This window comes from Vibrio sp. CK2-1 (genome assembly GCF_021726515.1).
Classification (GTDB): Bacteria; Pseudomonadota; Gammaproteobacteria; order Enterobacterales; family Vibrionaceae; genus Vibrio.
The window spans coordinates 1-57,671 of the sequence record NZ_JAKKCJ010000004.1 but is presented as its reverse complement, the minus strand read 5'-3'; the positions used below and the strand labels follow the sequence as shown (position 1 = coordinate 57,671).

The 57,671-nt window shown below is 42.7% G+C and carries 48 protein-coding genes, 5 tRNA genes, 1 other RNA gene and 1 riboswitch; of the genes, 31 read left to right on the top strand and 23 right to left on the bottom strand.

What is annotated here, in order from left to right; translation table 11 throughout:
* The first annotated feature begins 325 nt into the window (after window positions 1-325).
* Complete coding sequence (locus tag L3V25_RS11325) at window positions 326-778, top strand: septal ring lytic transglycosylase RlpA family protein (RefSeq protein WP_237295962.1); 453 nt, start codon at window positions 326-328, stop codon at window positions 776-778.
* A 139-nt stretch (window positions 779-917) separates the two neighbouring features.
* On the opposite strand, the gene L3V25_RS11320 is transcribed toward L3V25_RS11325, so the two are convergent.
* Window positions 918-1,532 (bottom strand): HAD-IA family hydrolase, encoded by a 615-nt coding sequence (locus L3V25_RS11320; protein ID WP_237295449.1) that lies wholly within the window; start codon window positions 1,530-1,532, stop codon window positions 918-920.
* Between the two features lies 1 nt (window position 1,533).
* Window positions 1,534-1,758 (bottom strand): hypothetical protein, encoded by a 225-nt coding sequence (locus L3V25_RS11315; RefSeq protein WP_237295448.1) that lies wholly within the window; start codon window positions 1,756-1,758, stop codon window positions 1,534-1,536.
* A 98-nt stretch (window positions 1,759-1,856) separates the two neighbouring features.
* Between L3V25_RS11315 and L3V25_RS11310 the strand changes: the two genes are divergently transcribed.
* Entirely contained in the window at window positions 1,857-2,720 is an 864-nt protein-coding gene (locus L3V25_RS11310) for a LysR family transcriptional regulator (RefSeq protein ID WP_237295447.1), read from the top strand.
* Window positions 2,721-2,946: 226 nt separating this feature from the next.
* Here the strand turns inward: L3V25_RS11310 and ffs are convergent.
* Both ffs and L3V25_RS11300 read right to left on the bottom strand, forming a co-directional pair.
* Window positions 2,947-3,043, bottom strand: an RNA gene (gene ffs / locus L3V25_RS11305) — signal recognition particle sRNA small type.
* Between the two features lie 123 nt (window positions 3,044-3,166).
* Window positions 3,167-5,158: a GGDEF domain-containing protein gene (locus tag L3V25_RS11300; RefSeq protein ID WP_237295446.1), complete on the bottom strand. Its 1,992-nt coding sequence runs from the start codon at window positions 5,156-5,158 to the stop codon at window positions 3,167-3,169.
* Between the two features lie 143 nt (window positions 5,159-5,301).
* Here L3V25_RS11300 and L3V25_RS11295 point away from each other — a divergent pair, with 143 nt between their 5' ends.
* A complete protein-coding gene (locus L3V25_RS11295) occupies window positions 5,302-5,604 on the top strand; it encodes an MGMT family protein (protein WP_237295445.1) in 303 nt (100 codons plus the stop codon).
* 78 nt (window positions 5,605-5,682) lie between these two features.
* On the opposite strand, the gene L3V25_RS11290 is transcribed toward L3V25_RS11295, so the two are convergent.
* Window positions 5,683-6,132: a YbaY family lipoprotein gene (locus tag L3V25_RS11290; protein ID WP_237295444.1), complete on the bottom strand. Its 450-nt coding sequence runs from the start codon at window positions 6,130-6,132 to the stop codon at window positions 5,683-5,685.
* Between the two features lie 96 nt (window positions 6,133-6,228).
* On the opposite strand from L3V25_RS11290, the gene tesB reads away from it, so the two are divergent.
* On the top strand, window positions 6,229-7,095 hold the full coding sequence (gene tesB / locus L3V25_RS11285; RefSeq protein ID WP_027696195.1) for an acyl-CoA thioesterase II: 867 nt from the start codon (window positions 6,229-6,231) through the stop codon (window positions 7,093-7,095).
* An 88-nt stretch (window positions 7,096-7,183) separates the two neighbouring features.
* Here the strand turns inward: tesB and L3V25_RS11280 are convergent, their stop codons facing one another.
* On the bottom strand, window positions 7,184-7,642 hold the full coding sequence (locus L3V25_RS11280) for an Lrp/AsnC family transcriptional regulator (protein WP_193002305.1): 459 nt from the start codon (window positions 7,640-7,642) through the stop codon (window positions 7,184-7,186).
* 145 nt (window positions 7,643-7,787) lie between these two features.
* Between L3V25_RS11280 and L3V25_RS11275 the strand changes: the two genes are divergently transcribed.
* Both L3V25_RS11275 and L3V25_RS11270 read left to right on the top strand, forming a co-directional pair.
* Window positions 7,788-8,843, top strand: a complete 1,056-nt coding sequence (locus L3V25_RS11275; RefSeq protein WP_237295443.1) for a PLP-dependent cysteine synthase family protein — start codon at window positions 7,788-7,790, stop codon at window positions 8,841-8,843.
* 186 nt (window positions 8,844-9,029) lie between these two features.
* A complete protein-coding gene (locus L3V25_RS11270) occupies window positions 9,030-9,638 on the top strand; it encodes an outer membrane beta-barrel protein (RefSeq protein ID WP_237295442.1) in 609 nt (202 codons plus the stop codon).
* Window positions 9,639-10,031: 393 nt separating this feature from the next.
* On the opposite strand, the gene L3V25_RS11265 is transcribed toward L3V25_RS11270, so the two are convergent.
* Window positions 10,032-13,145 (bottom strand): multidrug efflux RND transporter permease subunit, encoded by a 3,114-nt coding sequence (locus tag L3V25_RS11265; RefSeq protein WP_237295441.1) that lies wholly within the window; start codon window positions 13,143-13,145, stop codon window positions 10,032-10,034.
* On the bottom strand, window positions 13,145-14,212 hold the full coding sequence (locus L3V25_RS11260) for an efflux RND transporter periplasmic adaptor subunit (protein WP_237295440.1): 1,068 nt from the start codon (window positions 14,210-14,212) through the stop codon (window positions 13,145-13,147). Before L3V25_RS11260 ends, L3V25_RS11265 begins: the two co-directional genes overlap by 1 nt.
* A gap of 275 nt (window positions 14,213-14,487) precedes the next feature.
* On the opposite strand from L3V25_RS11260, the gene L3V25_RS11255 reads away from it, so the two are divergent.
* The 7 genes from L3V25_RS11255 (at window position 14,488) to L3V25_RS11225 (ending at window position 20,297) form a co-directional block, all read left to right on the top strand.
* A tRNA-Tyr gene (locus L3V25_RS11255) sits at window positions 14,488-14,572 on the top strand.
* Window positions 14,573-14,669: 97 nt separating this feature from the next.
* Window positions 14,670-14,754: transfer RNA gene (locus L3V25_RS11250), tRNA-Tyr, on the top strand.
* Window positions 14,755-14,851: 97 nt separating this feature from the next.
* A tRNA-Tyr gene (locus tag L3V25_RS11245) sits at window positions 14,852-14,936 on the top strand.
* A gap of 95 nt (window positions 14,937-15,031) precedes the next feature.
* Window positions 15,032-15,116, top strand: a tRNA-Tyr gene (locus L3V25_RS11240).
* Window positions 15,117-15,634: 518 nt separating this feature from the next.
* Window positions 15,635-17,170, top strand: a complete 1,536-nt coding sequence (locus L3V25_RS11235) for a nucleobase:cation symporter-2 family protein (RefSeq protein WP_237295439.1) — start codon at window positions 15,635-15,637, stop codon at window positions 17,168-17,170.
* A gap of 148 nt (window positions 17,171-17,318) precedes the next feature.
* Entirely contained in the window at window positions 17,319-18,725 is a 1,407-nt protein-coding gene (locus L3V25_RS11230) for an 8-oxoguanine deaminase (protein ID WP_237295438.1), read from the top strand.
* 246 nt (window positions 18,726-18,971) lie between these two features.
* Window positions 18,972-20,297, top strand: a complete 1,326-nt coding sequence (locus L3V25_RS11225) for an anaerobic C4-dicarboxylate transporter (protein WP_237295437.1) — start codon at window positions 18,972-18,974, stop codon at window positions 20,295-20,297.
* Between the two features lie 97 nt (window positions 20,298-20,394).
* Here L3V25_RS11225 and L3V25_RS11220 read toward each other — a convergent pair whose 3' ends face one another.
* From L3V25_RS11220 to L3V25_RS11205, 4 genes are all read right to left on the bottom strand, one after another.
* Window positions 20,395-20,775 (bottom strand): LysM peptidoglycan-binding domain-containing protein, encoded by a 381-nt coding sequence (locus tag L3V25_RS11220; RefSeq protein ID WP_237295436.1) that lies wholly within the window; start codon window positions 20,773-20,775, stop codon window positions 20,395-20,397.
* 91 nt (window positions 20,776-20,866) lie between these two features.
* Window positions 20,867-21,460, bottom strand: coding sequence for a TetR/AcrR family transcriptional regulator (locus L3V25_RS11215; protein WP_237295435.1), 594 nt, complete (start codon window positions 21,458-21,460; stop codon window positions 20,867-20,869).
* A gap of 111 nt (window positions 21,461-21,571) precedes the next feature.
* A complete protein-coding gene (locus L3V25_RS11210) occupies window positions 21,572-22,123 on the bottom strand; it encodes a carboxymuconolactone decarboxylase family protein (RefSeq protein ID WP_237295434.1) in 552 nt (183 codons plus the stop codon).
* 138 nt (window positions 22,124-22,261) lie between these two features.
* On the bottom strand, window positions 22,262-23,185 hold the full coding sequence (locus L3V25_RS11205; protein ID WP_237295961.1) for a glutathione S-transferase family protein: 924 nt from the start codon (window positions 23,183-23,185) through the stop codon (window positions 22,262-22,264).
* A gap of 180 nt (window positions 23,186-23,365) precedes the next feature.
* Between L3V25_RS11205 and L3V25_RS11200 the strand changes: the two genes are divergently transcribed.
* A complete protein-coding gene (locus L3V25_RS11200) occupies window positions 23,366-23,668 on the top strand; it encodes a cysteine-rich CWC family protein (RefSeq protein ID WP_237295433.1) in 303 nt (100 codons plus the stop codon).
* Window positions 23,669-23,765: 97 nt separating this feature from the next.
* Here L3V25_RS11200 and oppF read toward each other — a convergent pair whose 3' ends face one another.
* From oppF to L3V25_RS11175, 5 genes are all read right to left on the bottom strand, one after another.
* Window positions 23,766-24,827 (bottom strand): murein tripeptide/oligopeptide ABC transporter ATP binding protein OppF, encoded by a 1,062-nt coding sequence (oppF, locus tag L3V25_RS11195; RefSeq protein ID WP_267135482.1) that lies wholly within the window; start codon window positions 24,825-24,827, stop codon window positions 23,766-23,768.
* On the bottom strand, window positions 24,824-25,798 hold the full coding sequence (locus L3V25_RS11190; protein ID WP_027697339.1) for an ABC transporter ATP-binding protein: 975 nt from the start codon (window positions 25,796-25,798) through the stop codon (window positions 24,824-24,826). The genes oppF and L3V25_RS11190 overlap by 4 nt, the downstream gene beginning before the upstream one ends.
* A 36-nt stretch (window positions 25,799-25,834) precedes the next feature.
* Window positions 25,835-26,737, bottom strand: a complete 903-nt coding sequence (oppC, locus tag L3V25_RS11185) for an oligopeptide ABC transporter permease OppC (protein ID WP_089122650.1) — start codon at window positions 26,735-26,737, stop codon at window positions 25,835-25,837.
* Between the two features lie 15 nt (window positions 26,738-26,752).
* A complete protein-coding gene (gene oppB, locus L3V25_RS11180; protein ID WP_027697341.1) occupies window positions 26,753-27,673 on the bottom strand; it encodes an oligopeptide ABC transporter permease OppB in 921 nt (306 codons plus the stop codon).
* A 645-nt stretch (window positions 27,674-28,318) separates the two neighbouring features.
* Complete coding sequence (locus tag L3V25_RS11175) at window positions 28,319-29,953, bottom strand: ABC transporter substrate-binding protein (protein WP_237295432.1); 1,635 nt, start codon at window positions 29,951-29,953, stop codon at window positions 28,319-28,321.
* Between the two features lie 570 nt (window positions 29,954-30,523).
* Here L3V25_RS11175 and L3V25_RS11170 point away from each other — a divergent pair.
* Window positions 30,524-33,049 (top strand): glycosyl hydrolase family 18 protein, encoded by a 2,526-nt coding sequence (locus tag L3V25_RS11170; protein ID WP_237295958.1) that lies wholly within the window; start codon window positions 30,524-30,526, stop codon window positions 33,047-33,049.
* Window positions 33,050-33,136: 87 nt separating this feature from the next.
* Here the strand turns inward: L3V25_RS11170 and moaE are convergent, their stop codons facing one another.
* Genes moaE through moaA form a run of 5 tightly spaced genes read right to left on the bottom strand, consistent with a single transcriptional unit; the run spans window position 33,137 to window position 35,958 of the window.
* The gene (moaE, locus tag L3V25_RS11165) at window positions 33,137-33,592 is read right to left on the bottom strand and encodes a molybdopterin synthase catalytic subunit MoaE (protein ID WP_237295956.1); all 456 of its coding nucleotides are present in this window, start codon (window positions 33,590-33,592) and stop codon (window positions 33,137-33,139) included.
* Between the two features lie 16 nt (window positions 33,593-33,608).
* Window positions 33,609-33,854: a molybdopterin synthase sulfur carrier subunit gene (gene moaD / locus L3V25_RS11160; protein WP_237295431.1), complete on the bottom strand. Its 246-nt coding sequence runs from the start codon at window positions 33,852-33,854 to the stop codon at window positions 33,609-33,611.
* Between the two features lie 36 nt (window positions 33,855-33,890).
* Window positions 33,891-34,367, bottom strand: coding sequence for a cyclic pyranopterin monophosphate synthase MoaC (gene moaC / locus L3V25_RS11155; protein WP_089122646.1), 477 nt, complete (start codon window positions 34,365-34,367; stop codon window positions 33,891-33,893).
* A 25-nt stretch (window positions 34,368-34,392) separates the two neighbouring features.
* Window positions 34,393-34,905: a molybdenum cofactor biosynthesis protein B gene (moaB, locus tag L3V25_RS11150; RefSeq protein WP_237295430.1), complete on the bottom strand. Its 513-nt coding sequence runs from the start codon at window positions 34,903-34,905 to the stop codon at window positions 34,393-34,395.
* A gap of 39 nt (window positions 34,906-34,944) precedes the next feature.
* Window positions 34,945-35,958: a GTP 3',8-cyclase MoaA gene (gene moaA / locus L3V25_RS11145; protein WP_237295954.1), complete on the bottom strand. Its 1,014-nt coding sequence runs from the start codon at window positions 35,956-35,958 to the stop codon at window positions 34,945-34,947.
* Between the two features lie 39 nt (window positions 35,959-35,997).
* Window positions 35,998-36,154, bottom strand: a riboswitch (molybdenum cofactor riboswitch).
* Window positions 36,155-36,315: 161 nt separating this feature from the next.
* Here moaA and yvcK point away from each other — a divergent pair.
* Window positions 36,316-37,206, top strand: a complete 891-nt coding sequence (gene yvcK, locus L3V25_RS11140) for a uridine diphosphate-N-acetylglucosamine-binding protein YvcK (protein WP_237295429.1) — start codon at window positions 36,316-36,318, stop codon at window positions 37,204-37,206.
* 307 nt (window positions 37,207-37,513) lie between these two features.
* Here the strand turns inward: yvcK and uvrB are convergent, their stop codons facing one another.
* Window positions 37,514-39,544 carry an excinuclease ABC subunit UvrB gene (gene uvrB / locus L3V25_RS11135; RefSeq protein WP_237295428.1) on the bottom strand — a complete coding sequence of 677 codons (2,031 nt, stop codon included), beginning with the start codon at window positions 39,542-39,544 and terminating at the stop codon, window positions 37,514-37,516.
* A 559-nt stretch (window positions 39,545-40,103) separates the two neighbouring features.
* On the opposite strand from uvrB, the gene L3V25_RS11130 reads away from it, so the two are divergent.
* The 15 genes from L3V25_RS11130 to L3V25_RS11060 all read left to right on the top strand — a co-directional run bounded on the left by L3V25_RS11130 (window position 40,104) and on the right by L3V25_RS11060 (window position 57,138).
* Window positions 40,104-40,179: transfer RNA gene (locus L3V25_RS11130), tRNA-Asn, on the top strand.
* 163 nt (window positions 40,180-40,342) lie between these two features.
* Window positions 40,343-40,921 (top strand): electron transport complex subunit RsxA, encoded by a 579-nt coding sequence (rsxA, locus tag L3V25_RS11125; protein WP_027697352.1) that lies wholly within the window; start codon window positions 40,343-40,345, stop codon window positions 40,919-40,921.
* 3 nt (window positions 40,922-40,924) lie between these two features.
* A complete protein-coding gene (gene rsxB / locus L3V25_RS11120) occupies window positions 40,925-41,524 on the top strand; it encodes an electron transport complex subunit RsxB (protein WP_237295427.1) in 600 nt (199 codons plus the stop codon).
* A 10-nt stretch (window positions 41,525-41,534) separates the two neighbouring features.
* On the top strand, window positions 41,535-44,156 hold the full coding sequence (rsxC, locus tag L3V25_RS11115; RefSeq protein ID WP_237295426.1) for an electron transport complex subunit RsxC: 2,622 nt from the start codon (window positions 41,535-41,537) through the stop codon (window positions 44,154-44,156).
* Complete coding sequence (rsxD, locus tag L3V25_RS11110) at window positions 44,156-45,208, top strand: electron transport complex subunit RsxD (RefSeq protein WP_237295425.1); 1,053 nt, start codon at window positions 44,156-44,158, stop codon at window positions 45,206-45,208. The genes rsxC and rsxD overlap by 1 nt, the downstream gene beginning before the upstream one ends.
* 7 nt (window positions 45,209-45,215) lie before the next feature.
* Window positions 45,216-45,842, top strand: a complete 627-nt coding sequence (rsxG, locus tag L3V25_RS11105) for an electron transport complex subunit RsxG (RefSeq protein WP_237295424.1) — start codon at window positions 45,216-45,218, stop codon at window positions 45,840-45,842.
* Window position 45,843: 1 nt separating this feature from the next.
* Window positions 45,844-46,593, top strand: a complete 750-nt coding sequence (locus L3V25_RS11100; RefSeq protein ID WP_193000244.1) for an electron transport complex subunit E — start codon at window positions 45,844-45,846, stop codon at window positions 46,591-46,593.
* A 38-nt stretch (window positions 46,594-46,631) separates the two neighbouring features.
* Window positions 46,632-47,267, top strand: a complete 636-nt coding sequence (gene nth, locus L3V25_RS11095) for an endonuclease III (RefSeq protein ID WP_237295423.1) — start codon at window positions 46,632-46,634, stop codon at window positions 47,265-47,267.
* A gap of 113 nt (window positions 47,268-47,380) precedes the next feature.
* Entirely contained in the window at window positions 47,381-48,709 is a 1,329-nt protein-coding gene (locus L3V25_RS11090; protein ID WP_237295422.1) for a site-specific integrase, read from the top strand.
* The gene (locus L3V25_RS11085) at window positions 48,706-50,352 is read left to right on the top strand and encodes a hypothetical protein (RefSeq protein ID WP_237295421.1); all 1,647 of its coding nucleotides are present in this window, start codon (window positions 48,706-48,708) and stop codon (window positions 50,350-50,352) included. Before L3V25_RS11090 ends, L3V25_RS11085 begins: the two co-directional genes overlap by 4 nt.
* Entirely contained in the window at window positions 50,349-52,673 is a 2,325-nt protein-coding gene (locus L3V25_RS11080) for a hypothetical protein (RefSeq protein ID WP_237295420.1), read from the top strand. The genes L3V25_RS11085 and L3V25_RS11080 overlap by 4 nt, the downstream gene beginning before the upstream one ends.
* A 9-nt stretch (window positions 52,674-52,682) precedes the next feature.
* Window positions 52,683-53,123 carry a hypothetical protein gene (locus L3V25_RS11075; protein WP_237295419.1) on the top strand — a complete coding sequence of 147 codons (441 nt, stop codon included), beginning with the start codon at window positions 52,683-52,685 and terminating at the stop codon, window positions 53,121-53,123.
* A 37-nt stretch (window positions 53,124-53,160) separates the two neighbouring features.
* Window positions 53,161-53,598: a VPA1267 family protein gene (locus tag L3V25_RS11070; protein ID WP_237295418.1), complete on the top strand. Its 438-nt coding sequence runs from the start codon at window positions 53,161-53,163 to the stop codon at window positions 53,596-53,598.
* Entirely contained in the window at window positions 53,595-55,760 is a 2,166-nt protein-coding gene (locus L3V25_RS11065) for an AAA family ATPase (RefSeq protein WP_237295417.1), read from the top strand. Before L3V25_RS11070 ends, L3V25_RS11065 begins: the two co-directional genes overlap by 4 nt.
* Before the next feature lie 538 nt (window positions 55,761-56,298).
* Window positions 56,299-57,138, top strand: a complete 840-nt coding sequence (locus L3V25_RS11060) for a DUF4062 domain-containing protein (protein ID WP_237295416.1) — start codon at window positions 56,299-56,301, stop codon at window positions 57,136-57,138.
* Window positions 57,139-57,671 lie beyond the last annotated feature (533 nt).

The window sequence follows — 57,671 nt, the reverse complement described above, 5'->3', positions numbered from 1 at the left end:
TGCTTTACCAATCAACCAAACATGCGAATTATCATATATATGAAATTTCGAATGTCAAGCTGTGTTAATCGGTAAAAGGAAGGAGTGTTTTCTTCTTGAAACTCAGGAACGACTACTAATTACCCCTTTGTGGGGATTACGACCGAATTATCCCCACTAAGGGATTAACTTGACGCTATCAATAACAAAACCTTTCATGGGTATGACTGAAAAAAGCGTGGATCATGGAAACATTGAGGAATCATACTAGAGGATAACTTTTATAGAGGGACTGACTATGCTTAGCTCGATATTGCTGAGTCAACCACGACAAAAACCGAGAAAATTGAAGGCAATAGATTTTCTAAATCACATCAAAAAGCTGAATATTCTTTTTACTTCTCTCCTTCTTATGCTGTTAACCGGATGCAGTTCAACCTCTGCAATCGGCGGATCAAAAACCAAGAATTCTGCCAACTCCCATGCGCTTATTGGCCAAGCCTCTTGGTATGGCGACAGATTCCATGGAAAACTGACCGCAAGTGGTGAGACGTATAATATGAATGCTTACACGTCGGCTCATAAAACCCTGCCATTTGGAACCATAGTGAGAGTAACAAACACAGCCAATAACAAGTCCGTCGATGTGAAAATTAACGATAGAGGTCCCTATGTAAAAGGCCGTGTTATCGATCTTTCTTACCAAGCATTTACACAAATAGGCAACATTAAAAAAGGAACCATACCAGTTAAAATAGAGATTATTGATGATAGTAATACCTTTAGGTATAAGCACTAGTCTCTATTGAATTGGCGCTAAGGTTTTCATAGGCAAAAAAACATTATTCGCATCAACCCTCCCCCGCCCTCCCTTGGCTGTAAATCTTACTGCCAAGTATTTTCCATTGGTAAAGGGAGGGAGTAATGATCGATCGCTTTTATATTTTTAATTCACCACGCTCAAAAATAACATCATCATAGTTTTCAATATGAATTAAACCTTGTTGTTTATAGGATGGATTACCAACACAAACAACAGCGCAACCGGCGGCAATAGCACTATTTATACCAGCATTCGCATCTTCAAACACAATACAGTCATCTGCTTTTGCCTCCAATTTGTCGATTGCAAAAAGATAAGGCTCTGGATTAGGTTTACCATAACAACATTGCTCGGAAGTCACTAATAGCTCAGGGATTGGTAAATCACAAACTTGAAGTTTCTCTATCGCTAGTTTTTTGGTTGCGGACGTCACGATTCCCCAACGGTCTCTTGGGAGGGATAGTAGTAAAGCTTTCGCCCCTTTAACTTCAGTACATAACGAAGACAATTCTAGCTCTTTATGCTCTAGCCACTCAAATTCACGTTGCACATCAGCATTGGGTAGAAACTTTTTAATGATGTCTTGGCCTCTAACCCCATGACAATAAGAAATCACTTCCGAAGGGTTTAGGTTCACTTTGTGGCACCATTCTCCCCATACTGCTTCAATAGTCTTCGTTGAATTGACCAAAGTCCCATCAAGATCAAATAGAAAAAATTTAGTTTTCATATTAGCCTCTTAATAATTGTTTATTTGCCATCGCTTTACCTAATTCATCCCATTGAAAACAATGGCTAAAGATTAGCTTAGCATTTTCTGCATTGTTGGCTTCGATCAAAACCGGCGCTAATACAAAGCCTTGCTTAAACAGACTAAGCATCACTTCTGACGCCTCTTCCTTAGAAATATCCTCTGCAACCGTAATATCGTCTTTAGATAAAATGCAAAATTCCATGATGAACACACTCACTTTTTGATTGAATATGCTTAGTATTTTACCCAACCAAGTGATAACGTATACTGAAAATAAACTAACACCGATAACTTTTGGTTATGAATATAAGTATTAAACAGCTACAAGCAATTGAAACATTGGCCAAAGTGAAAAGCTTTCGAATTGCTTCTCATCAGCTATGCATTTCGCAACCTGCGCTTTCTAAACAAATTAAGAATGTTGAAGATATGTATGGTTTTGACATCTTTATTCGAAGTCCAAATGGGGTAATGCTTTCTTCCCAAGGCGAAATGATGATCAATGAAATTATTAGCTTAAACAATCATATAGCTAAAGTAGATACCTACATCAAAGAGATCGCTCAGGATAATATGGGATCGCTACAAATAGGATTTGGTAAATCTAGCTATGACTTCCTACCCAATATTATTAGAGACTTTAAAGCTCAATATGCCAGTACTCATTTATCTTTACTTGATTTTGCTTCTCATGAACAGGAGGAGAAGCTATTAGTTGGATTGTTAGATATTGCTTTTATGCGAGAGCCTAAAAATTCAAACCTAGAGCGCCTTAAAGTTTCATCTGATGAATTCGTACTTGTCGTATCTAAACACCTTTATCAAAGTGATCAGATAGATTTTTATCTGGATAAGTATGATTTATTAATGCTGACACAGAAAGATAAGTCTGAGATGAACCGGCATATAAAGAGAATATTAGCGGGTAAAAGCATACGTGAAAGCTACATATCCGATGATATTCAAACTATCTTAACATTGATAACGTCCCACGTTGGCGTCTCTATTTTACCAAGAAAATCTATTCTTCAGCATTCAAATGAATTGGTAGTCATCCCCTTTGAACAAGATACTAGCTGGAATATTTATATGGTGTGGGATGCTTTAAGATCATCGAAATCGATAGAAAACTTCGTCCAATATGTAAAAGATTTCATTAGTTAACCTCATCTAGGGGCACCTAAAACTGTGGCCAAATTAAATTGGCCACTGCATTTTCTTTTTTGGAATATGGCAACTACTATTAGATGAAATAGTGAGTAAAGAACTCAGATCGAATTATTTATGGTGTCGGCGAAAAATGAATCGCTGTTCGGAAACGAAGTGATTTTGAGGTAGATACTTTGGATTTTGAAATTTTGCAGGATTTTTTCAAACGCTAGATAGGTGGAAGCCCCAGCCACATCCCGGCACACACGTCATTCGCTGTGGCTGCTCCCTTCCAGGCCTGACCAAGTTCACGAACTAGTATTGCGGGAGGACCAGGGCCTCCATAGATTTTGTATCTTGCTTGCAGTGCAACTCAAGAGTGCGGTGATTATGTCGAATGATGAGAGGCAATGCAAGGTGAATGTTTTATTCTATGCTCGTTTGACTAACATTTCGTCACTTTACTTTCTTGAGCCCGCTTTTGCTGCATACATTTGTTCATCGGCTAAGTGTAATACCGCATCAATTTCCATTAAGTTTTCTCGATGACGAGAGATACCGCATGAAGTATGAACGTTGATTGAGTGCTCAGCATCAATATCAATGGTGAAGCTTTGTAACTGTTCTAATACTGACTTGAGCTTCGCTTCAGAGACATCCCCGACCAACACAAATTCATCACCACCGAGGCGGAATGCCGCTTCCGGCCAGTGAAGCAAAATTAAATAAGCTAGTCGTTTTAATACCGCATCACCTGCTTGGTGCCCGTAGGTATCGTTAATGCCTTTAAATTTATTAACGTCGATATAAACCAAAGTTGTTCTAGTCGGAATACCGCGTGAGTATTTTTGGTATAAGGCTCGGCGATTCTTTAATTTTGTTAGGTTATCGGTAATGGCTTGCTTGTACATAAGCCAAATGGCGAACACCATGAATAAGGTACAAAACGCGAAAATCGCATAGATATGACGTGATGAGGCTTTTTCTTGTTGCAAGATTAAGCGCCAGTTCGGTTTAATATCGTATTGATTAATAATCGATTGAGTATCTACCAATTGATGGGCGGAACTAAATAACTGGGCTAATTTATAGCCTCGTTCGGTTTTGGTGAATGCTACAGTCATCGATGATTTATGAAACACACCAATGCTTAAATCTTCTTCTGTTGAGAAATCAGCAACATTGTCTTGCAGCATTTTATAGTAGTTTTGGCGATTCAGTACCACGTAGTCTACATCACCATTGGCCAGTGCTTGCATCTGCTGTACGCGGTTGGCATATCGGAACAATTTTTGTCCGGGTAGCATATTAGTCAGCAAGGTATCGTAGTAGTCTCCTTTTACGACACTGATTCGCTCTACGACCATTTCAGAAATGGTTTTATAAACGCCCTCTTTATAACCCGAACGTTTTACGATAATGGCCTCTGGCGTAAAGTAAGCTTGGCTGAAATACATCTTATTCAAACGACTGCTCGACATGGTCACTGGGCCGAGAATGTCGATCTTATTATCGAGTAAGTCGTTATACATGCTTGTCCATGATTCATGTGGGTCACTTACCACATCACAGACGAGACCTAGCACTTCGCAGCTTTGATTAAAAATGTCGGCAGTTAAACCAAAAAGCTTGCCATTCTTATCGTATTCAGAGAATTGAATGACATTCTCAAATTTCACTTTAAGTGGTTTACTGCGATCAAACCCAGCTTCCACTACCCGTTTTCTCAATGCTTTTTTACGTACTTCATATTGATACTCATCCATACGCTGGCGGAGTTTTTTCTGCATCTCTGGGCTATGCAAATACGCCACCATCTCTTTCACTAATTGAGTGTGGTAACCTTTTGCGGTTGCGATTCCTACGGGTTGAATCGGCACCTTGCCATTTAGCGCACGGGCATCAAAACCATCTTTCAAGAAAGGTTCTAGTTTAGAAATATTATCGACAACACCATCCACTTCTCCACTACGGATCATTTGTTTAGCGTGTTCGAAATCATCAAACTCAACCACTTTAATATTTGGATGAATGCGTTGAACTAAGTCTTTAAAAATTAAGTTATTGGCAACCGCAATGGTATGAACTTCCTGAACGGAGTGCGGGCTATGGATGCCGTAATTAGTAAACAGGTAGGTATATTCGACATTGGTTGGTTCAGAAATATAGAGATGTTTTGCCCTTTCTTCTGAATAGGTCACATTGGCAGAAAAGTCGGCTTTTTTATTTTTTACTGCCTCTAGAATCGGTGCAAACTGATCAAAATAGAGATAATGAACTTTAAAGTTAAAATGATCAGACAGTTCATCAAAAATGATAATATTACCGATATCATCTGGGCGTGTGGCGACAGTATAGGTCGGCACTGATGTTGACGCGGTTGGCACTTCTGCTGCATAAGTAGGAAGCGAGATTGCAAGCAGCGAAAAGGCAATAGATAGTAGAAGAAACAACACAAACTCCAATGCATAAATAAGAACGCAAAAATCGCAAAACCTATTTATATTGTGAATGATTTTCGAGCAATAATATGACCTCGCATTCTATACGGGTTTAATAATATGTCTACCGAGAATTCAGCGAAAACAATCAAACAATGAGCCAATTTAACCAACAAGTATTTTATATATTAAGCCAGATCCCAGCAGGGAAAGTCAGCAGTTACGGGCGTGTCGCCGAGTACGCAGGCTATCCGGGTTACTCACGTCATGTTGGTAAGTTACTGGCTAATCTGCCAGAAGGTAGTCAATTACCTTGGTTTAGAGTTCTCAATAGCCAAGGACAAATATCACTGAAAGGAGCAGATTTAGAGAGACAGAAACGCCATTTAGAACTAGATGGAATTGAAGTAAGTCACACAGGAAAGGTCAATTTAAGAAAATACCTGTGGCAACCTTAATCTTTTCAGCTATTTAGCCGATTAATAACGATTAAACAACTAGGCCACACACAGGTATTACAGCAATTAGCGTACCAATTAACGAACGCCGATCATGCGTAGTTGAACCGCTTGAGTTTTGTTCTCATCGGTAATCACTGGAGTAACCGTGTCTGTTGTGAAGCGTAGTTTGCCATCGACAGCAATTTTAGCGCGAACGTTGTAACGATGGTTCGGCACAATTTTATTCGCATCATAATCAAGCTTGAATTCAAATGGTACTTGCTTACCGCTGGTCACAAATGAATCTGTCGCTAAGATTTCTGCCGCTTTATCTGCTAGCGAGATATCTTCTAATGTCACTGTCACGACTGCGTTGTCTGGTAGTGCAATACGTTCACGGTAGAACACACTACCTGTAACACTTGCAAGGCTAACCGCTTCGCTTGAGCTTTGTGATTCAGGTGAAGTGTTATCGGTATTTGTGGTGCAACCTGTCATTGCCACTCCCATAATTATTGATGAAACTAACAATAATGACTTTTTCATGCGCTTCCTTAATGAATTATTGTGATGTGAATATCATGCAGTCTTGTAATATCAAGCTCGCATGTTAATAATTGGACAATACAATATGGAGGTCTGATGAGCAAACAATTACAAGAATTACTCAATTTACACCAACTCGAACGTTTAGAAGTTGGCCTATTCCGTGGGGAATGTGAGCATTTAGGCTTACCGCAAGTTTATGGTGGGCAAGTAATTGGACAAGCTTTATCTGCCGCTGGTTATACCGTTGAATCAGATAGAACGGTCCACTCTTTTCATAGCTACTTCTTACACCCGGGCGATATTAATCAACCTATTATTTATGATGTTGAAAAACTGCGTGATGGTAAAAGTTTATCCACCCGTCGAGTCAAAGCGATTCAACACGGCAGACCAATTTTTTATCTGACAGCTTCTTATCAAGGCCAGTTTGAAGGGTTAGAACATCAAGAATCACAAATGCCGGATATCCAAGGGCCAGAAGGCATTCCTTCGGAAACAGAACTTGCACAGTCGATGAAAGATGCCCTATCTCCTGCGATGCAACGTGCATTTTGCCATGAAAAGCCAATTGAAGTGCGCCCTGTCGTGGTCAACAACCCATTCAAACCAGACGCTCTACCCGCTAAACAATATTTATGGATTAAAGCCAATGGTGCGCTGCCGGATGATCCGATCTTGCATCAATACTTGCTCGGTTACGCTTCTGATTGGGGGTTCTTAGTCACAGCACTATTCCCGCATAAAGTTTCACTGTTTACGCCAAAGTTCCAAGTTGCCACGATTGATCATTCAATGTGGTTTCATCGTCCGTTTAAAATGGATGAATGGCTGTTGTATGTGATTGATAGCCCAACCAGCAGCAATGGCCGCGGCTTAGTACGTGGTGAGATTTTTGACCGACAAGGAAATCTAGTTGCAAGCGCGGTACAAGAAGGTGTGATGCGCTTTACTCAAAAATAGTTTTCAGCGCACACTTTTTCAGTACACATAGAGCTACACACTTAACGAGCCACTTAAATCTGATTTAAGTGGCTCGTTCATATCATAACTACCGAATGGGTAATGCAGTCGTATATTTAATCGATTCCATCGCAAAGGTTGAAGTCACGTTCGAAATCCCTTCTACGCTATTTACTAATTTCTTATAAAATTCATCGTACGCTTTCATATCTGACACCAAGACTTTCATCATGTAGTCAAACTCCCCTGCCATACGGTAAAACTCCATCACTTCTGGGAACTCACTGACCGTATCGACAAATGTTTGATACCACTCATTCGAATGATTGTTGGTTTTGATTAAGGCAAACGCGACAAAAGACAAACCCAACTTCTCTGGGTTGAGTAGCGCGACCTTTTTATCAATCATGCCTTGTTCTTCTAATCGCTTAAGACGTTTCCAACAAGGTGTTGTAGTCAAATTAACCGTATCAGCCAATTCTTGTAGAGAGACTGTGGTGTCCTGTTGAAGCATATTGAGTAGTGTTTTATCTACTTTATCCAACATCAGATGTTTCATTTCTTAAAACCTACCAAATGGGGAATTTATTTCTACAATATAAGAAAATAACAACCAATAAAGCAAATCTTTTCTCTTGTTTAAGAGGTAAATTACCTACATTAGATACCGAGTAACAATTAGGATTAATATTATGTGCATAGATAGACAATGGATTAACCAAGCGATCAATAAAATCGAAGCGGACTTTCAACGCTCAGCCGATACGCATTTAATAAAATTGGATCTGCCATATTTATCAGGCATTGATATTTATCTTAAAGATGAAAGTACCCATCCGACTGGCTCTCTCAAGCATCGTTTGGCACGTTCATTATTCTTATATGCTTTATCGAATGGTTGGATTGGCCCTGAAACGACCGTGATTGAGTCGTCTTCGGGTAGTACTGCGGTATCGGAAGCTTACTTTGCTCGCCTACTAGGCTTACGTTTTATTGCCGTGATGCCAAAATCAACCGCGACTAAAAAAATCGAACAAATCCAATTTTATGGTGGTGAAGCTCACCTAGTAGAACGATCAGATCAAATCTATGCTGAATCTCGTCGTTTAGCAGAAGAATTAAATGGCCATTACATGGATCAGTTTACCTATGCTGAGCGCGCGACCGACTGGCGTGGAAACAACAACATTGCCGACAGCATCTTTTGCCAAATGAGCCGTGAACCTCACCCGATTCCCTCTTGGATCGTCATGAGTGCAGGAACGGGCGGTACATCTGCAACCATTGGCCGTTTTTTACGTTATAAAAAACACCCTACTCAACTGTGTGTAGTTGATCCTGAAAATTCGGTTTTCCATGACTTTTTCAAACATGGTGATGCCTCTATTACGATTGATTCAGGCAGTAAGATTGAAGGTATTGGTCGCCCACGCGTAGAGCCGAGCTTTATTCCTGGCGTGATCGATGAAATGCGCACTATTCCAGATGCTGCCAGCGTTGCTACGATTCAATGGTTAGAGAACATCCTTGGCCGCAAAGTGGGCCCATCGACGGGTACCAATTTATATGGCGCTTTAAATATTGCCCATGAAATGATCCAACGCGGCGAAACGGGTTCAATCGTCACCTTAATTTGTGACAGTGGTGATCGCTATTTAAACTGTCACTATAATTCTGAGTGGCTAGAAAAAAATATTGCCGATCTCACTCCGTTTAAAGAAACGTTAAAAACCATTACCCACTTATAAGTATTTCGACATATTTTCAAACTAAGATTGATGGTTGATATACTTAAGAAAATTAATCACAAAATATAGGGATTAGCTCAAGTATTACGCTAATTTTTTGACTATAATGCTGGCAATTTGCGGCGTAATGCCCCCGCTATCATTTTCGATAATGAAATATTATCAACCAGATTGAAAAGGTTAATTATGAAGTCCCTACGCTTATTTGCGCTTGCGCCTTTAGCTATATTGTCTGTTTCTGCTCATGCAGCATCAGATGTTACTGGTAAGGATTACTTTTACTTAGGTACAGGTGCGGTTGGAGTTTCTTCAGATCCAGTAAATGTTACTGGCGCTGGCACGCTCAAGTTTAAGGATTCTGAAATCTACGAGAACCCAAACCTTACGATTGGTGTTGGTCACTATTATTCAAAACACTTCGCTGTTGAAGGTTTCTACCGCTACTCACGAACTGAAGGTGAGTTTGCAGATGACAGCATGGCAAATTTAGATACTCATCAATTTGCTCTATCTGGATTAGCGACGACAGGTAGAATTTGGAAAACTCCTTTTGAGCTATATGCAAAACTGACTGGTACTTATACCTATTCTAAATTTAAAGCTGATAACTTTGACGTCGATGACGAAGATGGTGTGGGCGGTTTAAATATTTCAGGTGGTCTACAGTGGGACTTAATGAATTCCGACTACTTCTTCCGTGCTGAATATGTTTATGCCCTAACCATGGGAGATCTATACGACAATGATGATTACGATTATAAAGGCGTACAAATTAGCCTAGGTCGTACGTTTTAAAGCGTAGATCGTGATTGGAAAAGATAATGGAACGCTGCACTTTCGTCTTCTAACGAAAGTGCAGCGTTTTTTATTGGGTTTCGAATCTCGTTGCTCGGGCGCTACGCTGCTCGTGGCTAGAATAGGTTAACGCGACAAAGCCGAACCACTAAACACACAGTGAAACGGATACAAGTAATGTTATTTTCTAATCTCACCTCTCGGACACCACGTTGTCCGTAGTTCGAAGAAGTTACCCCAACAAAGCCGAGTCACGAGACACGTAGCGAAGCGTATACGAGTAACGCTATTCAAATCTCACCTCTCGGACACCACGCTGTCCGTAGTTCGAAGAAGTTACTCCAACAAAGCCGAGTCACGAGAAACATAGCGAAGCGCATACGAGTAACGATTCTACCCATGCCCAGGGCGAGTCGTGACATCCCTCTCCAACTCTTTATCCAACAAGGCTTCTATATGCCCCGGTGAATGGGTCTTCAACGAAATTAAACGATACATCTGTGGAATCACAAACAAGGTCACTAATGTGGCAAAACTCATTCCAAATAGCACTACTGTACCTACTGCTACTCGGCTTTCATAGCCAGCACCGGTAGATAGCATCAGCGGCAATGATCCCGCTATGGTAGTAAATGCCGTCATTAAGATTGGGCGCAGACGACGTGCTGCCGCATCAATGATCGCTTTTTCAAATTCAATGCCACGGTCACGTAGTTGGTTTGCAAACTCAACAATCAATATGCCGTTTTTAGTTACCATACCAATCAGCAATATCATCCCAATTTGGCTGTAGATATTGAGCCCTTGCCCCATTAAATACAGACCAATAAAACCGCCTAGTACGCCCATTGGCACGGTAAACATCACAACTAGTGGGTTAATAAAGCTTTCAAACTGCGCAGCCAAAACAAGATAAGCCACCAATAAAGCCAAGGCAAAAACCACCATCACGCTTGATTGGTTCTCTTTAAAGTCTTTCGATTCACCGCTATAGGAAATGCTAATATCACTCGGCAAGTTATCAACCGCTTGCTGGTCAAGATAATCAAGCACTTCACCTAGTGTGTAATCTGGCGTTAAGTTCGCACTCAAAGTAATCGATTTTTGTTTATTGGTATGCGACAAGCGGTTGGCTGAAGCAATCTCTTCCAGCTTGGTTACTGTGTCGAGTGTAATGAGCTCTCCGCCATCAGTACGTAAATAAATTTTGCTAAGATCTGCGGCGTTATTAAAGCTGTTTTCATCACCACGTAAATACACATCGTATTCTTCACCACGCTCTAAATAGGTGGTTTCCGTCACGCCACCGAGCATAGCTTCCAGTGTGTCGGAAATATCGCTCACACTTATACCTAAATCGGCTGCGCGTTGCTTATCAACCGTCACGACCAACTCTGGTGTTTTTTCAGAATAATCTAAATCTCCACCCGTGATCACACCTTCTTCTTCGCCTTTGTGCTGCAAGAATTCAGCCCATTTCGAAAGCTCTTGGTAGTCTGAACCACCGAGCACAAATTGCACGGGGTTATCAGAACCGCCACGGAAACCCGGCATCATCGCGCGTACTCGAACATCGGGAATGCCAGATAACGTTTTGCTGATCATACCCAAGGCTTGCTGTGCATTGACGCTTCGTTTATCCCAATCTTCTAGCACCATGATCACAAAGCCAGTTTCATCACCTGCTCGGCCACCAAAGGCGGGTGCATCCACGCTGAATGATTTCAACACGCCTTTACCAAGTAATGGAATAAGGCGATTTTCCACTTCATCCATGTTGGCACTCATGCGGTTAAAACTGGTAGCATCCGCCCCTTTTACAAACGCAAATAGCACACCTTTATCTTCTTTGGGCGCTAATTGGCTAGGGATCATGGTCATCAACCATCCACTCATCACGATACAAGCAATAATACTCACTGGTGCTGACCAACGAAAACGAATCGCACGTACGAGCCCATTGCGATAAGCCGTTTCAATACGGGCAAAGAATTTATCAATACAAAGATTAAAACGATTCGGCTTTACGTTAGCTTTGAGTAATTTACTGCCTAGTACGGGTGTTAAAGTTAACGCGATTAACGATGAGAAAAGCACCGACATAGCAAGTAATACGGAGAACTCGGTAAATAGCAGGCCTACCATGCCATCCATAAAGGAAATAGGTAGGAAGACCATCACCAATACCAAGGTAGTCGCCATAACGGCAAAACCCACTTCTCGCGCGCCTTTATAAGCGGCAAGTAGTGGTGGCTCGCCTCGCTCAAGGTGATGGAAGATATTTTCCACAACCACAATCGCATCATCGACCACTAAGCCAATCGCAAGAATTAACGCCAATAAGGTAATTAAGTTAACCGAGAAACCAAAATAATAAGCCGCCATAAAGGCAGAAATAAGTGACACTGGAACCGTCACCGCAGGAATTAACGTTGCGCGCATTTGACCAAGGAAAATATACAGCACTAGCACCACTAAACCGCCAGTGATAAATAGCGTGTTGTAGACTTCACTAATCGACTGCTCGATAAAGATCGTTGCGTCATACTCTATTTTTAATGAGGTGCCATCTGGTAAAAACTTCTGTACGTTATCGACTTCTGTACGTACTCGCTGAGCAACGTCAAGTGGATTGGCATCGGTTTGAGTAATGATGCCCATGCTGACACCTACTTCGCCGTCACTCTTGTACATCGAACTTTCGTTTTTTGCACCTAAGTAAATCGTCGCAACATCTTGCAGATAAAGCGGATGCCCATCGCTACTTTTATTGACGACTAGATATTTAAAGTCTTCTTCGGTTAAGTAGTTGCGGGTCGTGCGAACTGTCATCGATGTGGTGTCATTACGCACTTCACCACTTGGATTTTCGACGTTTTCACGTTCTAGCGCATCGCGAATATCGGTCGTCGTCACCCCTAGTCCAGCCATCGCAGTTGGATCAAGTTTTACGTACATAACTTTGTCTAAGCCACCACTGATATCAATTGAACTGACACCAGAAATCAAACTAAAGCGGTCAATCAGAACGCGGTTAATGTAATCGGTTAATTGAGTACGATCCATTTTGGTTGAAGTGAGATTGATATGCACCGCCGCATCACCAGAACCATTATCTTTAGATACGATAGGATCGTCGGATTCATCTGGCAGAGAACGTTGCGCACGGGCAATCGCATCACGGACATCACTCACACCTGTCGTAAGGTCATAGCCTAAATCAAAGGTAATGGTAATGCGTGAACTACCATTACGGGAAACCGACTGAATATCATCGACGCCACTTATACCAGAAAGCTGATCTTCTAATATTGTGGTGATCTGGCTTTCCATTATGCTGGCGGAAGCGCCGTCATAATTGGTCGATACCGTAACGACAGGATTCGAAATATCGGGCATTTCACGAACGGCGAGCTTAGTAAAAGACACATAACCAAACACGCACAGTAATAAACTTAAAACAATCGCAACCGTTGGCCGCTTTACCGACACATCAGATAACCACATTATTGCGCTCCTTGGTTATCTGACTTTGGCATTGTGAGTGAATCTTGCTCGACTACTTTGACATTTAAGCCATCGCGCATATTAACCAGACCTTTGGTGACGATTTGCTTACCTATATCAAGGCCAGATTCCACTACAATCTTATCTTCTATACGTGAGCCTAAAATAATTTCGGTACGGGTAACTTTGTCATTTTCAATCACATACACGTAACGCTTAGTACCCGAATATTCTAGCGCCTGTACCGGAATGATCGGTTTATGAATTTTAGGGAAAGTTAAAGTGGCCGACATCAGCATGCCCGGCTTTAATTTATGATCAGGGTTTGCAATATCAACACGCACCGGAACACTCAAAGTGGCGATATTTACACGAGTGTTGATATGAGTGACTTTCCCTGGGAAGGCTTGTTCACTCCACGCTCGGCTTTCGGTATTCACTTCCATGCCCAAGGTTATTTTTGAAAGGTACTTTTCTGGTACTTGTAAATCCAAACGCATGTTGTCTAAATTATCTAGCGTAAATAGCTCTTCACTGGCGCTAACGGTTTTACCTTTACTGAAATCAATAAAGCCAACGGTGCCGGAAAATGGTGCGTTGATATTAAGGTAAGACAGTTCCGCTAGTGCGACGTCCATACGAGCTTTGGCAATATCGACACTGGCACGTTGAGCATCTAATTCAGTTTGAGTAATCGCATTCTTTTTCACCAAACTGGCGAACTCTCTTTCTTTACGTTTTTCATCATTATAATAAGCTCGTGCTTCGTTAAGTGCGGCGCGAGCTTTTTTTTCATCGAGTATAAGAAGTGGATGATTCACTTTTACTTCTTGGTTTGAACTCACCAAGATCTTTTCTACCTTGCCCGAGACTTCCGGCCTAATGGTGACCGATTCTTGCGCTGATAATTTGGCAACTAAGGTTAGGGTTTGCTGAACATCGTGTTCTTGAACGATTTGAGCGCCAACAGGGATCCCCGCTGGTTTATCATTAGCATTCGCAATATGAGAAGTGGCAATAAAGAGAGAAAAAGCGATACCATATGAAGATAGTGATTTTTTATCCATGAGTAATTCCGTTTAAATGCCTAAATAGGCTCAAGGTACAAGCTTTATTCTATCAGCAGAAAGATAGGTTGAGCGTAAAACAATGTAAATATGCTTATCTTTAGAGTAAAAAATGCTTGCTCTCAAGACGGCTAATTTCAGCTAAATCTTACTCATTTTGCTCAATAAAATGCCACTCAAAGCCCAATCAGTTCGAAAACTCAACACTTAATCAATTATTTAAAAAAACTTCTTTACAGCCTAAAACAGTTTGCTATTATGCGCCCCACACTTGTGGAGGGGTTCCCGAGTGGCCAAAGGGAGCAGACTGTAAATCTGCCGGCTCCGCCTTCGATGGTTCGAATCCGTCCCCCTCCACCATTATTTAACTTGTTGGTGTTATTCTTTTTAACACGAGCAAGACGTTCTAGGTACGATGTCAGGTCATTCGTATTGTTAAAGAACAAACACAATTTGTGGAGGGGTTCCCGAGTGGCCAAAGGGAGCAGACTGTAAATCTGCCGGCTCCGCCTTCGATGGTTCGAATCCGTCCCCCTCCACCATTATTCAACTTGTTCATGTTATTCCTTTTAACATCAGCAAGACGTTCTAGATACGATGTCAGGTCATTCGTATTGTTAAAGAGCAAACACAATTTGTGGAGGGGTTCCCGAGTGGCCAAAGGGAGCAGACTGTAAATCTGCCGGCTCCGCCTTCGATGGTTCGAATCCGTCCCCCTCCACCATTATTCACTTGTTCATGTTATTCCTTTTAACATCAGCAAGACGTTCTAGATACGATGTCAGGTCATTCGTATTGATAAAGAACAACACAATTTGTGGAGGGGTTCCCGAGTGGCCAAAGGGAGCAGACTGTAAATCTGCCGGCTCCGCCTTCGATGGTTCGAATCCGTCCCCCTCCACCATTATTTTTCTTTTTATTATAAAAAAGACATAAAAAACCAACTCTCGTAGTTGGTTTTTTTTCGCCTAAAAATCTGCCCCACTTCACATTCTAGTAATAGAAAAAACACATTAACCATCACATTAAAAACAATAAAGTCGATACATTGTACACAATATGACTAAAATAAATTTGCACTAATTTATAACAACACCTGCACTTTCATGATCCACGCCTCCTTTAATTACAATCACTTACTTATTTTAATCTGCTGAATTCCCTCTCAATTTACTCTATTTACTTTTTGGCACAAAACTTGCCAGTTAGACCTAGCTTGCAGAAATTAACACCGCTAATTTACAAAATTGATTGTATTCAATATTGTTGCATTAATGTTAAAGCACACCTATACATACATGGATGCAGAAATATAACTACCCACATGATTTGGGTATATAACAAGAACTGCTAATTCGACGTTAGGAAGGTAGACCCATACTACCTATAAGAATCTAGTGGAATAGACACTAAGGAAATGTCATGAAGCTTACATATACGCTTAACCAACGCCCACCTGTTGGCACAACATTACTACTGGCCTTACAACACATGCTGGCATCGATCGGGGGGATCGTTGCGGTACCTCTTATTGTCGGCGCATCTGTCGGCTTACCCGCTGCTGAAATTGCTGACCTAATTAACGCTGCGTTACTCGTAGGTGGTATTGCCACTATTGTTCAATGTGTCGGTCTTGGCCCTGTGGGGATTCGATTGCCAGTTGTGATGGGTTCCAGCTTTGCTTTCCTCGGCGTGGCGATTTCTATCGGTAAAGCAGATGGTATGAGTGGCATTATGGGTGCTGCTTTTGTTGGCTCATTCTTAGTAATTTTTGCCAGCTTCTTCATGACGCAAATTAAAAAGCTCTTCCCTGATGTGGTGAGCGGCGTTGTAATTACCTTAATCGGTTTAACTATTCTACCGGTAGCGATGAGCTGGATTGGTGACGCGCCAAAAGGCAGTGAAGAATTTGCGACCTTACCAAAACTGTTTCTTGCTTTAATCTCACTTGGTATCGTTATCCTAGTCTCAGTGTATTGCAAAGGTATGATCGCAGCCTCTGCCATTGTGATTGGGTTAGTCGGTGGCTACATTGCCGCTTTAACCATGGGAATGGTCGACTTAAATCAAGTCTCTGAAGCTTCTTGGGTAGGCAGCCCGACCCCGCTTAAATATGGCATGACTTTTTCTTGGGGCGCGATTTTAAGTATGAGCTTGGCTTATATCATCGTGGTTGCGGAAGCCACTGGTGACTTTATGGCACTAGGTGCAAACTGCCAAAAAGAAGTAACCGGTAAAGATTTAAAACGTGGCGTATTAGGCGATGGTCTAGGTAGTACGCTTTCTGCAGTAATGACAGGTATGCCATTGGCTTCATTTAGCCAAAACGTGGGTATTGTCGGTATTACAGGTGTGGCAAGTCGTTATGTTGTGGCTACAACCGGTGGCCTATTAATTCTTGGCGGCTTATTTCCAAAATTAGCAGCGATTGCAGTCACCATTCCAAAGCCCGTTCTAGGCGGCGTAGGTTTCATTATGTTCGGCATGATTGCTTATGCCGGTATTCGTATGCTGATCAAAGCAGCCGATACTAAACGTAATGCTTTAATCATTTGTGTCAGCCTAGCCTCTGGTTTAGCGGTGACGGTTGAGCCTCGTTTAATACAGCATTTACCTCATGCAATGGCGGAATTCTTCCACTCAGGCATTACTACCGGTACTTTGATTGCGATTATCTTACACCAAATTTTACCGCAAAACCGCAAAGAAGAATTAGCCATGAAAAAACAAGAAGTCGTTGAAATGGCGAAAGATGAAGAATGTCATTCACCTGCCTTTAAAGTGATGGAATCAAAAGCAACCATCTCAAAAGCGATTGCCACTATTGCTGCTGAACGTGAGATGGTACGTAACCAAACACTACTTGAGGCGCAATCTGAAGACGATAATTTATCGGATCAACAGACTTCCTCATCCGAATCACAATCTCGGCTCACCCCAAGTACCGCGATGAAATAAAATCTATACCAAGGTAAAAGTCGGCATGTTCGGCTTTTGCCTTTTTCAACTAAAGCTATTAACACCAATAAACATTAACCACCATTAACAAACCTGAAAATAAGACCCTCTCCCCTGAAATGGCTGAGATGGCTAAGGAAAATTATGAATGTCTCAAACGCTTAATACTCAACATTCAGCGAATCAAAACCTAACGACTACTTGGATTAAAAATCCGCTCGATATCTATACTGGCAGCTCGCAAGATGCACGTGGCGGGATTGTCGTTCGTGGAAACACCATCCTTGAATTGGTCGCTTTAAATGCCGAGCCGAGCCACAAGATTGATATTGTGGTGGATGCTAAAAATCACGTTGTCACTCCCGGCTTAATTAATGCCCACCATCACTTTTATCAAACATTAACTCGTGCCTACCCTGATGCGTTAGACAAAGAACTATTCAACTGGCTTAAAACCCTCTACCCAGTTTGGGCGGGTCTTGATGAAGAAATGCATGCCCTTTCTACTGAAGTCGCGCTGGTTGAGATGATGATGTCTGGTTGTACTACCGCCTCCGATCACCATTATTTAATTCCGGTTGGCTTAGAGCATGCGATTGATATTCAGGTTGAAACCGCCAAAAAACTCGGCGTTCGCGCCATTCTAACTCGCGGCTCGATGAGCTTAGGGGAAGACGATGGCGGCCTACCTCCTCGTCATACTATTCAAACCGAACAAACCATCATTGATGACAGCTTGAGGTTAATTAACCAATACCACCAGCGTGAAGACGGTGCGATGATGCAAATTGCTTTAGCGCCTTGCTCGCCATTTTCTGTCACTACCGATTTAATGAAAGAAACTTCACGCATTGCTCATCAAGAAAATGTGATGATGCATACTCACCTGTGTGAAACCATTGATGAAGAAGAGTTCTGCTTGCAACGCTTTGGTCACCGTCCGGTAGATTACCTTGAAAGTGTTGGTTGGCTAAATGATAAAACTTGGCTGGCGCATGGCATTCACTTTAATGATGAAGAAATCAAACGCCTCGGTAGCGCTGGTGTTGGTATCAGTCATTGCCCAACCTCAAACATGATGCTCGCCTCTGGTATTTGTCGTAATAACGAATTAGAAGCAGCAGGCGTGAAAGTTGGCCTAGGGGTTGATGGTTCAGCGTCTAACGATGGTTCCAACATGATTGGTGAAGTACGTATGGCGATGTACTTGCAACGCTTACGTTATGGCTCTGCCAATGTGTCGCACCTTGACGCACTACGTTGGGCAACTAAAGGCTCAGCGGCTGCAATGGGACGCTCTGACATCGGTACTCTGGAAGTCGGTAAACAAGCGGACATTTCCATGTTTACCCTAGATGAAATCCGTTTCTCTGGCTCACACGATCCACTGGCAGCGTTAATTATGTGTGGTGCACAACAAGCTGACCGCGTAATGATTAACGGTGAATGGCGAGTGCATGATGGCCATGTTATTGGGCATGACCTGGAAGACTTGTTAATTCAACATCGAGCGGCGGCGAAACGTCTTGCTGAAAAAGCAATGAAACTACGCTAATAAATATAATACGTTAATAGATACAAATAGCTTCATCATTAGCCCTGAATAACCTTACCGTAGGTGAATCAGGGCTCTTCTCTTTATACCGCATATTTATCTTACCGACATCACACTATTTTTTACCAACATCACAATATCCTCTCTGTGTTTCACTAGACCCAATTGAAGTTGCACTAGATCAAGATTACTCACTATCGACAATGTTAGTTTCTCTATAGTCATAATACTTTAGGGGTAACAGGTATGTTCTATATTCACATGCTGCTGTTGTTAGCAGTCATTTTCACAGGGATTCGGTTTGGCGGTATTGCCTTTGGTTTATTAGGCGGCTTAGGCGTTTCCATTTTAGCGTTTGTGTTTGGCATTGCGCCGGGGTCTCCACCAATCAGCGTTATGTTGATTATTCTTGCAGTAGTTGCGGCTTCAGCAACATTAGAAGCGACGGGTGGTTTAAAATTACTGGTTAAGTTTGCAGAAAGATTGCTGCGTAAGCACCCAAATCAAATCGTATTTTTAGGGCCATTTTGTACTTACCTTTTAACCGTTCTTGTTGGTACTGGTCATAGTGTTTACCCTCTTCTACCCGTTATCTACGATGTTTCGATTAAAAAAGGTATTCGTCCAGAACGTCCAATGGCGATGGCTTCAGTTGCTTCGCAAATGGGGATCACCGCGAGTCCAATCGCCGCTGCTGCTGCCGTTGTGATGGCAACCGCCGCTAAAAATGATTTGGACATTTCACTGGTTCACGTGTTGATGGTCACCATTCCAGCAACCTTCTGTGGCTTACTCGCCGGTTGTACTTGGAGCCTATTCCGCGGCAAAGAACTCGACCAAGACGAAGCCTTTATCGAACGCTGCAAAAACCCAGATTTTAAAGCCGCGTTAATTGATGAAACTGCCGAAGGCGGTAATGATATTGCCAATGCAAAAAAAGCCAAAACAGGTTTAACCGTGTTCTTAGCGGGTATTGCGGTGGTAGTCTTTGTTGCGATGTTCGGTAAAGACCTGAATCTGTTACCTCAAGGTGTGGGCATGTCGGTCGCCATTCAATTCTTAATGTTGGCTGTCGGCGCGATTATTCTGCTATGCACTAAAGTTGATCCAAAAGAAATCGCTAAAAGTAATGTGTTTACGGCGGGGATGTCTGCGGTAATCATCATCTTTGGTATTGCTTGGATGAGTGACACCATCATTGAACACCACAAGCCTTACCTAATTGAAATGGTGAGCGATATTGTTAGCGTTCATCCTTGGACCTTTGCTTTTGCCATGTTTGCTACTTCAGTTTTCTTAAAAAGCCAAGCCGCGGTACTGACGATTATGTTTCCATTAGGTTTCTCGTTAGGTATTCCACCGGAAGTCTTAATCGGGGTTATTCCAGCTTGTTATGCTTATTTCTTCTTCCCATTCTACCCATCAGATCTGGCGGCGATCACCTTTGACCGCTCAGGCACGACGTCGATTGGTAAGTATGTATTGAATCACAGCTTCTTTATTCCAGGCATTATCGGCGTATCGACAGCGACTGTGATTGGTTACTTTATTTCGACTACCTTACTAGGCTAGTGGCACAATAAATATCACGTGCACTAGATACAAAAATGGCTGATCAATTGATCAGCCATTTTTTATTAGAGCTTTAATTTATAAAAACTTTAATCCGTTATTTTAGTTTGATCGTTTGACCAATTAATAGCGATTTTGGATTCTTAATCTCTGGGTTTAGTTGCTGTAACTCATCAACCGTCATATCGTGCTCGCTGGCAATGCGATACAAGGTATCATTTTCTTTGATCACGTAAGCGCTCGACTTGTCTTGCATACCTTGCTTGATTTCATCTTGATCCATCGCCAGTTGATCAACTTTATCTGCTAGTTGCTGATTCGACTCTTTTTGAGCTTGTAGGTCAGCTTGTAGAGAACTTAGTTGCTCCGCTTGTTGATTCTGCTGCTCAATCACTTCATCATTTGAAGCACAGCCAGAAAGAGCCAAAGCCGATGCTAACATCGTTAATGTAATGATTTTTTGTTTACTCTTTAACATAGTCAAATACCTTTGATTGCTTTGAACTCTTAATTTAGTCAATAAACCTTATAAATATCAAGTGAATTAATAAAGTTTCATCTATTTATTTTCATCTACTCGCCTGTAAATCAGCAAACAAATCATCAATGAGCTTTTCTATCACATCTTGCTGTTTAACGGTTCGTGCATAAGTTCTTAAGCCAATAATTTGAACCTGAAAAAAGCGGGCTAATTCATTTGCGGTTTTATCCGTTGAGAACTCGCCATTATTGATTGCTTGCTGGAATAGCTCGGAAAATGTCGCTTCTATTTGCGATAAAATGGTCGTTGCTTCATGCAGTAGATCGGGAGAGTCACTTTCTGTTAATTCCGCAATGCTTTTCACTATCATACACATGCCATTAGGGGCGCGGTCTTTATCGGCAATAATGATGTGAGTAATAAAGCGTTTTAAACCAAGTAGAATGGTAGTTTCTTGTGCTAAGCAATCCGTCAGTAGTGCCATATTTTGGTTGGCATAAAGCGAAAGCGATTCTTTAAAAAGGTTATCTTTACTGCCAAATGCAGCGTAAATACTGCCCGGACGCATATCAATAACCTCTTGTAGATTTCTCATAGAGGTGGCGTGATAGCCCTTTTCCCAATATAGATTTTTCGCTTTTTCAATTACTTGGTCACGATTAAATTTAGCTTGTTTAGTCATTGCTATACCTAAAAAACCAAGCGATAACATATCACTTGGCTTTATTTACTTTCTCATGATTGTACAGGCTTTCAGTTGGTATTCACATCTTAAGCCATATCTTTGAAAGCGTTATTTCTTCGTCCATTTAAATTGTTCAAACATTGGATCGACTGGTGTTTCTGCTACATGGTTTACATAATTACTGATCACTTTTTGTGATAAGCCAAGAATCACGTCTAAAACATGTTGTTGAGTGTACCCAGCGGCAAAAAAGTCTTGTAGCTCTTGCTCAGAGACATTACCTCGATTTCGAACCATGCTTAATGTGAACAAATGAAGAGCTTGAAGTTTCTCTGTTGGCATTGGTTGCTGGTTGCGTAAAGCTTCAGTGATTGCCGGATCGACTTTCATTGAATGGGCAATGCCTGTATGCGCGGGTACACAGTAGTGACACTCATGCTCTACATTGATGGTTTGCCACACAACCGTTAATTCCTCAGCATCAAACGAGCTATCTGCAAACAATTGATGCAGTTGAGTATAAGCTTGTAGCAGATTTGGAGACTCAGCCATCACTCCAAATAATCCAGGAATGCGACCCATTTGCTTTTTAGCACCTTCTAATACGGCTTTGCTTTTTTCTGGTGCAGATTCAAGAGTATGGATTTTGAAATTAGACATTATAGCTTCCTTATTAATACAAAATTTAAGCTTTTCTATAGGGTGACTCTGTACTACCCATTCACCATACATACATCTGAACGATCGTTCAAGTTATTTTTGAACGACCGTTCAGAAGCCTATTCATTTACATAATAATTAGCTATCTAAATCTAATTCAGGTCCTTTAGGTACGACTTGAGTTGGGTTAATACTTTTCTGGCTAAAGTAATAATGACGCTTAATATGTTCAAAACTCACAGTGCCTTTGATGCCAGGCTCTTGATACAGTGCTTTCATATAACGATAAAGGTTGGGATATTCAGCAATGCGTTTTAAGTTACATTTGAAATGGCCAACGTAAACCGCATCAAAGCGAATTAAAGTGGTAAACAAACGCCAATCCGCTTCTGTGATTTTCTCACCAACAAGATACTTACTCTGAGATAGATGCTGCTCCACCTTATCTAACGCGGCAAACAAGCTATCAAACGCTTCTTCATACGCTTGTTGGGAGGTAGCGAACCCGGTTTTATACACTCCGTTATTAATGTTGGGATAGATAAACTCATTCCATTGATCGATTTCAGATCTAAGCTCTTGCGGGTAGTAGTCATCAGTATTACCCGTTAAATCATTAAACTCCGAATTAAACATGCGCAGAATTTCTGAAGATTCATTACTGACTATGGTGTTGGTTTTCTTATCCCACAGCGTAGGCACCGTCACGCGACCTGAGTAGTCACGCTTGGCTTGGGTATAAATTTGATGAAGTTTGGTAAAGCCAAATAGCGGCTCAGGTTGGCTGAACTCCCAGCCATTTTCCAGCATATCTGGGCTAACCACTGTGACGTCAATATGGTCGGCTAATCCTTTTAGCTCACGCATAATTAAGGTGCGGTGCGCCCACGGACAGGCAAGAGACACATACAAGTGATAGCGACCTGATTCTGGTTGAAACGGCGCATCTGGCTTATTTTCAATCCAATTTCGGAAACCGGCATCTTCACGGACAAATTTACCGCCGCTCGATTCAGTGTCGTACCAAACATCGTGCCATACACCTTCGACTAACTTACCCATCATGCTCTCCTGTTCTGTGTTCTGTTTAGTATCTCTCAGTATAAGTAGCCTAGCGCTCAGTCACACCGCAACGAGCTGACGGTTTTGTTCGATAGATTCGAATGAGTGACGCGATTTTATAGCCATGCTAAAGTCTCTGTTACAATAAACCCTCGACTCATTCATTACTGATATCCCATTATGAAAACACCATGTATTGCAGCTTGTAAAAATAACGCAGGGATCTGCTCTGGATGCCATCGCACCATGGGTGAAATTCTTCAATGGAGCAGAATGGATGATGACGCTCACTCGCAAGTGATGGCCAAACTCAGTGGTGAAAAAAGCACTCATGCCTGCCCTGAATGTGGTGACAATACTTTTTGTGATATCGCTGCAGGGAAAGAGACTTGCTGGTGTTTTGAAATAGAAGAGCGTCAAATAACCGAAACTTACGATGTCTGTTTATGCCGCCGCTGTTTGGAAAAGAAACCTGTCGTTTAACACTCACCGCTTAAAACCTTGCTAATAAAAAAGAAACAGACAATAAAAAAGCAGCACCTTTCAGCACTGCTTTCATTCAATTAATTTTCAGACCGGATTAATCCACCAGCAAACACGATACCGCGTGAACATCAGTACCTTTGATTTGTGGTTTTTGCTCCGCACATTGTGCAGTAGCGATTGGACAGCGAGTCCTAAACACACAACCTGATGGTGGGTTGATCGGCGATGGTAAATCCCCTTCTAGCATCTGAATGACTTTGGCGCGTTCTTTCTTCGGATCTGGAATCGGCACCGCTGACATCAAGGCTTTGGTGTATGGGTGTTTCGGATTTGCAAATAATGCATCTGCCTCGCCGAGCTCTACCGCATTACCTAGGTACATTACCAATACACGGTCTGAGATGTGTTTTACCACTGATAAGTCGTGGGCAATAAACACTAAACTCAAGCCTAGTTCACGCTGTAGTTCTTTTAGTAGGTTCACTACCTGCGCCTGAATCGATACATCTAGGGCTGATACCGGTTCATCACAAATGATCATCTTAGGATTCAAAATCAACGCACGAGCGATACCAATACGCTGACACTGACCACCTGAAAACTCATGTGGGTAACGGTTAATCACGTTCGGTAACAGCCCAACTTTATCCATCATGGCTTTTACTTTGGCTTTCACTTCAGCCCTAGATAGCTTTGGATAAAACGTCACAAGCGGCTCAGCAATGATGTCACCAACGGTCATGCGTGGGTTAAGCGACGCCAGCGGATCTTGGAAAATCATCTGAATTTCTTTGCGCTTTTCACGCTTTTGAACCGCTTGCATGCGCGTTAAGTCTTGGCCTAACCACATTACTTCGCCTTCAGTCGCTTCCACTAAACCAATAATCGCGCGAGCAAAGGTTGATTTACCACAGCCAGACTCACCGACTACGCCCAGAGTCTCACCTTCATATAAACGAGCATTGACGCCATCAACCGCTTTTAATTTAGCCGGTTTTGACCAAGGCCATGCGGATTTCGAGGCAATATTAAAGTGAACTTTTAAGTTTTTAATATCCAGCAATAAGTTTTTATCCGCTAATGCCACTTTTTCAATTTTGGCTTTAGGCTCAACAATGCTTGGTTGTTCTGTTTTTACTTCATTTGTAATGCTCATGACTTCCAAGTCTCCCATTCAGAAAAACAAGCACGGAAACGGTCTTCACCAAATGGTAAAAGCTGTGGTGCTTCTTGACGACAACGATCGGTAACACGGTGACAACGTTCTTGATACGGACAACCAGTTGGCAAACGTAGCAAGTTCGGTGGGTTACCTGGAATGGTTGGCAACTCTTCGCCTTCGGTATCAAGACGAGGAATGGCACGTAGTAAGCCTTCGCTGTATGGGTGGCTTGGTTTGTAGAAAATTTCATCGACCGTACCGTACTCCATGGTACGTCCGGCATACATCACCAGCACTTTGTCACAAGAGCCGGCAACAACACCTAGGTCATGGGTGATCATAATAATCGCGGTGTTAAATTCGTCTTTAAGCTCATTCAACAAGTCCATGATTTGCGCTTGAACCGTTACATCTAGTGCAGTAGTCGGTTCATCGGCAATCAGTAGCTTAGGACGACAAAGCAGTGCCATCGCGATCATCACACGCTGACGCATACCACCAGAGAACTCATGCGGGTACATATTAATACGCTTACGAGCTTCTGGAATTTTCACCGCCTCAAGCATGCGTACCGATTCTTCAAATGCTTCGGTTTTACCCATGCCTTTGTGCAACATTAATACTTCCATTAGCTGATCGCTGACCTTCATATATGGGTTCAATGAGGTCATAGGATCTTGGAAAATCATCGCAATTTGTTCTGCGCGAATCTTGTTAAGCTCTTTTTCTGGCAAGTTTAAAATTTCTTTGCCTTCAAATTTGGCACTTCCACTGATCACACCGTTTTTCGCCAGCAAGCCCATGATGGCAAACACGGTTTGGGATTTACCAGAACCAGACTCACCTACAATACCAAGGGTTTCACCTTGCTTGATGGAAAAACTTAAATCGTTAACCGCGGTCACCATGCCGTCTTGGGTTTTAAACTCAACCCTTAAATCTTGTACATCTAATAAATTACTCATTATCTTTCCTTAAATTCTATTTGGCTTAGGCAGCAATTAACGATCTTTTGGATCTAACGCATCGCGCAGACCATCGCCGACATAGTTAAAGCAGAACAGCGTAACCACCATGAACGCGGCAGGGAAACCTAATTGCCAGATCGCAATCTCCATGGTTTGTGCGCCTTCTTGCAGTAATGCCCCCCAGCTGGTCATTGGTTCTTGCACCCCTAGACCTAGGAAAGATAAGAAAGACTCGGTCAGAATCATGCTTGGTACGAGTAACGTTGAATAAACCGCAACAATACCCAATACGTTTGGCACAATGTGACGAGTAATGATTTTCCAGTTGCTTACGCCACAAACGTGCGCCGCTTCGATAAACTCTTTATTACGTAGACTGAGTGTTTGGCCACGTACAATCCGCGCCATATCCAGCCAGGCTATTGCCCCTATCGCAACGAAGATCAAAATGATATTACGACCGAAGAAAGTCACTAGTACAATCACTAGGAACATGAAAGGTACTGCGTATAAGATTTCCAAAATACGCATCATGATACGATCGACTTTACCGCCGATAAAGCCAGAGGCTGCGCCGTATAAAGTACCGATTAATACCGCAACAAAGGCACCTAGTACCCCAACCATCAGAGAGATTCGGCCACCCATTAAGGTACGCACATATAAATCTCGGCCTAGGCTATCGGTGCCAAATAAGTGTTCAGCAGAAGGCGCGGCTTGTAGTGAGTACCAATCGGTATCGTCATAAGCAAACTGGGCAAACATGGGTAGGAAAATCACCGATAAGGTAATCAGCACCAAAATCACCAAGCTCACCATTGCGGCTTTGTTGCGCATAAAGCGAATACGAGCATCTTGCCAAAGGCTACGACCTTCAATTTCTAAGTTCTCAGAGAACTTTTCGATCGCTTCTAAATTTTCTTTTTTAGTTAACATAGCGTCAGTCCCTGATTAATAACGAATTTTCGGATCAATGTAAGCCAGTAGTACATCGACAACGGCATTGAAAAGAATGAAGAGGAAACCAATCAGAATGGTAATTCCCATTACTAGTGAGTAATCACGGTTAAAGGCGGCGTTAACGAACAATTTACCTATGCCCGGCAAACCGAAAATAGTTTCGATAACCACAGAGCCAGTAATGATGCCGACAAACGCTGGGCCCATGTATGACACAACAGGAAGTAATGCAGGTTTTAACGCATGTTTAAAAATAATGTATTTGTAGCTCAAACCTTTTGCACGCGCAGTACGAATGAAGTTACTGTTCAAGGTTTCAATCATGCTGCCACGAGTAATACGGGCAAACGTCGCTACATAAAGCAGAGACATACCCACCATAGGTAAGAATAAATACTGGAAGCCACCGTCTTTCCAACCACCAGCGGGGAACCAGCCTAGGTTAATCGAGAATATATAAATCAAAACGGGTGCTAATACGAATGAGGGCATAACGACCCCGAGCATAGCGGTCGACATAATGGTGTAGTCTACCCAGGTATTTTGCCGCAGCGCCGCAATGGTTCCGACCCCTACCCCCATAATCACAGTAAACACGAAGGCAAAAAAGCCAACTTTGGCAGATACCGGCAAAGCGGCGTAAACCAATTCATTTACGGTGTAATCTTGATACTTAAATGATGGACCAAAGTCACCTTGCAGAATGTTGGTCAAATAAGTGGTGTATTGCACTAATACCGGCTGATCGAGCCCATATTTAGCATTGATATTGGCCATGACCTCAGGAGGTAACGGGCGTTCACTTGAGAACGGGTTACCTGGTGCAAAGCGCATCAGGAAGAAAGACACCGTGATCAATACCAATAAGGTCGGTATCGCTTCGATAAGCCTTTTAAAAATGAATTTAAACATAGTAAAACTTCCAGTTGTGACTAATAAATAGCTTGCCCATTATCAATGAGCATCCTTGTATATTATTTTTATTATGTTTGTGCCACCGTCATAAATTCGACTTTGTGTCACAGGGTTTCTACTTAACCAATTGGTAAACGAATCATTGCGGAGTATTAAGGAAGGTAAGTACAGCTTTGATAAAAAAGAAGCAAAGTGATGAAGTTGGACTCTTTCACTTATCAAAATAGTCGTCGTGAAATCAATCACTAGTACGCTTATTTTGTTTTTATTTCTATTCAAATACATACTTCGACTCCATGCCCCGTATGATGAGAAATAGCTTATTTTTTACTGCAAAAAGCCATTTTAAGCGCATTCCATACGCCTTGACTTTTCGCTCTATTTCTTAAACTAAACATTATCAACATCCAACAGAATAATCTACTAATTAGCGACTAAATCCATAGATATTGTGATATTAATATTAAGTTCCTTTAGAAATGACTAGTTACTTGTATAAATAAAACACAAATAACTACTTCCCTTTAATACTCGATTCGTCAGCCGTTCTTAAACATTATTGATAGTTTTAACACTTTGTAATGACCAAAAACGAAAATAGGTTCTGCATGTCTCCATACAGAACCTAATCTTTAGCAATAATTACTTAGCGATTTTATACAGATCTTTAGTATAAATTTTATCTTCCGCATTATTCATAGGGAAACCACCGACTAGTGGAGACACTAAACGAGCTTTCACGTATTGGAAGATTGGTGCAATTGGCATATCACGAGCCAATAGTTTCTCTGCTTCCGCATACAAATCAGCACGCTCTTCGTCACTTGTCGAGTTAAGTGCTTTTTCCATTACCGCATCATATTCTTTGCTATGGTAGCGAGGGTCATTCGAGCTGTTGTTAGACTGCATTAGAGACAAGAACGCAGAAGCTTCGTTATAGTCACCACACCAACCCGCACGAGTTACGTCAAAGTTACCCTGACGACGCGTATCGAGGTAAGTTTTCCACTCTTGGTTTTCTAAAGTGACATCAACAAAGCCTAAAGATTTCTTCCACATAGAAGCAATCGCAACGGCGTTCTTCTTGTGATTATCATCAGTGTTGTACAACAAGTTAAATTTAAGTGGGTTCGATTTGTTATAACCCGCTTCTTCTAATAATTGTTTCGCTTTTTCATTACGCTCTTTCTGCGTCCAAGTACCATATTCAGGCATTGTTGGGTGGAAATCAGCGGTAATTTCAGGCGTTAAGAAATAAGCAGGTTTTTGACCTTGACCAAGTAGGATACGAGTCATCACATCACGGTCGATCGTATAAGACAGCGCTTGACGAACACGTACGTCATCAAATGGTGGTTTAGAGTTATTGAAGCCGTAGTAGTATGAACACAAGTTACCCACGACTTTCACATCTTCAGGGTGCTCTTTTTGTAGACGCTTAAATTGCTCATTTGGCAACTCATCCGTCATATCAAGTTCGCCCGCTAAGAAGCGATTCATTTCAGCATTTTGGCTTTCGATTGGTAGATAAGTCACTTGATTGATAACAGTACTGTCATTATCCCAGTAATTCTTATTACGCACTAGCACCATGCGCTCATTCAGTACCCAACTATCCAGTACATAAGCACCGTTACTGACGAAATGTTCAGGTTTCGTCCACTGATCGCCCCACTTCCCCAGTACTTTTTTATTCACTGGTTTAACTGTGGTGTGACCCATCATTTTCACAAAATAAGGCACTGCAGATTCAAGGCTCACTTCAAGCGTATTTGCATCAATTGCTTTCACGCCAAGAGTTGATTTATCAGCTTTACCAGAAATGATTTGCGCGGCATTTTTCATGGTAGTCATTTCTAAATACCATGCGTATGGCGATGCAGTAGCAGGATCAACGGCGCGTTGGAAAGTAAAGACGAAGTCATCAGCCGTTACAGGATCGCCATTTGACCATTTTGCATCTTTACGTAGGTGGAAGATAAAGGTTTTGTTGTCTTGAGTTTCCCAGCTTTCAGCCACACCAGGAACAACGTTACCGTCTGCGTCTTGGTTAACTAGGCCTTCAAATAAATCACGAATCACATTGGATTCAGGCACGCCTTCTGTTTTCTGTGGATCGATAGAAGCAACTTCTGCACCGTTGCCTTTCACCAATTCTTGTTTTTCCGCTAATTTAACGCCTGCTGGTACTTGAGCAGCAGAAGCAGAAAGAGAAACAGCACCGAAAGCAAGACCGGCACCAAGTAAGATCACTTGAGTGATTTTATTTTTACGCATATGGGTAAACTCCAATTTTTTATATTAATGCATCCGTGACATCTTTATATCGATTATAACTATCCAACACTGGTCAATTAGTAGTCTTCACTAGTTTTTAATGCTTTGCGCGATTTTTACTCTAACCAGTACAGTTATAGCGATATATAGAGCGGGATAAGCTATCAATATTTTCTGGGATCCACCACAACAAAATTATAAAAACGTAACATAGATTACACTTTTCCCTATTAACAGTATGTATATCCAAATGAAATCGATTGCATAGTTAAATTCACTCTACCTATATGAATTTCAATCTTTTACTTCCTGTTTTACGTAGCTCAATTTTTATTACTTTCAAGCCTATTTTTGACAAGTTTTATCAAATAGAGACTTCAAAGAGAGTTTGCTTGAAAGATATTTCATAACGCGAATTATTAATTGTATATCGATTCAAAATTGTCTTTTTGTTCTTTGTTGACTCACGTTATCTCATCAACACTGCCAGTGATGCACAAGTGAAGTGCAGGTTTCACCTGATCTTTTTTAGGTGAGCACATTAAGAAAGGACTAAAGAGAGAAATGACTATGAAACGTTTCAATCTCACCGCAGTGAGTATTGCTTTAGCGTTAGGTTCAGCGTCAGTAATGGCCGCTCCTACTGCTCCAAGCTTAGATATGTACGGTTCAAAAAATTTAAAATTCTCCAAAATTGATTTAGCAATGGAAACCACATCTGGTTACAACAGCATGGTTCAATACCATGAAAATGCTCAAATCGATATTATTTTCAATCAATATAGCGGAGAAACTGGCGACACTTACAACATTTACTTTGATGGTGAAAAAGTCGCAACCGGCCCGATTAGCGGCAGCAAAACGACGGCTTCATTTGAATACGCCCAAGGCGGTGTATATCAAATGGAAATTGAAGCGTGTGATGCAACAGGTTGTAGCAAAACTCAGCCAGTTGAACTATCAATTGCTGATACTGACGGTTCTCACTTAGCACCGTTAACCATGAATGTAGACCCGAACAATAAAACTTATAATACCGACCCAAATACCGTTGTCGGTACTTACTTTGTTGAATGGGGTATTTATGACCGCGGTTACACCGTCGATAACATTCCAGCGGATAATTTGACTCATATTCTTTATGGTTTCATTCCTGTTTGTGGACCAAATGAATCGCTTAAATCAGTGGGTGGTAACAGCTTTAACGCATTGCAAACCGCTTGTCAGGGTGTGCCTGATTACAACGTAGTTATTCATGACCCGTGGGCTGCATACCAAAAAAGCTTCAAACAAGCAGGTCATGAGTACGATACGCCTATCAAAGGTAACTTCGGCATGATGATGGCGCTTAAACAGCGTAATCCTGATCTAAAAATTGTTCCATCTATCGGTGGTTGGACGCTTTCTGACCCATTTTTCTCCTTCACTGATAAATCTAAACGCGACATCTTTGTAGCATCGGTTAAAGAGTTCTTAACGACTTGGAAATTCTTTGATGGTGTAGATATTGACTGGGAATTCCCAGGTGGCGGCGGTGAAGCGACTGACCTAGGTGATCCGGTGAACGATGGCCCTGCTTATATTGCTTTAATGCGTGAATTACGCGCCATGTTAGATGAACTGGAAGTTCAAAATGGTAAAGAGTACGAACTGACTTCAGCAATTGGTGTTGGTTACGACAAACTTGAAGATGTTGATTATGCTGACGCGGCTCAGTACATGGATTACATCTTTGCCATGACTTATGACTTCTACGGCGGTTGGAATAATGTTCCTGGTCACCAAACTGCCCTTTACTGTGGTAGTTTCATGCGCCCTGGCCAATGTGACGGCACAGGTATTGATGCAGAAGGCGAACCATACAAAGGCCCTGCTTATACAACAGACAACGCAATCAAAATTTTGCTAGAACAAGGCGTTCCGGCGAATAAACTGGTTGTTGGTGCTGCTATGTATGGCCGTGGTTGGGATGGTGTAATGCCTGAAAGCTTAACCGTTGCAGGCGACCCAATGACGGGTACAGGTAACGGCAAACTCACCGGCACGAAAGAACAAGGTGTTTGGGAAGCGGGTGTTATTGATTATAAAGGTGTGAAGAGCACGATGATCGGTCCAAACGGTGAAGGCATCAATGGCTTTGAGACTGGCTATGATGAACAAGCTGAAGCCGCGTGGGTTTGGAACCGTTCAGATGGTAAGTTAGTAACTTATGATAGCCCTCGCTCTGTTATCGCTAAAGGTGAATATGTTCGCGGCTTAGGCTTAGCGGGTCTATTCTCTTGGGAAATTGATGCCGATAACGGTGATATCCTTAATGCAATGCACGAAGGCCTAGCGGGTGAAGCGACTAATGCTGCACCAACAGCAACTGCTGGCGCTAATCAAACGGTTGTCGGCCCTGCTACGGTAACATTAGATGGTTCTGCTTCTAGTGATCGCAATGGCAGCATTGCATCATATCAATGGACGCAAACTTCTGGTCCATCCGTTACTCTTCAAAACTCAAGCTCTGCAACTACTAGCTTTGATGTTGCTGAAGTGACTGAAGTCCAAACTTTAGGCTTCTCTTTAACTGTCACCGATAATGAAGGGGCAACTGATAGCGATAATGTGGTCATTACCGTTAACCCTGTTGATGTTGAACCAACAAATACTGCACCAGTTGCTAACTTAAGCGCTCCTGCTCAAGTTAATGCTGGCGATGCAGTCACTATTGATGCTTCTGGTTCAACTGATGCGGAAGGCGATGCTCTAACTTACACTTGGACTCTGCCATCAGGCGTAACAGGTTCAGGTTCAAGCATTAGCTTTGTTGCAGCTGAATATGAGCAAGATACAACGCTTAACTTCACGGTAACCGTAAGTGATGGTGAATTGACAAGTGAAGCATCAGCCTCTGTGGTTGTACTGAAAAAGTCAGGCACTATCGATACCTGTGACAACGCATGGGATGCTGCAACCGTTTATACTGGCGGCGACCAAGTCACTCAAGGTGGAACCTTATATGAAGCCAAATGGTGGACTCAAGGACAAGATCCATCTCAATCTGGTGAATGGGGCGTGTGGAAAAACTTAGGTGCAGCAAACTGTAACTAAGATTCATCTACATAACCATTAACAGCAAAAAGGCCAATGAATTTAAAATCATTGGCCTTTCTTTATTAAGCTATTCAATGCTGATATTTATTTCCAGCGATCCGCTGCTTTGGCATCTGAATCACGAGATTCTACCCAGCGAACTTTTTCCGCTGTTCGTTCTTTCTTCCAAAATGGCGCTTGGGTTTTTAGGTAGTCCATAACAAACTCACAAGCTTCAAACGCCGCATTGCGATGGGCACTTGAAACACCAACGAATACAATTTGATCGCCTAAATCTAAATCGCCAACACGATGGATCACACGAATATTCAGCAACGGCCAACGTGATTTTGCTTGTTCACAAATCTGAACTAAAGAACGCTCAGTCATTCCTGGATAATGCTCTAGGCTCAACCCGGTGACGGAATCGCCAAGGTTCATATCGCGCACTTTACCAACAAAGGTTACTACCGCGCCCGCATCCGTACCTTGTGCAAGTTGCTGATATTCCGCGCCGACATCAAAGTCTTCAAACTGTACGCTAACCATTTCTGTAACCATTCCCGCTGAAGACATATTAGCCTCCTGTTACTGGTGGGAAAAAGGCAACCTCATCACCAGATTTAAGCACGGTATCCATTTTCACCATATCTTGGTTGACTGCCACCAGCAATTTGCCAGATTGTAGCGCTTGCGCCCATTGCTCACCTTTGTCGCATAGCTGCTGACGTAGCGCTTCTGCTGTAATCTGATCGGCTTCTACTGTCACTGAATCAACACCAACTAGCTCACGAGTTTGAGCGAAAAATAAAACTTTAATCATTGTTCAACCTTCCGAAAGTTATTAATAAGCAACAAATTAATTAGCAACAAAATGGCCAGACTTACCGCCGGTTTTTTCAAGTAAACGAACTTGACCAATCACCATATCTTTTTGCACGGCTTTACACATATCGTAGATGGTTAACGCCGCCACTGACGCTGCGGTTAGCGCTTCCATTTCAACACCCGTTTTGCCAGCTAGTTTACACACAGATTCAATGCGAACTTGATTAGTTTCCGGCTTAGCTTCTAACTGCACTTCTACTTTTGAAAGCAGTAAAGGATGACAAAGTGGAATTAAATCCCATGTTTTCTTGGCCGCTTGAATGCCTGCAATACGCGCAGTAGCAAATACATCACCTTTATGATGCGAACCAGACACAATAAGATCTAATGTTTCTTTCGACATGGTGACCCAAGCTTCAGCACGCGCTTCACGTACCGTTTCTTGTTTAGCAGATACATCGACCATGTTGGCTTCGCCAGAGGCATTAATATGAGTAAATTGAGACATGGATATCATTCCTTATTAGAATTTTTTAAGCGGAAAGATGAGGCATAAAATTACAAGGGCGATGACGGGCATCAAGCTGCTCCTTGATTAACTTTTCCCAACCTAGACGACATGCACCGGTCGAACCTGGCATCGCGAAGATAACCGTTTGATTAGCCATTCCAGCGATTGCGCGAGATTGTAGGCTCGAAGAACCAATGTCTTCAAAAGACAGCATGCGAAAAATCTCACCAAAACCTTCTACTTGCTTATCAAATAAAGGTTGCAGTGCTTCCGTTGTATAGTTTTTTGCGGTGAAACCTGTGCCACCACTAATTAAAACCGCTTGAATAGCATCATCGGCAATCCATTGAGAAACCAAGGCGCGAATTTGATATTTGTTATCGGCGACAATTTGACGCTCAGCCAATTGGTGCCCTACTTGCTGAAGTTGCTCAACAAAATAATCGCCCGATGTGTCATTTTCAGGGGTACGAGAATCCGATACGGTCAGGACTGCAATTCGTGCAGGTTTAAACTCAGCAGCAACACGTGCCATGTTGATAACCTCAAAAAAATCAAAATGTAAAAGGGAGAATTAACCGCCGATAGAAGCCAAGTGTGGCGTCATACCCGTTTTGCCTTCTTGCAAGAAGTGGCTAACGGACTTGGTATCGAGCGCACCTTGAATTCGTGCGATAAGATCTTTTTCTTGCTCATCCTGTTGCAACAAGTCACGCAGCTCTACGCCTTCTTCGCCAAATAAACATAGATGCAGTTTACCTGTCGCAGAGACACGCAGACGATTACAGGTTTCACAAAAGCCTTTTTCATACGGCATGATCAGGCCAATTTCACCTTGATAGTCAGGATGCACAAACACTTGCGCCGGCCCATCATTGGCTTCTTTCACCTTCAGCAGCCAACCATTTGCGATTAAATGATTACGAATGCTGACACCCGATTGATGTTGCTGTTCAAATAATTCATCCATTTCACCAGTTTGCATTAACTCGATAAAACGTAATTGAATTGGGCGGTCTTTAATCCAGTTTAAAAAGCTCGGTAACGCATGGCCGTTAAACTGCTTCAGTAACACCACGTTTACTTTGACTTGCTGATACCCGACTTCAAATGCGCGGTCGATACCGGCCATCACATCATGGAATTTGTTCTCACCGGTAATTTGATGAAACAAGCGAGGGTCAAGGCTATCAACACTGACATTAATATGCGTTAAACCAGCCTCTTTCCAATCGCCAACTTGCTTAGCCATACGGTAACCGTTGGTTGTAGTCGCAACCTTAGTAATGCCCGAGGTTTGTGCAACGGAGGCAACGATGTCATTAAAATCTTTGCGTAGTGTAGGCTCACCACCAGTAATACGTACTTTGGTAGTACCACAATCGGCAAAGGCATTAACGATACGTTTAATTTCAGCTTGATTTAAAAAAGACGAGTTTTTCTTGCCGGTTGGATGGTAACCATCTGGCAAGCAATAGGTGCATTTAAAATTACACACATCGGTGATCGACAGACGCAAATAGTAAAACTTGCGCGAAAAACGATCGACAAATTGAGAATTTTCTGTGGTGGATGTGGAAGATGCCACATCGGATACGCCCGAAAAATCAGGAATATATTGGGAAACTAATTGAGTCACGAAACACCTTTCCAAATACGGGAGGAAGGCTCATTTCTAAACCAACCCTGGTGACAGTATGTCACTGGCTTTAAAAACTTATCCAATAGTCATTGATACAACGAATAATGAACTTAGTGATTAACGCTCGGAGTTATGACGTGATTACTGATAAGTAGATCAGTAACACTGTTTTTAAATGGTACGCAACAAAACGAGATTTTTCCATACCCATTTAGGCATAAGGTCGTTATATTTAGTTAACTGATATCAAAGAATTGTCATTTAACCTTACTTCAAAGGTCAATTCAGCAGAGAATCCAAATTATGCCCTTTCATAAAACCAAAAAAGTCGTCGCAATTGGTGGTGGTCATGGCCTAGGCCGTATGCTTGCCGCACTAAAAGATTTTGGTGCTAATGCCACTGGTATTGTTGCCACTACTGACAACGGAGGTTCTACCGGACGTATTCGCCAATGCCAAGGCGGGATTGCTTGGGGTGATACCCGAAATTGCATCAATCAGCTGATTACCGAGCCGAATATTAGTTCGATGATGTTTGAATACCGTTTTCGTGGTGCAGGTGAATTGAACGGCCATAATCTAGGCAATTTAATGCTCACCGCGCTAGATAACCTCTCAATTCGCCCACTGGACGCGATTCACCTGATTTGTGACATGTTGAAGGTGGAAGTCAATATTGTACCTATGTCCGAGCACCCTGCTGATCTGACTGCATTGTCAAAAACCGGCAAATGGGTTCGCGGTGAAACCAATGTCGATGATATGTCTGAGCCTCTACAGCGTTTATATGTAGAGCCTGAAGTGCCTGCAACCGCAGAAGGCATTGATGCCATTTTATCGGCAGATTGCATTATCTTAGGCCCAGGCAGTTTCTTAACCAGCATTATGCCGCCACTATTATTACCTGATATTGGCAAAGCCATCGCCCAAAACACCCAAGCTAAGCTAGTGTTTGTTGATAACCTAGATAATGAATTTGGACCAGCAGGAATGATGAACCTAGAAGAAAAATTGAAATGGTGTCAGCGTGCTTGTGATGGTCGTAAAGTCGATATATTACTCGGTGAAAATTTTTCTGAAAACGTCGACCAAAATTATCAATGCATCGAAGTTAACCTCGCCTCACCTAACCATGAATGGCGTCATGATCGTAAAAAGCTTCAACAAGAAATTGAGAAGATTATTTTGCAATAACAAACGTTGCTCGGAAACTCGTTTCTCGTGACTCGACAAATACATCGCGAGACGAAAATCACAGCGTCCAAGCGACAAGAAACGATTATCTCTTTTAACTATTTACAATAAACAACGCTGCTCGGAAATTCGTTTCTCGTGACTAGACAAATACATCGAGCAATGAGAAACACAACGTCCAAGCGATAAGAAACGATCATCGCTTTTAACTATTTACAATAAACAACACTGCTCGGAAATTCGTTTCTCGTGACTCGACAAATACATCGAGCAACGAGAAGCGGAGCGTCCAAGCTACGAGAAACGATTAACTATTCACAATAAACTGCGCTCGTAACTTCTCAATCTCATCGCGTTTTTGTGCCGCTTGTTCAAACTCCAGATTTTGGGCGTGTTGGTACATTTCGCTTTCCAACTGGTTTATTTGTTTCTCAAGCTGCTGTGGGGTTAACGCTTGGTATTCGGCCGCTTGCTCTGCGACTTTAGATAGCGAAATCACATTACTGTCTTTTTTACCTTTGCGTGTACCGACATGACCCAGTTCCATAATGTCTTGAATGCTTTTCTTAAGCGCTTGAGGAGTCGTCCCCATATCTTCATTATATTGCTGCTGCTTAGCGCGGCGACGTTCCGTTTCGTCTATCGCTTTACGCATCGATTTGGTAATGCTATCGCCATATAAAATCGCTTTACCTTGAACATTACGTGCCGCTCGGCCAATGGTCTGAATCAATGAGCGCTCTGAACGTAAGAAGCCTTCTTTGTCAGCATCTAGAATTGCCACCAAAGACACTTCAGGCATATCCAAACCTTCTCGAAGTAAGTTAATACCCACTAACACATCAAACTCACCTAAACGTAGGTCTCGAATAATTTCAACACGTTCAACCGTATCAATATCTGAGTGTAGATAACGGACTTTGACATCATGCTCGGTGAGATATTCCGTTAAATCCTCCGCCATGCGCTTGGTTAAAGTAGTCACAAGCACACGCTCATTAACTGAAACTCGTAAGCGAATCTCCGATAATAGATCATCAACTTGCGTGGCAACCGGACGGACTTCAATTTCAGGATCGAGTAACCCAGTTGGACGCACGACTTGTTCAGCCACATCCCCACCGGATTTATCCAACTCATACGCACTTGGGGTTGCTGAAACGTAAATGGTCTGCGGTGCGAGCGATTCAAATTCCTCAAAACGCAACGGTCGGTTATCTAACGCCGAGGGTAAACGGAAACCAAACTCAACTAAGGTTTCCTTACGCGAACGGTCACCTTTATACATCGCGCCAATTTGCGGCACTGTCACGTGGGATTCATCGATAATAAGCAGGCCATCATGAGGCAAATAATCAAAGAGCGTCGGTGGTGGCTCACCCTCTTTGCGTCCACTTAAATAACGTGAGTAGTTTTCGATACCAGAGCAGAAACCCAATTCATTCATCATTTCGATATCAAACTGCGTACGTTGCGTGATGCGCTGATCTTCTAATAGCTTATTGTTTTCTCGTAGAACCTTTTGTCTTTCAACCAACTCTTCTTTGATATCTTCAATTGCTTCAAGAATGCGTTCACGTGGTGTGACGTAGTGGGTTTTAGGGTAAATAGTGGCACGAGCAATATCTCGCTGTTTAATTGCGCCGGTTAGCGGATCAAAAACGCTAATGCATTCTACTTCTTCATCGAACATTTCCAGACGAATGGCATCATGCTCAGAATCAGCTGGGAACACATCTATCACTTCACCCCGAACTCGGAAATTCCCTCGCTCAAAGACCATGTCATTTCGGCTATATTGCAGCTCGGCTAAACGACGAATAATGTCACGCTGCTCTAAAATGTCTCCGCGACGAATATGCAGCATCATCTTTAGATAAGAATCCGGATCACCTAAGCCGTAAATCGCCGACACAGAGGCAACGATAATCGCATCTTTACGTTCAATTAAAGATTTGGTGGCAGATAAACGCATTTGCTCGATGTGGGCGTTAACCGAAGAATCCTTTTCAATAAAGGTATCTGTGGTCGGCACATACGCTTCCGGCTGATAGTAGTCATAATAAGAGACAAAATATTCGACCGCATTATTGGGGAAAAAACTTTTCATTTCTCCATATAACTGCGCGGCAAGCGTTTTATTTGGGGCAAGTAAAATCGTTGGACGCTGCGCTTTAGCGATCACATTGGCTAAGGTAAATGTTTTACCCGAACCAGTTACACCTAATAATGTTTGATGGGCTAAGCCTACTTCCAAACCTTCAGATAACTTTGCAATCGCCTCTGGCTGATCGCCGGCTGGCTGATAATCGGAAACCAGTTGATACAACTTACTCATACTTGCCTCTTAAATGGAGAATTCTCGGCGGTTTATTCGATTGGTTGACCTTACCACAAGCCTATTATTAACGCTTTAAATCACGGTAGGTTATGTGGCAGTTTTATTAACTAAAATATGGTCTGAAAAAAGTCATCTTTACTCTAGCTTAGCCTGTTACAGTTTGGTAGTATTCTCATCCCGCGAAAAATCTCATCCAACATTTTACCTACTTTTCATCCACGGGTTTTCCCCAAAAAGTTGTTGATTTTACATTTCCATTAATATTTGTCTTTTTTACCCACAAACCTCTTTCAATAAAACAAAATAACAAAACCAGTTAAAACAATAGATTACATAATTAAAATCGTATTTCCTCGCCTTTAGTTTCTAAGCATAAAAACTTGCTCAAGTTTCATCAACACACTTATCCACAAATTTAGTGGATAACTACACAGCCGCCTTATCTGGCGAGGCTTACAAAAAAGTAAAGAGAAAAAACCTATTATTTTTCACTTTTTTGTCGCTTTCTGGCGTTGACAGTCTGATTCACCATAGCTAAAATCCTGCCCATAACTTTTCCCTGTTAGTTCAGTTGGTAGAACGGCGGACTGTTAATCCGTATGTCGCTGGTTCAAGTCCAGCACAGGGAGCCAAATTCTAAAAAGCCGCATCGCTAAAATGCGGCTTTTTTTCGTTCATTTTTCATGCATTCCATCATTAATTACTCAATACCTTCAAATACCTATTTCCTGTAGGTTGTTATTAACGTCACAAATGACGATAATGTTGGGATCATTATTAACCCAAAGAGACGATATGACAGACTATCTACTGTTGCTTGTTGGCACTGTTCTGGTCAACAACTTTGTTCTGGTTAAATTTCTCGGTATTTGCCCTTTTATGGGTGTATCTAAAAAACTTGAAACCGCAATCGGCATGGGCCTTGCGACGACTTTCGTTTTAACCTTAGCATCCGTCTGTTCATACCTAGTGCAAACTTATATTTTGCGACCGCTAGGGATCGAATATCTACAAACCATGAGCTTTATCTTAGTGATCGCTTTCGTAGTGCAGTTCACTGAAATGGTGGTACACAAAACTAGCCCGACTTTATATCGTCTTCTTGGGATATTTTTACCTCTGATCACCACTAACTGTGCGGTATTAGGGGTAGCGCTTCTTAATATCAATGAAAACCATAACTTTATTGAATCCATTATTTATGGTTTCGGTGCTGCGGTAGGCTTCTCGCTTGTTTTGATTTTGTTTGCTTCGATGCGTGAGCGTATTGCCGCAGCGGATGTCCCTGCGCCATTTAAAGGTGCTTCTATTGCCATGATTACCGCAGGGCTAATGTCTCTGGCCTTTATGGGCTTCACAGGTTTGGTGAAATAATCCATGACTACCATTTTGATTGCGGTTGCCGCTATTGCCGCCCTCGCCGCTATTTTCGGCGTAATTTTAGGATTTGCTTCGATTCGCTTTAAGGTTGAAGCGGATCCTATTGTTGACCAAATTGATAATATTTTGCCGCAGACCCAATGTGGTCAATGTGGCTATCCCGGTTGTCGTCCATACGCTGAAGCGATTGCTAACGGTGATGAAATCACGAAGTGCCCTCCGGGTGGACAAGCAGGTATTGAGAAATTAGCCAATTTGATGGGAGTGGACGTTCCAACCGATTCAAATGGCGTAGAAGATGCGGTTAAAACTGTCGCCTTTATTCATGAAGATATGTGCATTGGCTGTACTAAATGCATCCAAGCCTGCCCTGTCGATGCCATTGTCGGTGGTACAAAAGCGCTACACACCGTCATTAAAAGCGAATGTACTGGCTGTGATCTGTGTGTCGCACCGTGCCCTACTGACTGTATTGAAATGATCCCAATTGAAACAACACCAGATACTTGGAAGTGGCAGCTTGAACTTATCCCTGTCGTGACCGATCTTGAACCATCATCAGCCTCTGCTGACTCTAAAGAACAAACCGTGAGTTAAAGGAAAAAGTATGTTGTCGTTAATTGAACAGATTCGTCACGGTATGATTTGGGATTTCCCTGGTGGTATTCATCCACCTGAAAATAAAGTCCAATCGTCAACCGCGCCTATTGTTCATGCGGAATTACCTGAAGAGTTTGTATTACCACTGAAGCAACATATCGGTAGACCCGGTGATGTTTGTGTCAATGTCGGCGATAAGGTTTTAAAAGGTCAGCAGTTAACTCAAGCCAACTTAGCTTTTATGGTGCCGGTACATGCGCCAAGTTCCGGTACGGTCACTGCGATTGAAAAACGCACCATCGCCCACCCTTCTGGTCTTTCTGATCTTTGTATTGTGATCAAACCAGATGGCAACGACACATGGTGTGAAAAAAAGCCAGTTTCGAATTATTTAGAAAGAGACTCTGAAGTATTAATCGAAAAAATTCGCCAATCTGGCATTTCAGGCATGGGTGGCGCAGGTTTCCCTACCGCGCGTAAACTGCATACTGGTTTAGCTAAAACCAAAATACTCATCATTAATGCCGCAGAATGTGAACCTTATATCACGGCCGATGACCGTCTTATGCAAGATTATGCTCAAGAAGTCATCCAGGGCGTTCAGGTTATTCAGCATATTTTGCAGCCTGAAGTGACAATCATTGGTATTGAAGATAACAAAAAAGAAGCCATCGCAGCTATAGAAGAAGCGGCAAAAGATGTTGATCTCATCATTCGTGTTATCCCCACTAAATACCCATCTGGCGGCTCGAAGCAGTTAATAAAAGTGCTGACTGGTCGTGAAGTGCCAAGTAAAGAACACTCCGCAGCGATTGGTGTGTTAATGCAAAACGTGGGTACGGCTTTTGCTATCAAACGCGCGATAATCGATGGTGAACCATTGATTGAACGTGTCGTTACTTTAACCGGTGATTCTTTTTCCCAAAAAGGTAATGTTTTAGCACGCCTCGGTACTCCAATATCCGCGCTACTACGTCAATTTGGTTACAAGGCTGAGAAAAAGCATCCTCGCTTGATTATGGGCGGCTCTTTGATGGGATTTACTCTGCCACATGCGGATGTGCCAATAACTAAAATCACCAACTGCATTTTAGCGCCGAAACGTAAAGAGATTGCTCCAACCGGCCAAGAGTTAGCTTGTATTCGTTGTACCGCTTGTGCGGAAGCTTGCCCAGCTTCACTACTACCACAACAATTACAGTGGTATGCCAAAGCGCAAGATTATGAAAAATGTGAAGAATATCATCTCTCTGATTGTATCGAGTGTGGCGCTTGTGCCTATGTCTGTCCAAGTGATATTCCACTGGTGCAATATTACCGCCAAGCGAAATCGGAAATTTGGACGCGTAATCAAGAAGCTAAAGAAGCTGAACGGGCTAAGCAACGCTTTGAAGAGCGCCAAAAACGCTTAGAACGTGATAAGCAAGAACGTGAACAGCGCTTTAAACAGGCCGCGGAAAAACGTCGCAGTGAAATGAAGCAAACCAGCGGTGATGATGCAATCGCGGCTGCAATTGCGCGTGTCAAAGCTAAACAAGCCGAAACGGAACAGCCTGCAGAGAAAGAAGTGAAACCTGCGGTAGCAGCGGCAATTGCACGAGCCAAGGCTAAACAAGCCGCAGCTGCAAAAGCGGGTCAAACTGAGCCTGATAATTCAGAAATGATCAAACTGCGAGAAGAACGCAAACGCCTAGCACGTGAGAAGAAAGCTCAGCAGCAAGCAGAAGAGCCGACTTCAGGCAGCAATGCAACTGAAGAATCAACACCGAAAAATGCAGCGGTCGCCGCCGCAATTGCGCGTGCCAAAGCTCGTAAAGCTGCACAACAACAAGGTGCTGATGAAATAGCGCCTGAACAAACAAACACAGAAAAAGCAACGACTGAATCGGATACTACTTCAGCAGAAGCAAGCGATCCGAAGAAAGCTGCGGTAGCCGCTGCAATTGCACGCGCTAAAGCTCGCAAAGCCGCACAACAACAAGGTGCGGATGAAATAGCGCCTGAACAAGCAAACGCAGAAAAACCAACGACTGAATCGGATACTACTTCAGCAGAAGCAAGCGATCCGAAAAAAGCTGCTGTAGCTGCTGCAATTGCTCGCGCCAAAGCTCGTAAGGCCGCACAACAAGGTGCTGATGAAATAGCGTCTGAACAAACAAACACTGAAAAACCAACTGCCGAACCGGAGACTACTCCAGCAGAAGCAAGCGATCCAAAGAAAGCTGCGGTAGCGGCTGCAATTGCGCGCGCCAAAGCTCGTAAAGCGGCCCAGCAGCCAAATACAGAAGTGCAAGATACTGATGGGCAAAGTGCTGATGAGACTAGTTCTGAGGAATCAGCGCTAGATCAAGCAAGCACTGAAAAACCAGCAACTGAATCGGAGACTACTCCGACAGAAGCAAGCGATCCGAAGAAAGCTGCGGTAGCCGCTGCAATTGCTCGCGCCAAAGCTCGTAAAGCAGCGCAACAACAAGATAAACCCCAAGAAGAAACAACATCCAATAATGACTCACAATCTAGTGAATCAGCGGATGATTCTTCATCAAAAGATAAACCAGACTCTGAAGTCACCTTAGATTTATTGGATATTCCAGTATTTATCGACAAATCATCTCAGGAGAAAAAATAGTGTCGTTCTTTATAGCGAGTTCTCCACACGTCCGCGTTAAACGCACCACATCGAATATTATGATGTGGGTCGCCTTATGTTTATTGCCCGGAATTGCGGTACAAACCTACTTCTTTGGTTACGGCGTATTGATCCAAGTGGTTTTTGCTATTTTATTGGCTTGGCTATTTGAAGCCACCATTATGTTAATTCGTAAACGCCCACCTATTCTGAGCTTAAGAGATAATAGTGCTCTGGTCACCGGTATGCTGATCGCGGTGGCCATTCCTCCGCTTTCACCGTGGTGGATCCTGGCTATTGGTATCTTCTTTGCCATCGTCATCGGTAAACATCTCTATGGTGGTTTAGGGCAAAACCTATTCAACCCGGCAATGGTCGCTTATGTGGTATTGCTTATCTCGTTTCCTGTTCAAATGACAAGTTGGCTAAGCCCAGAATCATTAGCGCATGTGCATTTACATTTTGATGATTGCTTAAAACTCTTTTTTACCGGCTTCAATCTTGATGGATTATCTCTGCAGCAAGTTCGTGCCGGTATTGATGGTGTCACTATGGCAACGCCTCTTGATACTTTCAAAACTTCACTTCGCGCCGGACACACCGCAAGTGAAATCATGCAACAACCTACTTTTGCTGGCTTAGCCGGTGTCGGTTGGCAATGGGTGAATATTGCATTCTTATTAGGTGGGCTAGTGTTAGTCAAATTGCGCATTGTGCAGTGGCAAATTCCTCTGGCAATGCTAGTTAGCCTATTAGTGGTAAGCACGATTGCTTCTTTATTTGCTCCCGGTACAACGGCCTCCCCTATTTTGCACCTACTTTCTGGCGCAACCATGATTGGTGCCTTCTTTATTGCTACCGATCCTGTCACTGCTTCTACCACGACGAAAGGTAGAATCATCTACGGTGCATTTATCGGTATTGTAGTGTTCTTAATTCGCAGCTGGGGTGGTTTCCCAGATGGTGTAGCCTTTGCGGTTCTGTTAGCCAATATGATGGTGCCATTAATTGATTACTACACCAAACCACGTACTTATGGGCATGTAAGGTAATATCGCTATGCTAAATGCAATGAAAAAAAATGGCGGCATCTTGGCAGTCTTTGCGGTTGCTTCTACCTCTTTGGTTGCGATCACTAATTGGGTAACACACGACACAATTGTCGAACAACAACAGCAAGAGTTGCAAAAAACGCTCAACCAAGTGATCCCGCAAAGCATGCACGACAATCAATTGTTCGCATCATGTATGTTGTTGCCGTCACAAAGTACCGTCACCACCGAGCCACTACCCGCTTATCTGGCAACCAAAGCTGGTCAACCGACGGCCATTGCCATCGAGACTTATGCGCCTGATGGCTATAATGGTGCGATTAAAATTATCGTTGGCTTGGATATGCAAGGTGTAATTACAAGTACTCGAGTATTAGCTCATAATGAAACTCCAGGCTTAGGCGATAAAATAGAAACTCGTAAAACTGACTGGATTTTTAGCTTTGACCACAAAACGGTCAGTCAAAGTAACGACTCTGAGTGGGCGGTACGTAAAGATGGTGGGCAATTTGATCAATTTACCGGTGCTACTATTACCCCTAGAGCGGTCGTGAAAGCGGTGAAGAAAACCGTGGTGTACTTTAAAGAAAACAAACAAAGCATTCTCAACCAACCATTAAACTGTGAGGGATAAAATGTCTGAAGATAGCGCAACGCTTGATACATCATTAGATTCAGCAACCCAAGTTTCTGATCCTGAGAATAAGCAGTTAATGAAAAATGGCTTATGGGATAATAACCCAGCCCTTGTTCAGCTTTTGGGCTTATGTCCATTACTGGCAGTGTCATCGACCATCACCAACGCACTTGGCTTGGGGCTGGCGACTATGCTGGTACTGATTTCAACCAATACGATTGTCTCGCTAGTACGTAACTACGTGCCTAAAGAAGTTCGAATTCCCATCTTTGTGATGATCATTGCTTCTGTCGTAACTTGTGTTCAGCTATTGATGAGCGCTTATGCTTACGGTCTCTATCTGTCACTTGGTATTTTCATTCCTCTTATTGTTACTAACTGTGTGATCATTGGTCGCGCAGAAGCCTACGCATCTAAAAATGCCCCGAAAAAAGCCGCCTTAGATGGTTTCTGGATGGGCCTTGGTATGCTAGCGGCTCTAACGGTTTTAGGCGCGCTACGTGAAGTGATTGGGCAAGGTACTCTGTTTGATGGCGCAGACCTATTACTAGGTGATTGGGCGGCTTCTTTACGCATTGAAGTGTTCCATATTGATAGCAGTTTCTTACTTGCTTTACTGCCACCGGGCGCATTTATCGGCGTGGGTTTCTTAATTGCATTAAAACAAGTGATTGATAAGCAAATCGATAAGCGAAAACCAGCAGAAGAAAAACCAACTATTGAGCGCGCTAGAGTGACTAACGCCTAACGAATATAAACTATTACGATCGACTGATTGGTAAAAAAATGAATAATGAAAAACGCCGACTGATCCTTGAAAGACTGCGTGAAGATAACCCCAACCCTCAAACTGAGCTGAATTGGTCAACACCATTTGAGTTATTGATCGCGGTACTTCTTTCGGCTCAAGCTACCGATGTCAGCGTCAATAAAGCCACGGATAAACTGTATCCGGTGGCCAATACTCCTGAAGCAATTTTAGCGCTAGGGGTTGATGGATTAAAAGAATACATCAAGACGATTGGCCTGTTTAATTCCAAAGCAGAAAACACCATTAAGACTTGTAAGATCTTAATTGAAAAGCATAACAGCCAAGTGCCTGAAGATCGCGCGGCATTAGAAGCATTGCCGGGCGTAGGTCGAAAAACTGCTAATGTGGTACTCAATACCGCTTTTGGTTGGCCAACCATTGCCGTCGATACACATATTTATCGCGTATCGAATAGAACAAAATTAGCAATGGGCAAAACGGTTGATGACGTTGAAGCAAAGTTATTAAAGGTTGTACCTAAAGAGTTTAAACTCGATGTTCATCACTGGCTAATTCTGCATGGCCGCTACACCTGTATCGCACGTAAGCCACGCTGTGGTAGTTGCCTGATTGAAGATCTCTGCGAGTACTCTCCACCAAAAAAAACGTAAAGCAATGGCATCTGATAAAGTTAGGGATTCCAGTTGGAATCCTTTTTTATGCTTTACAAATCTTAAAAACGCACATATGGTATATTTATGTATAAGTATGTCATGGTTATGTAATGATTGGTTTGAGTGGAAATATTCAAGTTAAGATATACAAGGATATAAATAACGCTTCTTTTCCCGTAGTTGTTCGGGGAAGTGGTCTACCTTGCTGCTTGTACCTTAACGCTTATCTTAATGGCAATCATAAGTCCCCACTTTCAAAGGTGAATTCAACAAAGGGGAAATCAAAGCAGTCACCATCATTCTACACTCGAAAGAAATATGCTTATGAGTTGAAGTTTTTGTACTGCTTCTTCATGCAAAAGAACATTGACCTTGTCGAGCGTGTAGCAAGTGGCACTTTTCTATCTATCGAGGAAATAGACGGTTATATTCGTGCTTGTAAATTCTACGTGGACACTGACGATGAGAGCGAAAGCGGCACTGTAGTTAGCCTTACCGATAAAAGACTCAGGGATGCAATCCATGCGACATCCAACAGTCAACCAGAAGTATCAGCGCATACTTTTCATCAACGCCTCAACCGTCTTAAAGCCTACATAGAATTTTTATATGTGTGCCATCACTACGATAAAGCTGAGACTGAGCAGCAAATCTCCACTGATGACCAATTTAATAAATTCAAACTCTACATCAGTACAGCAATTTCTAGCTCACGAAAAGACAATACCATCACAAAAGATCCCCTTGAATCGGTCATTCCATCCGATAAATTTTTTAATTTATTAGAGGTTATTCAAGAGCGTTCTTCAAACAACCCCTTTAAGTCGAGCAAGCTTCGAAACCAAATTATCACCCAAATATTGATTGATACTGGTGTTCGTGTTGGGGCTGTCTTGAAATTGAAAGTGAGTGATTTAGTTGACGATTGGGACAATCCTAGATTCCTGCTCACCCGAACCCCCGATGACCCAACGGACACAAGGCGCCTTCCCGCTTCAAACAAAACAAAAGCATTATCTGTTTCAATCTCTCACGATTTAATGAAGCTGATTAAGCTCTACATCGAAACAGTGCGCAAAAGTACACCAAACTCTCATGAACATGATTTCCTTTTCATCTCAGAAAAAGGAAGAACTATTGGAAAGCCAATGTCTTACAACGCAATTCACAAGGTCATTAAGACGATTGGAGATTGTGTTGGGATAGCACTACATCCACATCTACTTCGTCATAAGTGGAATGAAATCTTTGAAAACAAAGCCAAAGCCAAAGGGTTCTCACCTGATAAAATCGAAGACCTTCGCAAATATGCGATGGGTTGGGTAGAAGATTCAAAAATGGCATCAGTCTACAACGAGTTCCAGTTAGCCATGACGGTAGCTGAAATTTCATCCAAGAACCAGAGCCAATCCGTACCCAACCTGAGAGGTAGCAAATGAACAGCGCTGAACTTAAAAGCTTAAAAAATAGCTACCAAGGTAAACGAACCTTTCAATCAAAAGAAACGGGGTACGAGTTCGATCTTTTTTCTGATAAATGGCTGCTTGGCTACAAGAAGCCGATTCACCTTGACTGGATGAATGCGTTAGATAGCGAAGCCTTTCTCGACCTACGGCTGGCTATCGCGCACGTTGCTAAACATTATGCTTATTCAAGCATAAATACCCATGTCAGCACCTTAAAAACCATTTGCGATTACTTAGAGCCAACGACTTTTGAGGCATGGTGGTTAACGCTCACGGACTATAAAAAGACTATAAGAAATACCCTATTCGCATTTAACAAACGAAGTCATGAGTACAGCAGCAGTCTTCTTACTCCGATCTATGACATCGTTAAGGATGAGAATTTACGCAGAAACGGTGGCTCAAAAAATATCCTTGATGAAACAACGGGGGCTTACAGTGAAATCGAGCGTGATAACCTTCTTGAAGCGCTAAGAATTGAAACCCTCCATGCACTCAGCAGTAAGATTGCAACAGTAACGCCTTTCACCCGCCTTAGAAACGTTCTGGCTTGTCAGTTGATGGTGGCCATTGTAAGAAGACCTACGCAACTGGTTAAAATTAAATGGTGTGACCTTTTGCGGGTGGGTCAAACATTTAAGTCGCACAAAGAAAGCAACCGTGATTGGCAGCCTTTAACACAGCATCATTTTTCTGATGTAGAGCAATTGCACCTACGAACCTTCAAAGGTAAAACTGGAGCGTTTAGAGTCGATGCCGAGTCACGCTCACATCGTTTGGAGCCAAATCTGTCTGAATTGTTGCTTCAGTATTACCAAGTGTACGAAACCTTCCTTTGCGCTTCATTGAGCAAGAGCAGCGTTGTCCTCTCTGAGAGTGAAACAAAAGAGCTAATACAACGACTCCCCTTGTTTCCAGACCAAAGTTTATTCTCCGCACAATTTGACACTAAAGAGAGTCTCTTTCAATCCGTGAGCGACACATCAGAGGCTTTCCATCTCAGAGCTGGTTCTCTTGCCAATAATATTGCTTACCTCTTCAATAAAAAGTTAAGTATTAAAAGTGACCGAATAGCGCATAAGCCCCTTGCATTTAAAAACAATCGCTGGCGTCATACCCAGTTGACCCTCGCCGCTTGGATGGGGTTAAGCCCTGCGCAAGTTGCCGCCATTACAGGTGTCACGGTAGATGCAATACAAGATTACCTTGATTTAAAAGCGCCTGAACGAGTCAAAATTGACGAAGCCTTTGCGGGTAACAGCGTCATACAACGTTTTGATAGCGTATCTTCGAAAGAATTACAGCAACACCCTGACTTTAAAGTGAAAAGCCCGTTTGATGAAGAGATGGGACACAAACTTAACCCGACCAACTGCTCAAGCTGTCAATCAAAGGGAGCCGCCCCTATGGGGTGCTATCCCTGTGATAACTTTCGACCTTTGGAAACCGCAAACCATCAGCAATATTTAGATAAGGCAAAGCGTAAACTGGCGATTAATAGCCAATCAGGCCACCCCGCTACGGTTAAACGACTACAAACCATTATTCTCTATATCAGAGTGACAATTATGCTGTGCGAAGAACGAAAAATCATCAAAGTGGGAGAGTGCAAATGAGTCAGATTAACCACTATATTGATAATCAACGCGCTTATGTTGCCAAAAAGAAAGCACAGCCTCTGATTGGATTTACCAACGCTCAAGGTGAGGCTGCATCATGGGAGGATATTGTTGTCACGTTTACCGACAGTGACAACAGAAGCCAGAATATTATGTTTTGTAACCTAAATAGAAAGAGGCCAAAAGTGGGAACGCGCTTCACAGATGAGGATCGATTACCACCTGAGATGCATGACTTATTATTTGCCTATGCACTTGATATATTGAAAGAAAACACATCTATAGCCTATAAAACAAGCAAAATCACAGCCACAAGACTCTTTCTTTGCCACCTAAATGAGAATATCGCGACCGCCACCCTTGAAAGGATTCAATCTGCCATCAACCTGATGACATACAGCACCAACGTAACATTTTTTATCAACTGGCTGCATCAACATAAAATGCTCGCGAAAAGCTGTCAGCCCGACATCAATACTACAGTTGAATCAGCTCGCGCTAAAAGTGGCGATGATGCATTGCAAGCGGAACAAAACAAGCTCCCCTCCGAAAACGCATTACTGGCGCTCGGGGCTATCTTCTATGATGTTATTCCAGCCTATCAGGATGGTGACAAGGAAAATGTTGAGGCTTGGCAGCCCCTTACATCTTCAACCCAAGAGCAGCGAGACAGCTTTAGTTGCACAATGGCAGCACTTGGCATGGCTTCACCCAATCGAATCGGCGCAGAGCAAGTGCTTTTAACAGTGCAACGCATAAAGCCTCATACACAAGTTGTCGATGGCAAGAAAAAAACTGTGCATTACCTTAACTGGCGAGGCTCGAAGGGGTACAAGGATAATGCAAACCACATTAATGCAGAAATGGTCGATAGCTTAGACAGAGCCTTGCACTACACCATTCTCGCTACAGAGCCTGCAAGAGCGCTGGCTCGGTTCTATCAAAAGCCGAATCGCCCTCTAAAAGAAGTGCTCGGTGAATTTAAGCCCAGCGATGAGAATATTGCCCTGCTTAAGCCTTCCATGAGCAAATCAACCAACCTATTACATCTTGGTTTGCTGCTTGGCTTTTTTGACGGTAGTGACAAATGTGTGCGAGTTACACCTGACACAAAAGGGGCAACCGACAAAACAGGAGTACGAAACCCGCACAATCCAAAGTTCATCAAGCCCATTGCACAGCTTGAAGCCTTCGACACTCTGGTATTTAAGAGCAAATGTCCTTACTCTCAAGCGCTTACAGGATGTTTATTTTCAAGACAGAATCAATACGATAAGTACACAGCAGGCAAACAAGAGCTCACCGTGGCAGAGTTTCAGAATCACACCATCGAGATGAATCAACCTCACCTAAAAGGTTACAATAAACATAAAACTAAGCATGTCGATTTTGAGAACGCACTATTTGCCTACACACAAAAGCAGTTTGGCGGCAAAGTGGCACACCCCTTCCTTTTAGTGCCTATCAGTTCGCTAAGTGGCCTCTTTTCTGGCGACCTAATAAAAAGGAATAACAATTGGCTTACGCTCTTTGAGCGACACGGGTTCTCATCCAACTTTTTGCTCAAGCCGCACCAACTGCGCCATTGGCAAAATGATTTTCTTGCGAAAAAAGGACTGCCTCACCACCTTATTTCTATGTTGTCAGGCCGAAAGAGCGCCGAGCAGACACTGACCTATATCCATACCACTGACGCTCAAAACGCTTCTGTCATTGGGAATATCTCTTACTCTAATAAATCAGAAAGCGAGGTCGAAAATAAGCTAAAGCTTCGTATTGCGACCATGAATCAATTTAACGAGGCTATTGACAATGAAACGCCGACTTTTGTTCATGAGACAGGGTTTTGCGGTCAAAACCTAGCCCTCTCCCCCTGCACTTATATGTCGGAGTTTGAAACGCAATGTGCGTTATGCTCATCTTCTTGCCATGTAACCCATGATAGCGAGGCAATAGAACTACTCCAGAAGGATTTGAAAGTGCAAACGCACAACTTGGAGAAGGTTCAGGCGTCTATCAACTTTGAAACCAGTCAAGGGATGCAGAAATGGTACAAAACCCATTACCGCAACACATGTATGCTGAAGCACCTCATTGAAGTGCTGTCCGATGAGGCAATAGAAGAAGGTCGTATGGTGCGATTGCTAGTTCGTTCAAACAGCATAAGAATCACTAATTTAAAGACACAAACGGTGGAAAAACAAAAATTAGCGCTGCCTGATACCGAGCAAGCCCTGCAGGCTGCTATTGAGGCAAAAAACAACAATAAAAGAGGTGAAGCCACAGATAACTTTTTAGATTTTCTGGGTTCACTCTAGGGTAATAACATGGCAATTAAATCACTTGAAACCGAACAGCAAATCTCAATTCAAGCCCTCATCCTAAGCTGGGAAGGCAAGCTAACCTGGGATTTGTTAGTCACAAAAATAGAATCCAGCTTAGGTATTGCCACAACGAGACAAACGCTCGACAAGTACGCCAATATCAAGCACGAGTACAAGCAGAAAAAGCAAGTCTTAAGGGGCAAGCCTGTTTCGCCCAAAAACGAGGAATTGCTTGCTTACTTGCAAAAAGACGTGGATTTAGCAGAAAAGGTGGTGCAACTGGAAGCGCAACTTGCGGTCGCACAGTCAGAGGTTGGTAAGCTTCAGGCTTTCATTCAAAAGTTATCCAGTATTGGCAAAACTAACCCAAGCGTCATGGATGTGTTTCAAAAGACCTTACAAGACGTTGAGCGCAGCAATAAGCAAAAATTAAACAATTCATAAGGGCTAAACCTCGAATTACGATATAGCGAGAGATAACATGGCAAGTGGTCAGCAAAAAGCACAGCAAAACCTTGAGGCATTTGAGGTCTGGAAAGCCACACAGACCGACGATGAGTTTAAACAAATCGTATTCCGAGGTCAGCTAAATCGTATCGAAGTCGCAAAGGGGATTGGTTGCGGTAAATCGGCTCTAAACCAAAACCCTGCCCTCAAAGAAGCGCTCAAAGCCTTAGAAGATGAACTGCGCGGCAAAGGCCTCCTGCCACCTTTGACCGACGCTGCCAAGAAGAATGAGGGCAAACCTCAAGCCTACGACAACACAACAAATCGAAAGCTGCTCGATTCAAAACGGGTGTCGTCATTAGAAGCTGAGAACATTGAATTGAAAGCCAAGGTCAAGGAGCTTGAACAGCGACTTGAGCGCTTTGGTGAGCTATCTGAAACCTTATCTGAGATGGGGTTGATGCCACGATGAATAGCGCTTTGCATGAAGACCAAATGCGTGTCACCAGTATCCCTCATCGCTCGACCAAGATGGTGATATTCAGCGGTGTGCCATTGGCGAAAGACTCTTACAAAACCAATAGTGGGAAGTATTACGTCACCATCAAAGCCGACCCCGATAGCATCCCTGTGCTTCCAACGCTGGGTCAGCATTGGTCAGTCAAAGGCACTCGCCAGATAGAAAATATGGAGATGGATGATTATGTAATGCAGCAGCACACGTATGAATCACCCAAGCATATTGAATGCACGCTGCCCGAAACAGGTGAGCAACTGATACGCTTTGTCGCCAGAGAAAGTGACTTCAAGGGTATTGGCGAAAGCAAAGCAAGAGCGCTCTGGCAGCTCTTGGGTAAAGACTTCCATGCCACACTGCGAAATGACACCCCAGAGTCTAGAAAGCGTCTAACATCGATTCTGAGTGACGATTCAGTAGAAGCGCTCTTTAAGGGGTACGCCAAATATAAAAATCTGGCGTATTGCAACTGGATGAGTGAGCACAACATCCCCGCCAGTGTGCAGCAACGGCTGCTCAAGCATCACGGTGAAGCCTCTATCGAGGTAATTAAGGATAATCCTTATGCTTTGATGGGCTTTGGTCTTTCGTTCAGTGCCATTGAAGATATTATCAAGGTAACGGATTTTAAGAGCGATTTTGCGAAGGATGACCCAAGAAGGCTCAGCGCTGCTCTGGAAATAGCGATTCGCAAGGAGATTGAAAAAGGTCACACCTACACCACCCATGCTAATGTGCGCCCCTATCTCAACAAGTTACTGAAAGATAGAGTGCTAGTCACTCAGGCGTTCCAATCAGGTCATGATAAAGTTCAGTACATTTTAAACCCCGACACAGGAGCCTACCATCCAACTGCACAACTTCTGATGGAAAGTGTCGTTGCCAAACGGCTAAATACACTGATTAAGCGAAATGACTTGTTTGATGAAAACGCCAATGCTGCGTATTGCTCTGCGGTTGCGGAGCTTCCCTACGAATTAACGCCTAAACAAATCGAAGCCGTCACAACGTGTCTGAATAATTCGGTAAGCTGTATTACGGGCGGTGCAGGAACAGGCAAGACAACGGTACTCAGAACGGCTCTCAGGGCATATCATCGACTTGGATTTGAAATACACGCCGTGGCGCTCAGTGGTCGCGCTGCAATGAGACTTCATGAGTCCATCGGTTTTGTTACCTCAACCATTGCCAAATTGCTGCGTGAAGACCCTATTGAACCCAGTGTCGATAAGCCAAGTCACCTACTGGTGATTGATGAGGCAAGCATGATTGACTTGCCAACCATGTATCGTCTTGTGAATCACACTCACCCCTCTGTACGATTGATATTCACTGGCGATCCCGATCAACTTCCACCAATAGGTTGCGGCAAGGTGTTGGCAGACATCGTTGAAGCAAAAACGGTGGCTAATACGATGTTAGACATCGTTAAGAGACAGGAAGGTTCAACGGGTATCCCCGAATACTCAAAGCTTATTAATCAAGGTGTGATGCCTGAACAACTGAGCACAGGTGCAATACATTTTCACGAAACCAATAAAACAGATATTGCCAAAGTCTGTTGTGAGCTTTACCAACAGTGTCCTGAAAACAGTCGCGTCGTGGCTCCAACCAAAGCACTCGTATCAGAAATCAATAAACTCACCCAACAAGCCGTTAACCCAGATAGCACTAACCTTGAGTTCGAAATCAATGGTGATGAGTTCTTTTTGCCACTTCGCATGAATGATGCGGTGTTATTTACGCAGAATCATTACGACAAAGGCATTCAGAACGGCTCACTTGGTACGCTAACCAACGCCAAACCTTCTGGTGATAGTTACGGTGAAGTGACGCTAGATACGGGTGAAAAGGTCGAGATAACACAATCCGTTCTCGACTGCATGGAGTTGGGTTACGCCATCACCCTACATAAAGCTCAAGGGTCACAGTTTCCACGCATCATCATCGCTCTGCAAAACGGAAGAATAGTAGATAGAGCATGGCTCTATACGGCAATCACGAGAGCTGAAAGTGAAATCCATATAGTTGGCAGTAGTGATGACATGAAGCAGATCACCGAGGCACCTAGTCACTCTCATAAGCGGAATAGTTACCTAAAAGAACTATTGAGTTAGCAATTTCAAACTTGTTAATGCCCCAAACTTTGTTAGATCTCATTTCTGTTCAATTGTCTCAGCCTTAAATTGACCTTATTCCACTAATGCAACAACATGCAATAATCTGCACCTATGGAGGAGTGAAAAGATGGGCAATAATTCAAAATCAATAGTTCTAAAGTTGTCACAGCAAATGGGACTTACTGTACTGGAGTTAGAAGACTGTTCACGTTGGTCTATGATCGATATTCCAATGCATAACGTTGTAGGCAGCACAGCTCTCATCTCAAAAGATGGAAGGCAATACCATGTTCAATTCGACAGCTCTCGCACAAAGTATGCAGTGGATGAAATGTAAGATTCATATTTAGTTTTTATCCAGAGGCGCTTCCGAACGAAAAATGCCCCTTTTCTTTTTAGAATATCTTCTCGCATCACTCCTAACTAGGTGTTTGACCTAATTTATCTAATGTCTCATTATGTGTTTGGTTTGGTTTGATATCATTCTAACCTGTTGATGGTGACTGCCACGATTGTTGTTTGCAAGGAGAGTTAAATGAGTTATGAAGCAAAAGTATTCAATGTAATGATCGCTTCACCAGGCGATGTATCATCTGAGCGAGCAATCATTCGAGATGTCATATATGAATGGAATGCTGTTCATTCTGAAACAAGAAATATTGTTTTATTACCAGTCGGTTGGGAAACTCACTCTTCACCAGAAATGGGTGGGCAAGCACAAGAAATAATCAACAATCAAGTGCTCGATAGATGTGACTTGTTGGTAGGTGTGTTTTGGACTCGGATTGGTACACCTACCACTGGATATGCCAGCGGAACCGTCGAAGAAATTGAAGAGCATATTAAAACAGACAAACCTGCAATGTTGTATTTTTCCAGCCAGCCTGTGGCACTTGATACTGTTGAGCCAGAGCAGTATGCGCAATTAAAAGCATTTAAAGAGTCTTGTCAGAGTCGAAGTTTGTACGAAAGCTATGATAGTCATTCAAGCTTTAAAGATAAGTTTTATCGCCAGTTACAGCTTAAGCTCAATCAACACACACTATTTCAAACAGCCTCTATTTCTACTCCTGTTGACCTTGTACAGTCCAAAACCCCATTACCACAACTATCCGATGAGTCCAGAATACTTCTTAAAGAAGCTAGTCAAGATCGAAATGGGACGGTTATGCATTTGCGCCATCTCGGTGGAACTAACGTTCAAACCAATAGTAAGAATTTCATAGAGTCCAATGAACGTCGAGAAGTGGCTCGCTGGGAAGCCGCTATTGATGAGCTCGTATCGAAGGCTCTTCTTGTTGAAAGGGGCAATAAAGGAGAGATATTAGAAATTACCAATTTGGGATACCAAGTTGCTGATATGATTGAGCTGTAAATATATACAAAACTTATAGCGGCCAAGTAAAACTGGTCACTATTTTAGACACTTCCCATACATTTTATTATCTGAAATGAGATTAAATAAGCATGTTCCTAGCTCATTTTTGTCCACGCTCGTTTCAGGCCAATCACTTCTGTCACGAGCATGCCCCATTCTAAGCTAGAACTGTTCTGTACCTCATTTCTATACGAGGTTCTTTGACCTATTCTTTCTTATGCCACAAAGTGTCTATGGATTCGGTGGCTATTCATACCTCAGAAAGAGTCTTAGCCTGTTTCTGTTAAATATGTTTGAGTGAAAATAGGCTGATTGGGGTGGCAGCAGGAGGTTTAATACCTCTGGTGTCAGTTTTCTTCGTAGCCCTCGTAAACCTTGTGTGTATAAGAAGTTTCAGTCTATCGTATCCGCGCCATGAACCCACGGGGCGATATTGTTAGTGTTTGAAGTTCCAAGGCAGGAGTGCATCGATATCAGGTTCCGCTTTCGCTAACTCCTGCATGCACTTGACCATGTAGTCGTAAACGATA

What these genes read in the sequence shown, in the direction of transcription:
- L3V25_RS11085 (WP_237295421.1), top strand. Translation starts at nt 48,706, where the DNA reads ATGAACAGCGCTGAACTTAAAAGCTTAAAAAATAGCTACCAAGGTAAA.
- L3V25_RS11080 (WP_237295420.1), top strand. Translation starts at nt 50,349, where the DNA reads ATGAGTCAGATTAACCACTATATTGATAATCAACGCGCTTATGTTGCC.
- L3V25_RS11265 (WP_237295441.1), bottom strand. Translation starts at nt 13,145, where the DNA reads ATGTGGTTATCTGATGTGTCGGTAAAGCGGCCAACGGTTGCGATTGTT.
- L3V25_RS11170 (WP_237295958.1), top strand. Translation starts at nt 30,524, where the DNA reads ATGAAACGTTTCAATCTCACCGCAGTGAGTATTGCTTTAGCGTTAGGT.
- L3V25_RS11205 (WP_237295961.1), bottom strand. Translation starts at nt 23,185, where the DNA reads ATGGGTAAGTTAGTCGAAGGTGTATGGCACGATGTTTGGTACGACACT.
- oppB (WP_027697341.1), bottom strand. Translation starts at nt 27,673, where the DNA reads ATGTTTAAATTCATTTTTAAAAGGCTTATCGAAGCGATACCGACCTTA.
- oppC (WP_089122650.1), bottom strand. Translation starts at nt 26,737, where the DNA reads ATGTTAACTAAAAAAGAAAATTTAGAAGCGATCGAAAAGTTCTCTGAG.
- yvcK (WP_237295429.1), top strand. Translation starts at nt 36,316, where the DNA reads ATGCCCTTTCATAAAACCAAAAAAGTCGTCGCAATTGGTGGTGGTCAT.
- L3V25_RS11260 (WP_237295440.1), bottom strand. Translation starts at nt 14,212, where the DNA reads ATGGATAAAAAATCACTATCTTCATATGGTATCGCTTTTTCTCTCTTT.
- L3V25_RS11290 (WP_237295444.1), bottom strand. Translation starts at nt 6,132, where the DNA reads ATGAAAAAGTCATTATTGTTAGTTTCATCAATAATTATGGGAGTGGCA.
- uvrB (WP_237295428.1), bottom strand. Translation starts at nt 39,544, where the DNA reads ATGAGTAAGTTGTATCAACTGGTTTCCGATTATCAGCCAGCCGGCGAT.
- rsxC (WP_237295426.1), top strand. Translation starts at nt 41,535, where the DNA reads ATGTTGTCGTTAATTGAACAGATTCGTCACGGTATGATTTGGGATTTC.
- moaD (WP_237295431.1), bottom strand. Translation starts at nt 33,854, where the DNA reads ATGATTAAAGTTTTATTTTTCGCTCAAACTCGTGAGCTAGTTGGTGTT.
- L3V25_RS11275 (WP_237295443.1), top strand. Translation starts at nt 7,788, where the DNA reads ATGTGCATAGATAGACAATGGATTAACCAAGCGATCAATAAAATCGAA.
- L3V25_RS11220 (WP_237295436.1), bottom strand. Translation starts at nt 20,775, where the DNA reads ATGTTAAAGAGTAAACAAAAAATCATTACATTAACGATGTTAGCATCG.
- L3V25_RS11190 (WP_027697339.1), bottom strand. Translation starts at nt 25,798, where the DNA reads ATGAGTAATTTATTAGATGTACAAGATTTAAGGGTTGAGTTTAAAACC.
- L3V25_RS11320 (WP_237295449.1), bottom strand. Translation starts at nt 1,532, where the DNA reads ATGAAAACTAAATTTTTTCTATTTGATCTTGATGGGACTTTGGTCAAT.
- L3V25_RS11280 (WP_193002305.1), bottom strand. Translation starts at nt 7,642, where the DNA reads ATGTTGGATAAAGTAGATAAAACACTACTCAATATGCTTCAACAGGAC.
- tesB (WP_027696195.1), top strand. Translation starts at nt 6,229, where the DNA reads ATGAGCAAACAATTACAAGAATTACTCAATTTACACCAACTCGAACGT.
- oppF (WP_267135482.1), bottom strand. Translation starts at nt 24,827, where the DNA reads ATGAGCATTACAAATGAAGTAAAAACAGAACAACCAAGCATTGTTGAG.
- nth (WP_237295423.1), top strand. Translation starts at nt 46,632, where the DNA reads ATGAATAATGAAAAACGCCGACTGATCCTTGAAAGACTGCGTGAAGAT.
- L3V25_RS11270 (WP_237295442.1), top strand. Translation starts at nt 9,030, where the DNA reads ATGAAGTCCCTACGCTTATTTGCGCTTGCGCCTTTAGCTATATTGTCT.
- rsxA (WP_027697352.1), top strand. Translation starts at nt 40,343, where the DNA reads ATGACAGACTATCTACTGTTGCTTGTTGGCACTGTTCTGGTCAACAAC.
- rsxG (WP_237295424.1), top strand. Translation starts at nt 45,216, where the DNA reads ATGCTAAATGCAATGAAAAAAAATGGCGGCATCTTGGCAGTCTTTGCG.
- L3V25_RS11200 (WP_237295433.1), top strand. Translation starts at nt 23,366, where the DNA reads ATGAAAACACCATGTATTGCAGCTTGTAAAAATAACGCAGGGATCTGC.
- L3V25_RS11065 (WP_237295417.1), top strand. Translation starts at nt 53,595, where the DNA reads ATGAATAGCGCTTTGCATGAAGACCAAATGCGTGTCACCAGTATCCCT.
- L3V25_RS11235 (WP_237295439.1), top strand. Translation starts at nt 15,635, where the DNA reads ATGAAGCTTACATATACGCTTAACCAACGCCCACCTGTTGGCACAACA.
- rsxB (WP_237295427.1), top strand. Translation starts at nt 40,925, where the DNA reads ATGACTACCATTTTGATTGCGGTTGCCGCTATTGCCGCCCTCGCCGCT.
- L3V25_RS11295 (WP_237295445.1), top strand. Translation starts at nt 5,302, where the DNA reads ATGAGCCAATTTAACCAACAAGTATTTTATATATTAAGCCAGATCCCA.
- L3V25_RS11100 (WP_193000244.1), top strand. Translation starts at nt 45,844, where the DNA reads ATGTCTGAAGATAGCGCAACGCTTGATACATCATTAGATTCAGCAACC.
- moaE (WP_237295956.1), bottom strand. Translation starts at nt 33,592, where the DNA reads ATGGTTACAGAAATGGTTAGCGTACAGTTTGAAGACTTTGATGTCGGC.
- L3V25_RS11075 (WP_237295419.1), top strand. Translation starts at nt 52,683, where the DNA reads ATGGCAATTAAATCACTTGAAACCGAACAGCAAATCTCAATTCAAGCC.
- L3V25_RS11225 (WP_237295437.1), top strand. Translation starts at nt 18,972, where the DNA reads ATGTTCTATATTCACATGCTGCTGTTGTTAGCAGTCATTTTCACAGGG.
- L3V25_RS11230 (WP_237295438.1), top strand. Translation starts at nt 17,319, where the DNA reads ATGTCTCAAACGCTTAATACTCAACATTCAGCGAATCAAAACCTAACG.
- L3V25_RS11310 (WP_237295447.1), top strand. Translation starts at nt 1,857, where the DNA reads ATGAATATAAGTATTAAACAGCTACAAGCAATTGAAACATTGGCCAAA.
- L3V25_RS11070 (WP_237295418.1), top strand. Translation starts at nt 53,161, where the DNA reads ATGGCAAGTGGTCAGCAAAAAGCACAGCAAAACCTTGAGGCATTTGAG.
- L3V25_RS11315 (WP_237295448.1), bottom strand. Translation starts at nt 1,758, where the DNA reads ATGGAATTTTGCATTTTATCTAAAGACGATATTACGGTTGCAGAGGAT.
- L3V25_RS11210 (WP_237295434.1), bottom strand. Translation starts at nt 22,123, where the DNA reads ATGTCTAATTTCAAAATCCATACTCTTGAATCTGCACCAGAAAAAAGC.
- moaC (WP_089122646.1), bottom strand. Translation starts at nt 34,367, where the DNA reads ATGTCTCAATTTACTCATATTAATGCCTCTGGCGAAGCCAACATGGTC.
- L3V25_RS11090 (WP_237295422.1), top strand. Translation starts at nt 47,381, where the DNA reads ATGATTGGTTTGAGTGGAAATATTCAAGTTAAGATATACAAGGATATA.
- moaB (WP_237295430.1), bottom strand. Translation starts at nt 34,905, where the DNA reads ATGGCACGTGTTGCTGCTGAGTTTAAACCTGCACGAATTGCAGTCCTG.
- L3V25_RS11215 (WP_237295435.1), bottom strand. Translation starts at nt 21,460, where the DNA reads ATGACTAAACAAGCTAAATTTAATCGTGACCAAGTAATTGAAAAAGCG.
- L3V25_RS11175 (WP_237295432.1), bottom strand. Translation starts at nt 29,953, where the DNA reads ATGCGTAAAAATAAAATCACTCAAGTGATCTTACTTGGTGCCGGTCTT.
- L3V25_RS11060 (WP_237295416.1), top strand. Translation starts at nt 56,299, where the DNA reads ATGAGTTATGAAGCAAAAGTATTCAATGTAATGATCGCTTCACCAGGC.